Raw genomic sequence first — 47,158 nt, 5'->3', positions numbered from 1 at the left:
CAGACAGGATGTCACGTGTCCCGCCTTACTCGATTTCATCACTGGTTAGTTTTCATGTACGGGGCTATCACCCTGTGCCGCTGTGCTTTCCAACACATTCCACTAACACCCCAATGACTTAAGGGCTAATCCCCGTTCGCTCGCCGCTACTAGGGGAATCTCGGTTGATTTCTTTTCCTCCGGGTACTTAGATGTTTCAGTTCCCCGGGTTTGCCTCCTAACGCTATGTATTCACGTTAGGATAATTGCTTATGCAATTGGGTTTCCCCATTCGGACATCGTTGACTCAAATGCTTGTTACTAGCTCGCCAACGCTTTTCGCAAGTTACTACGTCCTTCATCGCCTCTGACTGCCAAGGCATCCACCGTATACGCTTAGTCACTTAACCATACAACCCAAATGAGTCTTACTAATGTAAGTCATTCAAGCCACATAGGTGACTAGCTGGTTTATTTGATAAATCACACCAATGAGTAAACTCATTCATGTGTATCGCCTTAGTTTTAGAATATTCAAGACACTTAAATAGTGTTTTGAGAACTCAATTATTTCGCATTTTATGTTTTCACATAAAAATACTATCAGCTTTCCAAATTGTTAAAGAACAATGCTAACCGGCTCGCGGCGCATTTGACTCTCACTTCTTATAAAAGAAGCGACAAGTTATCTGTGTGAACACTCAACAAAGTCTAAATTCGTGTCGATAAGGAGGTGATCCAGCCCCAGGTTCCCCTAGGGCTACCTTGTTACGACTTCACCCCAGTCATGAACCACAAAGTGGTGAGCGTTCTCCCGAAGGTTAAACTACCCACTTCTTTTGCAGCCCACTCCCATGGTGTGACGGGCGGTGTGTACAAGGCCCGGGAACGTATTCACCGTAGCATTCTGATCTACGATTACTAGCGATTCCGACTTCATGGAGTCGAGTTGCAGACTCCAATCCGGACTACGACGTACTTTCTGAGATTAGCTCCACCTCGCGGTCTCGCAACCCTCTGTATACGCCATTGTAGCACGTGTGTAGCCCTACTCGTAAGGGCCATGATGACTTGACGTCGTCCCCACCTTCCTCCGGTTTATCACCGGCAGTCTCCCTAAAGTTCCCACCCGAAGTGCTGGCAAATAAGGATAAGGGTTGCGCTCGTTGCGGGACTTAACCCAACATTTCACAACACGAGCTGACGACAGCCATGCAGCACCTGTCTCAGAGTTCCCGAAGGCACCAATCCATCTCTGGAAAGTTCTCTGGATGTCAAGAGTAGGTAAGGTTCTTCGCGTTGCATCGAATTAAACCACATGCTCCACCGCTTGTGCGGGCCCCGTCAATTCATTTGAGTTTTAACCTTGCGGCCGTACTCCCCAGGCGGTCTACTTAATGCGTTAGCTTGAGAGCCCAGTGTTCAAGACACCAAACTCCGAGTAGACATCGTTTACGGCGTGGACTACCGGGGTATCTAATCCCGTTTGCTCCCCACGCTTTCGTACATGAGCGTCAGTCTTTGTCCAGGAGGCCGCCTTCGCCACCGGTATTCCTTCAGATCTCTACGCATTTCACCGCTACACCTGAAATTCTACCTCCCTCTACAAGACTCTAGTTCGCCAGTTCCAAATGCAATTCCCAGGTTGAGCCCGGGGCTTTCACATCTGGCTTAACGAACCGCCTGCGTACGCTTTACGCCCAGTAATTCCGATTAACGCTCGGACCCTCCGTATTACCGCGGCTGCTGGCACGGAGTTAGCCGGTCCTTCTTCTGCGAGTAACGTCACAGCTAGTAGGTATTAACCACTAACCTTTCCTCCTCGCTGAAAGTGCTTTACAACCCTAGGGCCTTCTTCACACACGCGGCATGGCTGCATCAGGGTTTCCCCCATTGTGCAATATTCCCCACTGCTGCCTCCCGTAGGAGTCTGGGCCGTGTCTCAGTCCCAGTGTGGCTGATCATCCTCTCAGAACAGCTAGGGATCGTTGCCTTGGTGAGCCATTACCTCACCAACTAGCTAATCCCACCTAGGTTCATCCAATCGCGAAAGGCCCGAAGGTCCCCTCCTTTCCCCGTAGGGCGTATGCGGTATTAGCAGTCGTTTCCAACTGTTATCCCCCTCGACTGGGCAGATCCCTAGGCATTACTCACCCGTCCGCCGCTCGACGCCGTTATCGTTCCCCGAAGGTTCAGATAACTCGTTTCCGCTCGACTTGCATGTGTTAGGCCTGCCGCCAGCGTTCAATCTGAGCCATGATCAAACTCTTCAATTAAAAGTTTTTACGAACTTTCGTTCGACTCAATGAATTCTACTGTCATGCGTCAATTTAAACTGAATCATCAATTCAAATTAACTTGTGTCGTATGAACATCAATGAGTTTTAAATTTTGTGACTCACTCGAAAGTGAATCTGTCGAATCTAAAGCTCTGTGAATGTCCACACAGATATACTTGTCATATTGTTAAAGAGCATCCCGTTCGCGCTTGGCTCATCGGGTCAGGGCTGCGTATTCTACGCTTTCCCATCTCGGCGTCAAGTGTTTTTTCAAACTTTCTTTTCACCTTGATTTGAGTGGCTTAAATGCCTTCAAATCAAACTGTCGAACTTGCAACCTACACCTCGTGCTGGCCGCTGCGCCGTGTCTACCAAGCTTGTTCCAGACAAGCTTTGGCATTCCCTACGTCCTGTAAGTCAGTGGGAGCGCATTATAGGGAGCAGATTTATTTGCGCAAGCTGTTTTTGTAATTTAAACCATAAAAAAAGACCGCTTGGCGATCATTTCACCAAAAGCGATCTTTTTTAAACATTTAGCGTGTCATTTAAGCTGTAATTATTCTATTCAGCTTGAACCTTTACTGCCTGGCTTTCTGCATCACTAGCTTGATCTTGATTATCTTCGACTTTAGTCTTCGAACTAAACTGGGCTAGAAACTCAATCGCATTTTCGTCATCCCAATCTACATAACTACGTACGAACGCTACCAACTCGCCTTGTTCATTTAAAATAAACGTCGCTGGAATAGTTTCGAGCGGGAACACAGCTCTTAAGTTTTGCATCGGATCAAAATAAGAAACAAAGTCCCCCATTTCGAGAGATTGCAAAAATGGCTGCACGATTTGTTCACCTTCTGCATCAATTGAAATTGGGATTAGTGCATAATCTTCTTTATTTAATGCTATGCCAAGACGCTTAAGTGCCGGCAGCTCACGTACACAAGGCGGACACCATGTGGCCCACATATTAACCACAACCACTTTACCGCGAAATGCCTCAAAGTCGACTTGTTCTCCAGCAAGACTGCTGAAGTCAACCAAGTCAATGGGAAACGGCGTTGGCAACACATTGATTTTATCTAATGTCGATTGTGACTGCTTAGCTTCTTTAGGCTTCATCCCTGGGTAAGCATGGCTGTGCACACTCACCATCAGGGTCAAAGATAAGATAGCGGTAAGAATTAACTTCATTCTTTTAATACGCTTATTATGGTTAAGAGTCTTTATTGCGATTAAGCAATTCGTCGAGTTGTTTTTGGTCTTCTTCAGATAAACCTTGGTCAATCTCAACAGCTTTACGTTGTTTACGCACAAACACTAGAGCAACGAATAAACCAATCGCTAGAAGCACAAATGGACCACCCCATAAAATATAAGTCTTAGAATCAAGCTTAGGCTTATAAAGTACAAAGTCACCGTAACGTGTTGTCATGAAGTTCACGATTTCATCGTCACTCTTACCTTCGTCCACCATTTTGTAAACCTCAAGACGTAAATCTTGGGCTACCGGTGAATTTGAGTCGATTAGGTTCTGGTTCTGACATTGTGGGCAACGTAATGAGTGCGCAAGTGATAGTGCACGCTTTTGGTTGTTGTCAGATTTAAACTCATAAGTGTCTACTGGTGTTGCTGCCACTTGAGTGGCAACAAACAAGGTCAAACATAAACTCACTATTATCGCGAATGCGCGCATTAAGATACTCCTTCTTTCTTGGCTTCAGCTTGTAGCTGCTTCACCATAGGGTAAAGAGTCTCAGACCAAATGTTTTGATCGATTGGGCCTGCGTAACGGAAACGAATGATGCCGTTATGATCAACAATGAAGGTTTCAGGCGCACCATACACCCCAAGATCTAGACCTAAGCGGCCATCTACATCGAAGATGTTTTTCTCGTATGGGTCGCCTTCTCGTCTTAATTCACGAATTGCCGCGCCACGCTCATCACGATAGTTAATACCATAGATAGGCATAATGTTTTGGCGAGCTAGCATCATTAAGAACGGGTGTTCGTATTTACACGCTGGGCACCAAGTTGCCCAGACGTTTAATACTGATACCTGACCTTTAAGATCTTCATTGGTGATAAATTCACTGGCGTTTTCAAGCTTTTCGAGCTTGAACGCCGGAACGGGCTTACCTTCCAAAGCTGATTCTAGTTTCTGTGGGTTAAGGAATAACCCCTGATATAGGAATATCCCCATACCAAGAAACAAGACTAAAGGTATAAACAGCACCAACTTTTTCATACTTTCTCCGTTACAAATTTAGGCTGTGGCTAAATTATCTTTGGCAGCTTTTTCTGTTGCTGCTTTTTTTACACGGTAACGTTTATCAGATGCTGATAGGAAACCACCGACCATCATCAAGATTGAACCGATCCACAACCAACGTACAAATGGCTTGTAGTTAAGGCGAACAGCAAACTGAGTCATGCTTAGAGGATCACCCATTGTGATATATAAATCACGGAAGAAGCCCCAATCAATACCCGCTTCAGTCATGTCCATTGTACGTACATTATACTGACGACGGTCTGGACGCAGCAGCGTCACATACTCATCACCTTTGTACACTTCTACCTGACCTTGTTTAGCAGTGTAGTTAGGACCAACGACATTCTTAGTCTCAATGTACTTAAAGGTATAACCCGCAAGCTCATGACTAATACCTGGGCCCATACGAACACTCTTTTCAACTGAGTAGTTCGACACCATGGTTGCGCCAACTACAGACATCGCGATACCAAGGTGAGCAATAATCATACCTAACTGGCTACGACCCAAGCGGCTTAGCATAAAGTCGCCATCTTTGGTTTTACAGATATTGTAAGCCGCTTTAATTGACGCCAAAGTGATCCACGTCGCGGTACCAATACCGAATACAACCCAAAGGTTAAACTCTCCGCCCATTAGGAATGGGGTAGCTAGACCAACAACAGCTGAAACGATTGCAGGAACAAGTAGCTGACGCTTAATCTCGCCTTGCTTAGACTTCTTCCAGCGGATGATTGGACCAATCCCCATAAAACCAAATAGCACAAGTACGATTGGTACAAATACAGCGTTAAAGTATGGAGGTCCTACAGAAATCTTACCCATGCCCAATGCATCGATAAGTAGCGGATAAAGTGTACCAAGTAATACCGTACCACACGCCACCGTTAGCAACACATTACAAACCAAAAGCATGGTTTCTTTCGACTTAAGTTCAAAACGCGCTGGGCTACTCATTTCACTTGCACGGAAAGCGAACAAGGTTAAAGAGCCACCAATTGCCAAACCAAGCAGTAATAGGATGAACATACCGCGACTTGGGTCTGCAGCGAACGAGTGAACCGATGTTAAAACACCAGAACGAACAATAAAGGTACCCAGCAAGCTTAATGAGAATGCAAAAATAGATAGCAATACTGTCCAGTTACGGAATGCACCGCGTTTTTCAGTCACAATAAGTGAGTGAACTAACGCTGTACCAATCAACCAAGGCATAAATGAAGCGTTTTCGACTGGATCCCAGAACCACCAGCCGCCCCAGCCTAATTCGTAATATGCCCACCAAGAACCTAATGAGATACCGCCGGTTAAGAATACCCAAGCAGCTAGCGTCCAAGGACGAGACCAACGTGCCCAAGCTGAATCTAAACGACCACTCATTAACGCTGCAATAGCAAACGCAAAGCTAACAGCAAAACCTACATAACCTAGGTAAAGCATTGGCGGATGGAAAATCAGACCAACGTCTTGCAGCATAGGGTTAAGGTCACGCCCCTCTGCAGGAATTGGAAATAAACGTTCGAACGGGCTTGAAGTCAGAATCATAAACAAGGTGAAACCGACAATGATCATCGCCAGCACTGACAATACCCTTGCGGTAAAGACTTCTTCTAAGCCTTTACTAAACATGGCTACCGCAGCTGCCCATACCGTTAACGAGAACACCCAGAACAGTAGTGAACCTTCGTGACCACCCCAAACGGCGGCAATCTTAAAGAAGATAGGTAACTGAGAGTTAGAGTGATGCGCTACATAAGCAACAGAGAAATCATCAACCGCAAAACTGTAACCTAGGGTGATGACCGAAATAGTAATAAAGAAGAACATGCCGTATGCAAGCGGCCATGCAAATCTCACTAAATATGGGTCCTTACGGGCCGAACCTATCAATGGCACACTAGCTAGAAGAAAGGCAAACGCCAATCCAATAATCAGTGAAAAGTGTCCAAGTTCTGGAATCATGGGAGATCCTTAATCTACAGAGATCTAAGTTAATTTGAGTTTTTCAACTCACAAAAACGCTATGCGTAACTAAGCAAATATAATCACATTAGCTTAAACGAATTTTAAATTATTTTAGTGTTAACTAAGCCGAATGTCTGCCATTTTGATGCAAAACTGGGTGACTTGTCTCATTATGTTAACTTACTTCAACAAAAACTTATGTTTACATTTGCATCCCATACGACCCACATCACAGTATTAAGTTTCAGACGATTTTTACATTATGTTTCGATCTGTGAACCAACACTCAACTATCAATTTTTGGGTTTAGTTCTGACGTATATTACTGTTCAATGAATAATCTTTCCGTATAATCTACCTCTCAAGCCAAAGCGGAAACTGCTGCTTTTCCTTTAAACTAAAAGTGAATATTGAAACAATGACCACATTTTGGATTTTTATCGCGCTTGCCCTTTTCATTAGCCTGTTAATGATTTGGATCCCGCATTTCCGCCAGCAAAAGTTACTGCAAGCTGAAGAAGCGGGTGTACGTAAACAAACCAACCTAGAACTATTTAACGAACGTCTTGGCGTATTGGAACAAGAGCTAGCAGAAGAGCTATTGGACCAGCGAGAGTTCGATGCCCTTAAGAAAGAGCTAGAGATCAGCCTACTTCAAGATATGAAGCAAGAAGGTGATGACTCGCTTACCGAAGTTGCTAAACCAAAGAGCGTACTTTGGCCTACAATCATGACTGTTGCTGTTGTCGGTGTATGTGGTTACTTCTACCAGGAGCTTGGTGCTTATAAAGAGTTAGCAAACCCACCTCAGGCACAGCGCAGCCCACATGAAGGTATGACTCAAGAACAAGTAATGGCTCAACGTCTGCAAATGATGGAAGCCCAGGTTCAATCTGAGCCTGAAAACAGCCAAGCATGGTTCTCATTGGGTCATGCCTACATTTCAGCAGGTCAGTACAATCAAGCAATTGCCGCATTTGATAAAGTCATGGAGCTAGTGGGTACTCATGCAGAACTACTAGGGCCTAAAGCAACCGCTATGTACTATGCTGCAGGTCAAAAAATTACCCCTAAAATCCAGGGTATTATTGATCAATCATTGTCGATGGACCCGCAAGACCCGTCAACATTACTGCTAATTGGTATGGACTCATTCTTTACTGCTCAATACCAAAAAGCGATTGACGCATGGCAAATGATCTTAGATAGCGATCGTCAAGACGTAGACCGCACCGCATTAATGAACGCAATTCAATCTGCAAAAATGAGTATGCAATCTGACGTGGGTGCAATGCCAAATGACGACGCACACAACCCACTAAAGAACAAACAAGCTCAAGCTAGCGGCAACAAAACCGTCGATGTAAATATTGAAGTTTCTGCAGAGCTTGCTGACAAAGTAGACTCAACTGACATGATCTTTGTATTTGCTCGCGCAACTTCTGGCCCTAAAGTGCCACTGGCAGCAACGAAGATCAGCGCTAATAGCTTACCAGCGACGATTACTTTAGATGACAGTACATCGATGGGTGGTGACGTAAAACTTAGCGGCGCTAGAGAAGTAGAGATTATTGCGGTACTTTCAAAGCATGGTAGTGTTAAGCCACAAGCAGGTGACTTACAAGGTAAAATTGATGCCGTTGCTGTTGGTGGCACTACCACACTGACCCTAGATACCCTAGTGCAGTAGCAAAATAGTGCAATAGTAAAAGTGCAGTAATTAGAGACAGCAACAACAGGTGCTGTTTCATGGCAAACACAAATACTATTACAAATACAATCCACAAAAAAACCGGCTAATTGGCCGGTTTTTTTTAGAGCGTCAAAGTCAAATCTTACTTAGACATGAACTCGATAGCAGCTTTGTAGTCTTCATCACTACAGTCAGTACACATACCACCTGGTGGCATAGCATTCATACCAGACTTAACTGTACCGATTAGTGCGTCCATACCTTTAGCTAAGCGTGGTTCCCAAGCTGCAGCGTCGTGAGCTTTTGGAGCGCCTGCAACACCCATGCTATGGCATACTTGACATGCTTTGGTATAAACAGCCTCACCATCCTGAGCAAAAACATTTGCAGACAAAGTTAGAGCAGCTACTGCAGACATTGCTAACAATTTTTTCATCTTTATGCGTTCCTAAATGTAATAAATACAAGGCTTGTGGCTGCCTTAAATTACGGAGGCAGACTCTTTTTCACAGCAAGAATACTACAAACTGCAAATAAACTCACCTTTTTGTGATAACAATCTCACCTTCCCCTAGCAGAAAAGACAAAATTCTCAAAATCATTAATATATTAGAAAATGTTGAAAAAGTTCCAACTTTGTCAATGTTATTGGAACTAAGTCAAATTGCTGAAAGACAAAAGATAACAAAGGTAAACCCGCAAATCGCTTTATGTTAGTATCTTTTTCGATTCATCCTCACCAGAAAACCGAGGGCTAAGTGACACAAAAACCACAAACAAACGTGCTAGTTCATGCCAACGAATTAACCTGTATTCGTGAAGAGCGCATTCTATTTGATGAGCTCAGTTTTGATATTCATGCGGGCGATATTGTCCAGATTGAAGGTCCAAATGGTGCAGGTAAAACGAGTCTTTTACGTATCATCGCTGGACTGTCTCGCCCATACGCGGGAGAGGTACATTATCAAGGTCAAGACATCACTCGATGCCGCGATGAGTTTAACCACGACCTACTCTACCTGGGGCATCTTGCTGGCGTTAAAAGTGAGCTAACTGCAGAAGAGAACCTTAACTTTAATTTAAGAATCAGCGGCTATGATGGCTTTGATACCTCGGATATTCTTGCGAATGTTAATCTGAGTGGATTTGAAGATGCATTAGCTGGTCACTTGTCTGCAGGGCAGCATAGACGTACCGCCCTAGCAAGATTGTGGCACACCAACTGTCGCGTTTGGATATTAGACGAACCTTTTACGGCCATTGATAAGAAAGGCGTGGAAGAGCTTGAAAGACTATTTATCAAACACGCTGAGTCTGGTGGTTGCGTTATCCTTACCACTCACCAGGATATGAGCGTAGTAAGCGACGAGCAGCTACGAAAAATCCGACTCGATTATCGCTTTGTATAAGGTATCGCAATGAATAGAGGTATTAGTTACACCAGCGCTTTTATTACGCTACTTAAACGCGATATAAAAATTGCTATTCGTCATCGCGGCGATATTTTTAATCCATTATTGTTTTTTATCATGGTTGTTACCCTATTCCCATTAGGTATCGGCCCTGAGCCACAAGTACTAACTCGCGTCGCACCAGGTATTATTTGGGTTGCAGCATTACTCGCATCAATGCTGTCTTTAGAGCGACTTTTTAAAGCTGATTTTGCAGACGGTAGCTTAGAGCAAATGCTACTTAGCCCGCAGCCGTTGTCTTTAATGGTATTAGCTAAAGTACTTGCTCACTGGATTTTAACTGGCGTACCACTCATTTTAGTTGCGCCATTACTTGCAGTGTTATTACACCTTGAAACCAATAGCTATGGTGCGCTAATTGCAACTCTAGCTTTGGGTACACCGGTATTATCTTTGCTGGGTGCCATTGGTGTTGCACTAACTGTAGGCTTAAGAAAAGGCGGCGTATTACTCAGCTTGTTAATTCTACCGCTGTATATTCCGGTGCTAATTTTTGCCACCAGCGCGATTGATGCCGCAGGAATGAATTTACCTTACACTGGTCACCTTGCCATCATAGGCGCAATGTTGGCTGGTTCTTTAATTTTGGCTCCAATTGCTATTGGCGCTTCATTACGAGTGAGTACAAACTAAATGTGGAAATGGCTTAATTCATACGCTGATCCAGAGCGTTCATATAATCTCGCAGGCAAGTTACTACCTTGGTTTGCTTGTTTAGCAATCGCACTTATTGGTGTAGGTACAACTTGGGGCTTATTGTTTGCACCAACTGACTACCAACAAGGCGACAGCTATCGCATTATCTTTATCCACGTGCCTGCTGCATCTATGTCAATGGCGGCCTACATGGGTATGGCAACAGCGTCATTTATTGGTCTGGTTTGGCAAATTAAGGCAGCTGACTGGGCTGCAGCATCTATCGCTCCTATCGGTGCGGTAGTGACGTTTATTGCACTATTTACCGGCGCAACTTGGGGCAAGCCAATGTGGGGAACTTGGTGGGTTTGGGATGCACGCCTAACCTCTGAGTTAGTCCTGCTATTCTTGTACTTAGGTGTTATTGCACTATACGCATCATTTGAAGACAAGGTCCTAGCTGCTCGCGCTGCTGGTATTTTAGCTATCGTTGGTGTGATTAATATTCCAATTATCAAGTACTCAGTGGAATGGTGGAGCAGCTTGCACCAACCAGCAACCATTAAGATCACCGAAGAATCAACAATGCCGATGGAAATGCTAATGCCGCTTCTCATCAACATCTTTGGTTTCGGTATGATGATTGGCGCGGTAACCCTAGTTCGTTTCCGCAGTGAAATCTTAGCCCGCAATGGCATGCGCCCGTGGGTTCGCGCGCTAGCAACACAAGAGGTAGCCAAATGATCCAGTTTGACTCTATCAGCGACTTTTTCAATATGGGCGGCTACGGCTTTTATGTCTGGCTTGCATACGGTGTCACCTTCTCTAGCTTGGCAATTTTGATTGTTGCCAGCGCACGCAGAAAACGTGCTGTGCTTTCAGAAATCGCGACCAAAATCGCTCGTGAAGCCAGACTTAAAGAATCAAGAGGTAACAAACAGTGAACCTAAATCCAAGACGTAAAAAGCGACTCGCACTAGCCTTATCTTTAATTGGTGGTGTTGCCGTTGTCGCATCGTTATTGCTATATGCTCTAAACTCAAATCTAAACCTATTCTTCACACCGTATGAAATTGTTAACGGTAAGCAAGACACGGGTGTTAAACCTGAAATCGGTCAACGTATCCGCGTAGGTGGTATGGTAACAGTAGGTACACTAGTTCGTGATCCTGACAGCCTGCACGTTGAGTTCGAAATTCATGACTCATTTGGCGGCGCTATCATGGTGACTTTCGATGACCTACTACCAGATCTGTTCCGTGAAGGACAAGGTATTGTTGCCCAGGGTATCTTAATCGAGCCAGGTAAAGTAGAAGCAACCGAAGTACTGGCGAAGCATGACGAAAACTATATGCCACCAGAAGTAGCTGAAGCTATGGGTCAAGGCCATAACAAGCTTGACTACAGTGAGCAGCAAGGTGAGAAAAAGTCTTACTAAACTCATATGAGTTTCAATCTACAAAGCCAGTCATCACGACTGGCTTTTTTGTAAGTTGTTACCACTGACTGTGCTTCCTAGCCAAATCCTCTTTAAATCAATGATTACGTGTCAGTTTTGCTACGCACCCTTGCCTATAGCCTCAAATTTGTTTACCGTTGGCTGCAATTTAAACAATTGGAAGGGAGTTCCTGTGACACTTTTTTCAAAAACAGTGATGGCAATCGGTATTGCTAATTGCGCGCTAATCACCTCTGTATCACAAGCTAATGCAGCTGATCTCACTCAAGAAAACCAAGCTCGACTACTTGGCTGGATGCAAGGCCATTTTACCAGTGAACAACAGTCAATTGATGACAAAGACTTCTTTAATATCCATTTGAATATGGTGCAGATTTGGCCATCAGAAAAATCAACCTGGCTGTATGTTGAGCAAGCGGCTGCCACTCACTTAAAAGAGCCGTATCGTCAGCGGGTATATGAGATAAGCGCTATTTCAGAAACAGAATTTGCCAGCAAGGTATACACCTTTGCCAACCCAAAAGACTATGCCGGCGATTACCTAGACACCAATCCACTAGGTAAATTAAGCCCTAAAGATTTGACTGAAAAGCAAGGGTGTACTGTTTACCTAACCTGGTCAGCAGACAGCGCAGCGTACATTGGCTCAACCAAAGCTGACGAATGTAAAAGTAAACTGCGCGGTGCAAGCTATGCCACCTCTGAAGTAACAGTTACCGCAGATAGCATTATGAGCTGGGATCGCGGCTTTGATGCCAGTGGAGAGCAGGTTTGGGGCGCGGTGAAAGCAGGTTACGACTTTATTAAGCAGTAGCTCTAGCCATAACAATCACAAGCAATCATCATAGCTCTTAGCAAGATACAAAAAAGCCATAGCAACGCAGGTTGCTATGGCTTTTGCATTTAATGATGTACAGATGCACCTGAAACAGATGCCCCTATAATAGGGCGTTATCTGCGTTGAGCGCTCTTACTGACCGAGCTTTGTTGCTATCGCGGCTTTGACCTGATTGACAGCTGTGCCGCCTAATACGTCACGCTTAGCTAAACACTCTTCAATTGTCAGGTCTTGATACACATCATCATCAATTAGCTCTGCAAACTGCTTCAACTCAGCAACCGAAAGTTGCTCAATCGCCTTTTGCTGGTTGATAGCAAATACAACAACCTCACCGACAACATGGTGGGCTTCCCTAAATGGCATGCCTTTAGCCACCAAATAATCAGCTAGCTCAGTTGCATTAGCATAACCTTGCTGCGCCGCTTGCAATGCTTGCGGACGGTTAACTGATAAGCCCGACAACACAAGTGCAGTCATATCTAAACAAATAGACCAGGTGTCTACCACATCAAACAAGCCCTCTTTGTCTTCTTGCATATCTTTGTTGTAAGCAAGCGGCAATGCTTTCATGGTAGTTAAAATGCCCACCAGCGCGCCATAAACCCGACCCGTTTTACCACGCACCAACTCTAATGCATCGGGGTTTTTCTTTTGCGGCATTAGTGATGAGCCAGACGTGACATTATCAGCTAGCGAAATAAAGTTAGCTTCACCTGAGTTAAAGAAGATTAAGTCTTCTGCCATACGGCTTAGATGCATCATGCTGATCGATGCGCTGCTGCATAGCTCGACAACATGATCTCTGTCTGACACCGTATCTAGACTATTGAGTGTTGGGCCGCTAAAGTTCAGTGCTGCAGCAATTGCATAACGGTCCATACTGTAAGCCGTGCCAGCAAGTGCGCCACTACCTAGCGGGCAAGTATCCGCACGTTTTAGTGCATCTTGTAAGCGGCTAATATCCCGCTCAAACATCTCGACATAAGCCAAGCACCAATGGCCGAAGGTAACAGGTTGCGCCCGTTGTAAATGGGTATACCCAGGCATTACAGCGTCAACTTCACGCTCGGCAAGTGCCAATAGCTCTGCGTGTAAAGTCCCTAACTTAGCCAGTAGCGATTCACCCTGAGCTTTACACCATAGCTTCAAGTCAGTAGCGACTTGATCGTTACGTGAACGACCTGTGTGCAGTTTTTTGCCTAAATCACCAACCTTGGCAATTAGCTGTTGCTCAACATAGCTATGAATATCCTCTGCACCATGGCTTGCTATTTGCTCTGGTTTATCAGCAAACTCTTGAAGCAGCTCATTTAGTGCTTGTTTTAAATCAGCACATTCTTGCTCGGTAATAATGCCCACGCTGGCAATAGCATCAGCCCAAGCAATCGAACCAACGACATCATGCTCGAACAAGCGGTAATCAATCGGTAATGAGTCGTTGAATTGCTTAAACAAAGCACTGCTTTCACCTTGGAATCTGCCACCCCATAATGCCATTGTGTTGTCCTCTTAAGTAATCTGGTTGCTATACTTCTTGTAGCTAAACTCTGGTAACTAAAAACAAACGGGGCTCATAAGTAGCCCCGTTCTTGCAAATAATGCGTTAAGGGTTATTTGGTGTTTAATGCACGAATTCGGCTGGCCAATGAGTAGAGACGGATAAAGCCTTCTGCATCTTTTTGGTTATAAACCTCATCTTCACCAAAAGTGGCAAACTCTTCTGAATATAAACTGTTTGGCGAGCGCTTCTTCACCGCGCTTGCTTGACCTTTATAAAGCTTTAATACCACTTCACCGTTAATTAAATCTGCTAACGGCTTAGACGCCCCAAGTAATGACTCACACAAAGGTGTAAACCAGCGACCGTCATACACTAGATGCGCCATTTGCGCGCCAACTTGTTCACGCCATTCGCGGCTGGTTTTATCTAGCACCAACTCTTCAATTGCTCTGAGCGCGGCAAACATCACAGTGCCACCCGGCGTTTCGTAGCAACCACGAGACTTCATACCCACTAAACGGTTTTCGGTAATATCAATACGCCCGACGCCATGCCTACCGGCAATCTCGTTAAGTGCCATTAATGCTCCATAAGGCGTTAGGCTCTCACCATTTACCTGGGTCACTTTGCCCTGCTCTAACGTCAGCGATACATATTCAGGCTCATTAGGCGCATCTTCAGGCGCTACCGTCATGGTCCATACTTCTTTCGTTGGCTCATTCCATGGATCTTCTAACTCGCCGCCTTCATGGGAAATATGCCAAGCGTTAGCATCACGGCTATAAATCTTAGTTGCAGAAGCCGTAGTCGCAATGTTGCGCTCAGCTAAGTAATCAAGCAGGTCTTCACGGCTAACCATCGACCATTCGCGCCATGGAGCGATAACTCTTAAATCAGGCGCTAATGCCGCAAAACAGCCTTCAAAACGCACCTGATCGTTGCCCTTACCAGTACAGCCATGACATACGGCATCTGCGCCGACTTTACGCGCAACCTCGACCTGAGCCTTGGCGATAATTGGTCTTGCCATTGAGGTACCCAATAAATAAGTACCCTCGTAAATGGCGCCAGTGGCAATGGTCGGGTAAATATAATCAGCGACTAACTCTTCTTTTAAATCGACGATATAGCATTCAGAAGCACCTGAAGCGATTGCCTTTTCATGCAAACCTTCTAACTCTTCATCACCTTGACCCACATCTGCGCAAAAGGCGACGATCTCACAGTTGTTATAGGTTTCTTTTAACCAGGGAATAATCGCTGAGGTATCAAGGCCACCAGAGTAAGCAAGTACTACCTTTTTCACATCATTATCGTGTTGCTTAATTGCCATGTTGCTGTTCCTAACTTTAATCTTTTTAACGTATGTAATTTGTTTCAATCTAATTTACGGGTTAACTAATTTACGCTGAGTGTTACCCGAGTAAGGTCACCAATACCGCGTTTTGCGCGTGCATGCGGTTTTCCGCTTGACGTAATATCAGTGAACCTTCGCCATCAACCACAGCGGCAGTCGCCTCAACCTCACGGTAGGCCGGTAAGCAATGCATAAAGTAGTTGGCACCTGCACCTTGCATTAACTCTTCAGTCACTTGATATGGCTTAAACTTAGCTTCAATTTCAGCCATTGGGGTACTATCGCCCATCGAAATCCAGGTATCGGTGTAAATCGCATCCTGCTCGCCAAGCTCATTAATATCTGATGTTAGTACTAACTTACCGCCGTGCTCGGCAGCGATTTGCTGCGCTTCACACACAACCTGACCATCAGGGAAATGCCCTTTAGGGCAAACAACTGTCATTTGCACACCGAGTAATGCCGCGCCATACATCAGTGAATGGGTCACATTGTTGCCATCACCTATGTAAGCAAGCTTCACCTTGCTTAAGTCATCAAACATTTCTGACAAACTGAGAAAGTCTGCAAGCCCTTGGCATGGGTGATACATATCTGACAGCGCATTGATCACCGGCACTGTGCCATGCTCAGCCAACTGCTCGATAGTTGAGTGAGCAAAGGTTCGCGCCACAATTGCATCAGCCCAACATGAAATATTGCTAGCAAAGTCTGATACCGGCTCGCGCTTACCTAACGCACCATTTTGTTGATCAAGATAAAGCGCATGACCACCTAGCTTATTAATGCCGATATCAAAACTAACTCGGGTTCGCAGAGACGGCTTTTCAAATAGCATGACAACGCTTTTGCCTGCTAATGCTTGTGCATACCCTTGTGGGTTCGCCTTAATTTGCTTTGCCAGAGCCAACAGTTGTAGCAATTGGCTTTGAGTTAAGTCTTTAATCGAAAGAAGATGATTCATTGTGGTATCTCCTAAGGTTGGATCTGAGTGCCAAGGCTAACGCCGTTAGCAAAACCAATAAGTGCTTGGGTGTCTTTCCATGATGCGATGTTTACGGCAATGCCAGATTGCTGAGCCACGTCTAATGCCGCCTCAACTTTTACCTTCATTCCCTTCTCAATCACGCCATCTGACACAAGCTGGCTAATTTGTTGTTGGTTTAAAAATGGGATTAATGAGCGTGACGCATCGAGCACGCCTGGTACGTCTGACAACAATACCAAGGTAGCATCCAGTAATTGTGCAATAGCGGCTGCAGCTTGGTCGGCATTGACGTTAAGGCGATTACCATGCTCATCAATTGCTATCGAGCTACATATAGGCAACCAGCCCTGTGATAACATAAACTGTAGATAAGCTGGATTACCTGGCACAACTTCGCCCACTAAGCCTAGCTCCTTAGCTTTAATCTTGGCTGAAACGCTTTGACCGTCAGTTAAGCTCATTCCTACTGCAGTCACACCCGCTTTAATAGCTGCACCTTGCAACAACTTATTGCTAGTACCCGCCAGCGCTCCTACAACAATGTCGATTTGATCTTCAGGGGTAACCCGTAAACCATTTAACTTTACTGTTTGCTTACCATTAGCCAGTAACTGCTCATCAACTAGACAACCGCCACCGTGCACTAACACCACATGTTGCCCCGCGGCAATCATCGACTTCAAAGCAGCCATCAAATTTGCCATGGCTTGCGGTTGCTGCAGCAAAGCACCACCGACTTTAATCACTAATGTATTTGTTTTATTCATGTGATTACCTTAAAGCCCAAAGTGAATTTTAATGCACTGCAGTCCTTGGCTCGCAGCACCTTTCATGAGGTTGTCAATCGCGCTAGCAATCACAATATGATGGTTGTTGGCATCATATTTCCAACCGATGTGACACTGAGTGGTATGCACCACATCATCAACTTTCGGGAATAGGTTTTGCTTTACATGAACTAACGGCTCATCGTCATAAACACTAAAAGCTTTAGCAATTTGCTCAGCTGTGGTGTCCGCTTTTAGCTGCACCGTAATAGTGGCTAAAATACCACGTTTGAAGTTGCCAAGATGCGGGGTGAAAATCACCTCATGACCCAGTTGGGTGGCGATTTCAGGTTGATGCCTGTGCCCAAGTACGCCGTAAGGTGTCAGGCTAACTTCACAAAAACTCGTATGTAGCTGCGCCTTACGCCCAGCTCCTGTTACTCCACTAACGGCATTGATAACCGGTAAACTGCCGGCAAATAAATCGGTTAACGGTTTTAGTGCCAGCAGCGATGCGGTTGGGTAGCAGCCAGGCACTGCAACCATAGACGATTGGGTAATTTGCTCTTTATTCCATTCGGCAAGTCCATATACCGCCTGAGCAAGCAGTTGCGGCTGCGTATGTTCAAAGCCATACCACTTAGGGTATTGCGCCGCATCTTCAAAACGATATGCGCCGCTTAAGTCGAACACGGCGAGCTTTTGCGCATGAAACTCGGCAGCCAAAGCGAGACTCACCGCATGATCTGTCGCGAGTACCACGGCATCGGCCGTTGCAATAATATGCTGTTTTGCCTGCTGGGTAAGTGGCTGCAGTTTTAGACTAATATCTTGATAAGAAGGATAAAGCTCGCTAAGCGGCTTGTATTTATCAAGGCTTGCTTCTGAGACGTAGATACCCTGAATATCAAGGTTAGCATCAGCGTTGATCAACTGAGTAATTTGGGCACCGGTATAACCGCTAGCACCAATAATTGCGATATTTTTCATAGATCTTTTCTTATAAGTGTCATGTTAAAAGTGAACAATGGAGCAATAGGCTTTCGCCCAAGGTGACTACTTATCGTCGACGGAAAGGCGAAATCAGATAAAAACGCAAATTGTTGTAGCTAACTGTACTGGTGTTTGTTTTCATTTTTACTATCGGGGTTATGGTAGTGCTATTAAGTGTTTGCTAGACTATCATAACTTTATACTTATGCAATATTTTTGAATAAATATTTTACGGAGATTTCATGAGTAAGCTGCCAGATCTTAAAACAAGCTTTAGTGAATTGATCGCTACCCCATCAATCAGCTCATTAGAATCGGCTGAAGATATCAGCAATAAACCAGTGATAGATTTGCTACAAAGCTGGTTTAATGACTTAGGGTTTGAGTGTACTAGCCCCGAGGTGGCAAATACCCGCGAGAAGCACAATTTGATTGCCCGCTTAGGTCAAGGTGATGGAGGTTTATTACTCGCGGGGCATACTGATACAGTTCCGTTTGATGAAGGGCGTTGGAGCCATGACCCATTCACGCTTACCGAGCGAGATAATCGTTGGTATGGCTTAGGTACTTGCGATATGAAAGGCTTTTTCGCATTAGTGCTTGAAGCCTTGAAAGACCTACCTATTAATGAGTTCAAAAGACCACTGACTATTTTTGCCAGCGCAGATGAAGAAACCACCATGAATGGCGCCAAGGCATTTGCTAACTCCACCGAAATCAAACCTGATTACGCCATCATCGGCGAGCCAACCAGTTTGAAACCTGTATATATGCACAAAGGCCATTTGGCGCAGGGAATTAAGATCATCGGTCGCAGCGGTCATTCATCCGATCCGGCTAAAGGGCTCAATTCCATTGAAATTATGCACTTGGTGATTGGGCAATTGCTCAAACTCAAACAACATTTGGCAGAGAACTATCGCGAAGATGCCTTTAGCGTGCCCTACCCAACCATGAACTTTGGCAGTATTCATGGCGGTGATGCGGCAAATAGAATCTGTGGCTGTTGTGACTTACACATTGATTTAAGGCCCTTACCCGGTATGCCTTTAATTGAACTAGAGCAAATGGTGATCAACTATCTTGAAGACATCTCTAAACAATATCCTGGCAGTGTCAGCATCAGCACACTTTATCCTGGCTCTGAGCCTTTTGCCGGTAGTGCAAATGATGAATGGACCAAAATTGTTGAACAAGTGGCAGGTAAGCAAGCAGAAGTGGTCAACTATGCCACCGAAGCGCCCTATATTAAGCAACTTGGTTGCCAGACTTTGGTACTTGGTCCGGGTAGTATTGAGCAGGCTCACCAACCTGATGAGTTCATTGGACTGGAATATATGAAGCCTACAGTTGAGCTACTTAAAAAACTCATCTATCAAGCCTGTATTCAATAACCCAGCTTATTGAATTCAGTTGTTGAGCAATTGCTAAAACTGTAACAATCTAACGAAATTTTATTTCAAGATAGATTGATTAGTTATTGACCCAATTCGCTGCGATGGTTATTGTTCAGGGAAGGTTTATTTTTTGGGGAAGTCTTTATGACAACTGAAACAGCGGATATGTACGCCTCGCTGAGATCAAATGTAGGTAACTTAGGTCAAATTCTTGGTGAAACCATGCAAAGTCACCTCGGGCCTGCATTTTTAGAAAAAGTAGAACAGATCCGTATTTTAGCCAAACAGTCACGCCAGGGTGATGAAGCCGCTAGAGAACAAATGCTGGCACTGTTAACCTCGCTTCCCGACGAAGAGTTAGTCCCATTTGCTAAAGCATTCAATCAGTTCCTCAACTTAGCAAACCTAGCCGAGCAGTTCCATACTATTAGCCGAAACTGTGACGAGCTTGTCTGTGTGCCCGATCCTGTGGAGCAGTTACTTGGACGCGTACTTAACACCAACTTTGACAAAGACGACGTACTGCACTGCTTAAGCGAGCTTAATATTGACTTAGTACTGACAGCTCACCCAACTGAAATTTCACGTCGCACCTTAATTCAAAAATACTCATCTGTAGTCGACTGCTTGACCGAACAAGAAAACCCACAACTGACAGACCGTGAACGCAAGCAATCTAATTTGCGATTGCGTCAGCTCATCGCTCAGATCTGGCACACCAATGAAATCCGCCACGAGCGACCAACACCAGTTGATGAGGCTCGTTGGGGTTTAAGCACGATTGAGTCGTCTTTATGGCACGCAATACCTGATTTTCTGCGCCAACTCAGCGATCAGCTTGAGCAGCGCATTGGCGAACAGTTGCCAATCGATATCTGCCCAGTCAAATTCTCAAGCTGGATGGGTGGCGACCGCGATGGCAACCCGTTTGTCACCGCTAAAGTCACTGAAGAAGTGTTACTGCGTAATCGTCACGCAGCTGCAAGACTCTATCTAAAAGATGTCGTCACTTTAATCAGCGATCTGTCGATGGAGCAAGCGAATGACGAGTTACTCGCTGCCACGAATAACAGCATGGAGCCATACCGTGACGTGCTGCGCGAGCTACGCTGCAAACTAAGAGCGACCATCGACTACTTAAATGAGCGTATTGACGGTCATCACCCAGATGCTGATACCAGTGAACTCATTTGGCAATTTGATGACTTACACAAGCCGCTATTGATGCTGTACACCAGCCTGTGCGACTGTGGAATGCGTTTAATTGCCAATGGCTTACTACTTGATATGCTGCGCCGCCTAAGTTGTTTTGGCATCCATATGCTGCGCCTAGATATCAGGCAGGATGCTGAGCGTCACAGCGACGTTGTCGCAGAGCTTACGCGCTACCTGGGTATGGGTGACTATAACCATTGGGATGAGTCAGAAAAGCAGGCATTTTTGCTGCGCGAGCTAACGGGTAAACGCCCGCTTATTCCTGCAACCTGGCAACCAAGTGAAGAAGTAGCCGAAGTACTGGCCACTTGCAAACTCGTGGCTAAGCAGCCTGCCAACGCGCTTGGTTCATATGTAATTTCAATGGCAAGTAATCCGTCTGATGTTCTTGCAGTGCTGCTACTTCTAAAAGAAAGTGGTTGCCAACACCCTATGCGCGTGGTGCCGCTATTTGAAACCTTAGATGACCTAACTGGCGCAGCTGATTGTATTACCGCACTGTTAGACATTGACTGGTATCGCGGCTATACCAAAGGCATGCAAGAAGTCATGATTGGTTATTCTGACTCTGCTAAAGATGCCGGTGTGATGGCTGCGGCCTGGGCACAATATCGTGCTCAAGAGCAGCTTGTAGAAGTGTGTAAAAAAGCAGATGTAAAACTAATGCTATTCCACGGTCGTGGTGGCTCAATTGGTCGCGGCGGTGGACCGGCACACAAAGCGATTCTATCTCAGCCACCTGGCTCAGTAGATGGTCGCATTCGCGTAACTGAACAAGGTGAGATGATCCGATTTAAGTTTGGTCTACCAAAACTTGCAGTGCAGTCACTCGCGCTTTATACCTCAGCCGTGATGGAAGCGACTTTGCTACCACCTCCAGAGCCTAAAGCTCACTGGCGTGAATGTATCGAGCGCATTGCCGCTGAATCTGTTGATGCTTATCGCGGCATTGTACGCGGCGAAAAAGACTTCGTACCTTATTTCCGCAGCGCAACCCCTGAAGTTGAACTCGGCAAACTGCCGTTAGGTAGTCGCCCAGCTAAACGCAGAATTGATGGCGGTATTGAAAGCCTACGTGCAATCCCTTGGATTTTTGCCTGGTCACAGAACCGTTTGATGCTGCCAGCCTGGTTAGGCGCAGGAGAAGCACTACAAGCGGCAATGGGGCGTGGTGAGAAGCAATTACTACAAGAAATGCAATCACAATGGCCATTCTTCGAAACACGCTTGTCTATGCTAGAGATGGTGTACATGAAAGCGGAGCCCAATCTTGCCAAGTACTATGAGCGCAGTCTAGTAGAGGAATCGTTACGACCATTAGGTAAGAAGCTACGAGACCGTTTACGTCAAGGCATTGAAACTGTGTTGTCACTCACTGAGTCTGACGAGTTAATGTCGCACACGCCATGGAACCAGGAATCGGTGAAATTGCGTAATCCTTACATTGATCCGCTAAACTTCTTACAGACCGAGCTGTTAGCTCGTACTCGTAAAGAAGAGTCACCTTCTGACAATGTACAATTAGCGCTGATGCTCACCATCGCGGGTGTAGCGGCAGGTATGCGTAACACTGGCTAGCTTTTAAAGATAAAGCGCTAAGGAGTAAGGGCTAATCTATGGGTTTACCGCTACAGCACCTCGCTAAATGGTTAACTATCGCAAGCTTATCTGTATTGGCTGGCTGTGCTAGCCAATACAGTATTAGCGAGCGTGAGATAGAGAAGCACTTAAACAAAGAAATGCACTTTGAGGTCAATCAGGGCAACCGTTTAATTGGTATGTCGATTAACCTCAATGACATGGAAGTAAGCTTAGGTGATAAGCCTGACATTATGGCGTTAACCGCCAATGCCAAGGTGTCGGTCAATAATCCGCTGATGCCTTTGTCTGCAAGGTTAACGTTAACTTTTGAGGCAACGCCTTGGTACGAAAAATCCTCAAAGAGTATTTACTTGCGAGGGCTAAACATGACCGAGGTGAGCGCTGAGCCAAAAGAAGTCGAAAACGCACTTAAACAGATCTCACCTCAGTTAATCAATTTCGTCAGCAGTTTTTTACAAACGCAGCCTGTCTACACCCTAGACGAACGCGATAGCAATCAAGCATTAATGGCAAAATTCGCGGAAGAGATTAAAGTCGAGAAAGGTAAAATTGTCATTAAATTTTAGCTAAGCTGTGACTAAACACTGCACTGCCTAGCTATGTTACTTACATCGCTATCTATATTGCTTAGGACACCATCTATACCGCTTTAGCCTAGATATTGGCTACTTTGGATAGCGATAATACGATGGGTAATCGACAATAACCGCTTCACCTAACAAGGCTCTACGCAGCATATCGTAGGCTACCGCAGCGCTCACACCGCGAATAATATCTCGTTTCTTAATTGGGAACTTAAGCATTTGGCTGTGAACGCCGCCACCCTTAACAGCTAATGCGATTGCTACTGTGCCAACTGGCTTTTCATCGGTCCCACCATCAGGGCCTGCGATACCGCTAGTAGCTAACGCGTAATCACTATCAAGTAGACCTCGAACGCCTTCGGCCATTTCCTCAACCGTTTTTATCGACACTGCACCATGATCATCCAAGGTTTGTGGCTTCACCCCAAGTAACTGCACTTTAGACTCATTACTATAGGTAACTAGCCCATGATGCAAATAGGAAGAGCTACCAGGAAAATCGACTAGCTGGCTGGCGAGCAAGCCTCCGGTACAAGACTCAGCTAACGCCAAGCTTATGCCTGATTGGAACAAACGGTGATGGATCTCCTCAGCAAGGGTTGCGCGCTCGGTAGCCACCACGACATCTCCTAGATTTGCTTTAATAACTTTTGTCACCTTAGCGAGCTTGTTGATTGCTTGGTCACCACGGGCGAAAATCTTAACGTCAATATGAGGCATTGAGGAGCGGTAGCCTAACTCAATTCCGTCGGGCAACGACAGCGTTGATAATTGGTCTTGCAGTGCGGATTCTCCCTGACCTATGGTTAACAGCTTAGTGATCTTGGTGTTGGTTTTGGCTCCGAGCTCGTTCTGAATAAACGGAATAAACTGCTCATTTATCATCTGCTTAAGCTCGAATGGTACACCAGGGGTGAAGAATAACCAGGCATTATTCAGTTTAACTCGAAAGCCGCAGGCGGTACCTACAGGGTTATCTACCATAACAGCAGACTGGGGAAGCAAGGCTTGTTTACGATTACTTTCAGGCATCTGCCTGCCACTTCGCTGATACCAGGCCTCAAGACGGGATATCCACTCTTTATTCTCGACTAATTGTTCACCCTTAGCGGTTGCCATAGCGGCAGCTGACATGTCATCCGTTGTTGGACCTAATCCGCCATTAACAATGATGACATCAGCATGCTGACTACGCTCACGAAAAGCATCAACTAGGTCTTGCATGCGGTCGCCAACGGTAACCCTATGTTGCATTTCAATGCCAATATCCATCAGCGCATTGGCAACCCACGCTGCGTTAGTATCGACAATTTGGCCCAACAGCACCTCTTCACCAGTGCAGATCATTTCAACTTTCATTACGGCTCCCTATAAAGCAAGTGCTAGTAACTTAGGCAAGGCACTCGGTAAAAGCAAGGACAATAAGATGACAAGCGGGTTAATTCGGGTTTAATAACCAAAAGAACAGCAACTGGGGTTGAGCTAGCTGGGACTAATCCAGAGGCAAAAGCTGATAGCGCGCAACAAATTTTGGGCATAAAAAAACCGAGCCTAAGCTCGGTTTTTTCAATGTAATACTAAGTATTACTCAGCTGCTTCTACTTCTTCAGTTTCAGCAACTTCTGGACGACCTACTAACTCGATGTAAGCCATTGGGGCTTTATCACCGGTACGAAGACCGCATTTAAGAATACGAGTGTAACCACCAGGACGTTCCTGGAAGCGTGGACCCAATTCTGTGAATAACTTACCTACAACTTCAGCGTCGCGGGTACGAGCGAAAGCTAAACGGCGGTTTGCAACGCTGTCTACTTTAGCTAGTGTTATTAGAGGCTCAACTACGCTACGCAGTTCTTTCGCTTTAGCTACAGTTGTCTTGATGATCTCATGACGAACTAGTGAGCCAGCCATGTTACGGAACATAGCTTGACGATGACTGCTGTTGCGGTTCAGTTGACGACCACTCTTACGATGGCGCATGACCTAATCCTTATACCTAAATCTGTACTAACCTGAGAACTTATAGGTCGTCTGCTAAACTAGCCGGTGGCCAGTTTTCTAGACGCATACCTAACGACAGTCCGCGAGACGCTAACACATCCTTAATTTCAGTAAGAGACTTCTTACCTAAGTTAGGAGTCTTAAGCAGCTCAACTTCAGTGCGCTGTACTAGATCTCCGATGTAATGAATCGCTTCGGCTTTCAAACAGTTAGCCGAACGTACGGTTAGCTCTAAATCGTCGACAGGACGCAACAGAATTGGGTCAAACTCCGGTTTAACTTCTTCTGGCGGCTGCTCAGTCACATCACGTAGTTCAACAAACGCATCTAGCTGTTCAGCTAGGATAGTTGCTGAGCGACGGATAGCTTCCTCAGGATCGATAGTACCATTGGTTGTCATATCGATAACGAGTTTATCTAAGTCAGTGCGCTGTTCAACACGAGCAGCTTCTACATTGTAAGCAATGCGAGCTACTGGTGAGAAAGAAGCGTCTACTAGCAAGCGACCGATTGGGCGATCATCGTCTTCAGTTTGTGCACGAGCCGAAGCTGGAACATAACCGCGACCACGCTCAACGCGAATACGCATGCTAATGTCATGATTACCAGTCAAATGACAGATAACATGATCCGGATTCATAACAGCTACATCGCCGTCATGAGTAATATCTGCTGCTGTAACAGGGCCTGCGCCTGACTTACTTAGGGTAAGTAAAGCTTCATCTTTACCCTCAATTGTTACTGCTAAACCTTTAAGGTTTAGTAGTATTTCAAGGATATCTTCTTGCACGCCTTCCTTGCTGCTGTATTCGTGCAGCACACCATCAATTTCCACCTCTGTGACAGCACAGCCTGGCATTGATGATAATAGGATGCGACGCAACGCGTTACCTAAGGTATGGCCAAAACCACGTTCTAATGGCTCTAGTGTAACTTTAGCGCGTGTTGAATTAACCTGCTCAATATCAACGAGACGCGGTTTAAGAAATTCTGTAACAGAACCCTGCATTGTGTCCTCTCTTGTTTGTTAGCTTTACTTAGAGTAAAGCTCGACGATCAGCTGTTCGTTAATATCCGCAGACAAATCGCTACGTTCTGGTAGACGCTTGAAAGCACCTTCCATTTTCGCATTGTCGACTTCTACCCAAGTAGGCTTTTCGCGTTGACCAGCAACTTCTAAAGCCGCTTTGATACGAGCTTGGTTGCGTGATTTTTCACGGATGCTTACAACATCATTCGCAGACACTTTGAATGACGGAATGTTAACAACACGACCGTTAACCATAACTGCTTTATGGCTTACTAGCTGACGTGATTCTGCACGAGTAGCACCAAAACCCATACGATAAACAACGTTATCTAGGCGTACTTCTAAAAGTTGTAATAGGTTTTCACCAGTATTACCTTTTAGACGTGCAGCTTCTTTATAGTAGTTACGGAATTGCTTTTCTAGCACACCGTAAATACGACGAACTTTTTGTTTCTCGCGTAATTGTAAACCGTACTCAGACAAACGAGGCTTACGAGCGCCGTGTTGTCCTGGTGCAGCTTCAAGCTTACACTTCGAATCGATTGCTCTCACACCGCTTTTTAAGAAAAGGTCAGTACCTTCTCGGCGGCTGAGCTTGAGCTTAGGACCCAAGTATCTTGCCATGATCTTTCTCCAACTATCCTATAACGCTGTTATACACGACGTTTTTTAGGTGGACGACAACCATTGTGAGGGATAGGTGTCACATCAGTAATGTTGGTAATTTTATAACCAACTGCGTTCAGTGCGCGAATCGCTGATTCACGTCCTGGACCTGGACCCTTCACAAAAACTTCAAGGTTTTTAACACCATAATCTTGTGCGGCAACACCTGCACGCTCTGCTGCAACCTGTGCAGCAAATGGGGTTGATTTACGTGAACCACGGAAACCAGAACCACCTGAGGTAGCCCAAGATAAAGCATTACCTTGACGATCGGTAATGGTTACGATTGTGTTGTTGAAAGACGCATGGATATGAGCCATGCCATCTGCAACCTGTTTACGTACGCGCTTACGCGGAGAACGTGACGGAACTTTAGCCATTTTGGTTTACCTTCCCGTTACTTTCTAATTGGTTTACGTGGACCTTTACGCGTACGCGCATTGGTCTTAGTACGTTGCCCACGAAGAGGCAGGCTACGACGATGGCGGAGACCACGGTAACAACCAAGGTCCATAAGACGCTTGATGTTCATAGAAATCTCACGACGTAAGTCACCTTCTACTTCGTATTTGGCAACTTCTTCGCGTAGGGTGTCGATTTGAGCTTCGCTCAATTCCTTGATCTTAGCGTCTTCAGCGATTGAAGTAGCAGCACAAATTGCTTTTGCGCGCGTACGTCCAATACCGAAGATAGCAGTCAATGCAATGACTGTATGCTTTTGATCAGGAATGTTAATGCCAGCGATACGGGCCACTATGCACTCCTTAAATGTTAAAGGTCATCTGCGAAAAGCCCGAAAGGATACTCGACAGACGACAAATTTGCAAACAATATTTTGGTCAGCCCGGACAGGGCTGACCAACTTTTTTCTAGCCTTGACGCTGTTTGTGTTTAGGTTCAACACAAATCACGCGAACAACGCCGCTACGTTTGACGATCTTGCAGTTACGGCAGATCTTCTTCACGGAAGCTCGAACTTTCATTTCATCACTCCGTTAAGCAATCTTATTTACCAAAGCGATCTAAATTCGCTTTGTTCACAAGATTAGCTTTCTTCATAACAGACTCATACTGATGAGACATCATATGGGTCTGAACCTGAGCCATGAAGTCCATGATTACAACTACGATAATTAGTAGTGAAGTACCGCCAAAATAGAACTGTACTTGCCATGCAATTAACATGAACTCCGGAATTAAACAGATAAAGGTAATGTAAATAGCGCCAGCCAAAGTTAGGCGGGTCATTACTTTATCAATGTAACGCGAGGTCTGTTCACCCGGACGGATACCTGGAATGAATGCACCACTTTTCTTCAAGTTGTCTGCTGTCTCACGTGGGTTAAATACCAACGCAGTATAGAAGAAACAGAAGAAGATAATCGCAACCGCGTAAAGCAGTGAGTACAGTGGCTGGCCTGGTGACACCGCTAATGCGAAATCACTTAACCAAGACATCGACTCATTTTGACCAAACCACTGAGCCAGTGTGCCTGGGAACAAAATAATGCTTGACGCGAAAATAGGCGGGATTACACCAGCCATGTTCACTTTTAATGGTAAGTGCGTGCTTTGAGCAGCAAACACCTTACGGCCCTGCTGACGCTTTGCATAGTTAACGACAATACGACGTTGACCACGCTCAACAAACACTACCAAATAAGTTACAGCAAATACGATTACCGCTAGTAGCAATAGTAGCAAAACATTCAAGTCACCTTGACGCGCTTGCTCAGCCGTTTGGCCGATAGCCGATGGTAAACCAGCAACAATACCTGCGAAAATAAGAATCGAGATACCATTACCAATACCACGCTCGGTAATTTGCTCACCTAGCCACATCAGGAACATGGTTCCTGTTACTAAGCTCACAATCGCAACGAAGTAGAACGCTGGGCCTGGATTAGCAACTAAGCCAGGCATCAGGTTCGGTAGACCTGTTGCAATACCAACTGATTGGAGCGTACCTAGTACTAATGTACCGTATCTTGTGTACTGACTAATTTTCTTACGTCCAGACTCGCCTTCCTTTTTCAGTTCGGCAAGGGCTGGATGCACAACAGTCAATAACTGCATGATAATCGATGCCGAAATATACGGCATGATACCTAATGCAAAGATAGAAGCACGCTCTAAAGCACCACCTGAGAACATGTTAAACATGCCCAAGATGGTGTCTTTTTGCTGTGCAAACAATTCGGCTAATACAGCTGCGTCAATACCAGGAATTGGTACAAACGAACCGGCTCTAAAGACGATAATTGCACCAATCACGAACAGAAGACGGGCTTTCAATTCAGATAAGCCGCCTTTCGCGCTTTTTAAATCAAGTCCTGGTTTTGCCATCGACGTATTATTCCTCGATCTTACCGCCGGCAGCTTCTACAGCTGCACGTGCACCTTTGGTTACCTTAAGACCTTTTACGGTCACTGGGCGCTCAATGGTACCTGAAAGAACGATTTTAGCAAACTGGATGTTGCGAGTAATTACATTCGCATCTTTCAGAGCGTTTAAGTCGATCACATCACCGTTAACTTTTGCTAGTTCGCTCAAGCGAACTTCAGCCGTTACCAAAGCTTTACGTGAGGTAAAACCGAATTTAGGTAGACGGATTTTAAGTGGCATTTGACCACCTTCAAAACCTACGCGTACGCCACCGCCACTACGAGACTTTTGTCCCTTGTGACCACGACCAGCAGTCTTACCTAGACCAGAACCGATACCACGACCTACACGCTTAGGTGCAGATTTTGAACCTGCAGCTGGAGAAAGAGTATTTAAACGCATTTATTAACCCTCCACCTTAACCATGTAGTAAACCTTGTTAATCATACCGCGAACAGAAGGAGTATCTTCTACTTCAACAGTGTGATTAATACGACGTAGACCTAAGCCTAGCAAGCAAGCGCGGTGCTTTGGTAAGCGACCGATGCTGCTTTTAGTCTGTGTTACTTTAATTGTGTTAGCCATCGTGCATTACCCCCGAATTTCATCAACATTCAGGCCACGCTTAGCTGCGATTTGAGCTGGTGACTTCATGTGCACCAACGCATCTACAGTTGCGCGAACGATGTTGATCGGGTTAGTAGAACCGTATGCTTTAGACAGAACGTTATGAACGCCTGCTACTTCAAGTACGGCACGCATTGCGCCACCGGCAATAATACCAGTACCTTCCGATGCTGGCTGCATGTATACACGCGAACCAGTATGACGACCTTTAACTGGGTGATGTAAAGTACCACCGTTCAGTTCAACAGTAACCATGTTGCGACGTGCTTTTTCCATTGCTTTTTGAATAGCAGCTGGAACTTCACGTGCTTTACCGTAGCCATAGCCAACCTTACCGTTACCATCACCCACTACAGTTAGTGCTGTGAAGCTAAAGATACGACCGCCCTTAACTACTTTAGAAACACGATTTACTGCAATCAGTTTTTCTTGCAGATCGTCTTTTTGCTGAGCTTCTAATTTAGCCATTTTTATAACCCCTTAGAACTTCAGGCCAGCTTCACGAGCAGCGTCTGCTAATGCAGCCACACGACCGTGATACTTGAAACCAGAACGGTCAAACGCAACAGTTGCTACGCCTTTTTCGATCGCACGCTCAGCAACTAATTTACCAATTGCTTTTGCCGCGTCTACGTTACCGGTACTCTTAAGTTGCTCTGCAACCGCTTTTTCAACAGTTGAAGCAGCTACAACCACCTGAGCTTCAGGATTGATCACCTGAGCATAAATGTGACGTGGTGTACGATGTACAACCAGACGGTTCACGCCTAGCTCTTGGATCTTCTTACGTGCACGAGTAGCGCGACGTAAGCGAGATGTTTTCTTATCCATATCGCGTTACCTACTTCTTCTTAGCCTCTTTACGGCGTACTTGTTCGTCTGCATAGCGAACACCTTTACCTTTGTAAGGCTCTGGTGGACGGTAGCCGCGAATTTCAGCAGCAACTTGGCCGATTAACTGCTTATCAACACCTGAAAGGGTGATATCAGTTTGGCTAGGACATTCTGCTTTTACGCCTTCCGGTAGTTCGTGCACTAGTGGGTGCGAGAAACCTAAAGTAAGGTCGATACCGTTACCTTGTACTTTCGCACGGTAACCAACACCAACTAGCTTTAGCTTCTTCTCGAAACCTTGAGATACACCAACAACCATGTTGTTTACTAATGCACGTGCAGTACCTGCTTGAGCCCAAGCGTTAACTGCGCCTTCAACTGGACCGAAGGTGATTTGTGCATCTTCAACTTTAACAATGACTGCATCATTGATTACTCGAGTCAGACTACCTTTGCTGCCTTTAACAGTAAGAGTCTGTTCGTTTAAAGTCACCTCTACGCCTGCAGGGATAGTGACTGGTGCTTTTGCAACACGAGACATTACTAACTCCTTACGCTACGTAGCAGATAACCTCACCACCCGTGCCTTGTTGGCGGGCGGCACGATCAGTCATCAAGCCTTTAGAAGTGGAAACAATTGCGATACCCAGACCGCCCATCACCTTAGGAAGTTCGTCTTTACCTTTGTAAATACGAAGACCTGGGCGACTTACGCGCTGGATAGTCTCAACGACTGGTTTGCCTTGGAAATACTTTAAAGTGATTTCTAATTCAGGCTTAGCCTCATCTGCTACGGCGTAGTCAGTAATGAAACCTTCGTCTTTAAGTAATTTCGCGATTGCTACTTTTAACTTAGCTGAAGGCATCTTTACAGATACGTGGTTAGCAGCTTGGCCGTTACGAATACGGGTTAACATATCCGCAATAGGATCTTGCATGCTCATATTAGCTTACTCCGTGACAAGTGCTTACCAGCTGGCCTTACGCAGACCAGGAACTTCACCGCGCATGGTAGCTTCACGTAATTTGATACGGCTTAGGCCGAACTTACGTAGGTAACCATGTGGGCGACCAGTTTGATTACAGCGGTTGCGTTGACGCGACGCGCTAGAATCACGAGGTAGTGCTTGCAACTTAAGCACTGCATCCCAACGATCTTCTTCAGAAGTGTCTGGGTGTGCAATTAGTGCTTTAAGAGCTAAACGCTTTTCAGCATATTGAGCTACTAGCTTCGCACGCTTTGCTTCACGTGCTTTCATAGATGATTTTGCCATTATGCTACCCTTATTTCTTAAATGGGAAGTTAAAAGCGTCTAACAAAGCACGACCTTCTTCGTCATTCTTCGCAGTAGTAGTGATAACAATATCCATACCACGAATCTTATCGATTTTATCGTAATCGATTTCTGGGAAGATGATCTGCTCACGCACGCCCATTGCGTAGTTACCACGACCGTCAAACGCTTTTGCGCTTAGGCCACGGAAGTCACGAATACGTGGGATTGCAATGTCAACTAAACGCTCTAAGAATTCCCACATACGCTCACCGCGTAGGGTAACTTTACAGCCAATCGGGTAGCCTTCACGGATTTTAAAACCAGCAACTGATTTACGAGCTACAGTTACAACTGGTTTTTGGCCAGCGATTGCAGTCATGTCACGAAGCGCGTGCTCCATAACTTTTTTGTCTGCTACAGCTTCACCAACACCCATGTTAAGGGTGATTTTTTCAATCCGAGGGACTTGCATGACACTGGTATATTCGAACTTCTTAGAAAGTTCTGCAATAACAGTCTCTTTGTATTTATCATGCAGTTTCGCCATCGTTTACTCCAAATTACTTAACGAGTTCACTGTTCGACTTAAAGAAACGAACTTTTTTGCCGTCTTCAAATCGGAAACCAACACGATCTGCCTTGCCTGTGGCTTGGTTAAAGATCGCTACGTTTGATGCTTGAATAGGCGCTTCTTTCTCGATAACACCACCAGTCTCACCCAGTTGTGGGTTTGGCTTTTGGTGCTTCTTAACAAGATTGATGCCTTCAACAATCAATTTACCAGTAGGTAGGACTTGAGAAACTTTACCGCGTTTACCCTTGTCTTTACCTGCTAATACAATTACTTCGTCTTCACGACGGATTTTTGCTGCCATTTTGAAGCTCCTTACAGTACTTCAGGTGCCAGCGAGACAATTTTCATGAACTGCTCAGTACGCAATTCACGTGTCACTGGTCCAAAGATACGAGTACCAATCGGTGCAAGGTTAGCATTAAGCAATACCGCTGCATTCCGATCGAAGCGAATGACAGAACCGTCTGGACGACGTACGCCTTTCTTAGTACGGACTACCACCGCGTTATATACATCACCTTTCTTCGCTTTAGCGCGAGGAATTGCTTCTTTAACAGAAACTTTGATGATGTCGCCGATACCGGCATAACGACGATGAGAGCCACCCAAGACCTTAATACACTGAACTCTGCGTGCGCCACTGTTACATGCGACGTCAAGAGTCGATTGCATTTGGATCATTTCAAGTGCTCCGCTATCGTTACTACACAAATTCCCACTATTGGGACATTAACTTGACCATTTTGAGTACAATTACTCGAAAATGGCGCGCAAGTATAACACCACATAATGAGGTTGCATAGGGAAAAAAAACAAACGGCCCCAAGTTTTTGGAGCCGTTTCGGTTAACCTAATGAAATATTAGGCTTTTGATACTACTTCAACCAGGGTCCAAGACTTAGTCTTAGAAAGAGGACGACACTGGCTAATTGCCACTACGTCACCTTCATTACACTGATTTGTTTCGTCATGTGCATGGATCTTAGTAGTGCGCTTGATGTATTTCCCATAGATTGGGTGTTTCACTTGGCGCTCAATAGCAACAGTAATAGACTTGTCCATTTTGTTGCTAATTACTTTACCTTGCAAAGTACGGATTTTATCAGACATTACGCACCTGCCTTAGAAGTAATAATGGTCTTAACACGTGCAATGTTACGACGCACTTGTTTCAATTGATGAGTTTGACTCAATTGACCAGTAGCGTGTTGCATACGCAGGTTAAACTGCTCACGCAGCAGACCAAGTAATTCAGCGTTAAGTTCTTCAACGCTCTTTTCTCTTAGTTCGCTCGCTTTCATTACATCACCGTCTTAGTTACGAAGGTAGTCTTAATAGGAAGTTTAGCAGCTGCTAAAGTGAAAGCTTCACGAGCTAACTCTTCAGAAACGCCATTCATCTCATAAAGAACCTTACCAGGTTGAATCTGACATACCCAGTATTCAACGTTACCTTTACCTTTACCCATACGCACTTCAAGAGGCTTAGAGGTAATAGGCTTGTCAGGGAAAACTCGGATCCAAATTTGCCCTTGACGTTTAATGTGACGTGTCATTGCACGACGCGCAGATTCGATCTGACGAGCAGTTAAACGGCCGCGGCCAACTGCTTTAAGACCGAACTCACCGAAGCTAACTTCAGTGCCGTTCGCTAGACCGCGGTTGCGGCCTTTGAACATCTTGCGAAACTTCATACGTTTAGGTTGCAGCATTACCGGCTCTCCTATTTACCACGAGGCTTACGCTTAGGTTGCTGCTTCGGCTCTTCTAGTGCTGGAATAGTACCGTCTAGAACTTCACCTTTGAAGATCCAAACTTTAATACCAATCACACCGTATTGAGTGTGAGATTCAGCAGTTGAATAGTCGATATCAGCACGTAGAGTATGTAGAGGTACACGACCTTCACGATACCACTCAGAACGTGCGATTTCAGCGCCACCTAGACGGCCACTCACTTCAACTTTGATACCTTGGGCACCGATGCGCATTGCGTTTTGTACCGCACGCTTCATAGCGCGACGGAACATTACACGGCGTTCTAATTGCTGAGCGATAGAGTCAGCAACTAACTTAGCGTCTAATTCAGGCTTACGGATTTCAGCGATGTTGATTTGAGCAGTAGTGCCAGTGATTTTAGACACGTGTGCACGTAATACTTCAACGTCTTCACCTTTCTTACCAATCACAACACCTGGACGGGCAGTGTGAATAGTAACGCGGATGCTTTTCGCTGGGCGTTCGATAACGATCTTAGATACTGATGCAGCCTTTAACTTTTCAGTTAAGTATTGGCGCACTTCCCAGTCGCTGTTCAGATTATCTGCATAATCTGACTTATCTGCGTACCAGGTAGAGATCCAAGGCTTGGTGATACCCAGACGGATACCATTAGGATGTACTTTCTGTCCCATTGCTCTCTTCTCCTAGCGATCTGATACAACCACAGTGATGTGGCTGGTACGCTTCATGATACGATCAGCGCGGCCTTTAGCACGAGGCATGATACGCTTCATAGTTGGGCCTTCGTCAACGAAAACTTTACCAACTTTAAGCTCATCGATATCTGCACCTTCGTTGTGCTCGGCGTTTGCGATAGCTGAGTCAAGTACTTTTTTAACTAGTACGGCGGCTTTCTTAGGGCTGAAAGTCAAAATCTCTAGCGCCTTAGATACAGGCAGACCACGGATTTGATCAGCAACCAGACGGGCCTTCTGCGCTGACGTACGAGCAAAACGATGTTTAGCTAAAACTTCCATCTTATTTCTCCCGTATTAACGCTTCTTCGCTTTCTTATCAGCAGCATGGCCGCGATAAGTGCGAGTTGGTGAAAATTCACCAAGTTTGTGGCCGATCATTTCGTCAGTTACGAACACAGGTACGTGCTGACGACCATTATGGACAGCGATGGTCAAACCAATCATGTTTGGAATGATCATTGAGCGGCGAGACCAAGTTTTAATTGGCTTTTTGTCACCAGACTCCATCGCTTTCTCTACCTTCTTCAGCAAGTGTAGGTCAATGAATGGACCTTTCTTGAGAGAACGTGGCATGGGCGAATCCTCTTACTATTTATTACGACGACGTACGATGTACTTGTCAGTGCGTTTGTTGCTACGAGTTTTGTAACCCTTAGTTGGAACACCCCATGGTGATACAGGGTGACGGCCACCAGAAGTACGGCCTTCACCACCACCGTGTGGATGGTCTACCGGGTTCATTGCAACACCACGAACTGTAGGGCGTACGCCTCTCCAGCGCTTAGCACCAGCTTTACCTAACTGGCGTAGCATGTGCTCGGCATTACCAACTTCACCGAATGTCGCGCGGCAATCAACTGGAACTTTACGCATTTCGCCAGAGCGAAGACGTAGAGTTGCATAAGCACCGTCACGCGCTACAACTTGTACATAAGCACCAGCTGAACGAGCGATCTGAGCACCTTTACCAGGCTTCATTTCTACCGCGTGAACAACACTACCTACTGGAATGTTGCGTAACGGCATAGCGTTACCAGTCTTGATTTCTGCATCGATACCAGATTGGATTGCGTCACCAGCTTGCATGCCTTTAGCAGCAAGGATGTAACGACGCTCACCGTCTGCGTACAATACTAGCGCGATGTGCGCTGTACGGTTTGGATCGTACTCAAGACGTTCGATTTTTGCAGGGATACCATCTTTATCGCGCTTAAAGTCGATTAGACGGTAGTGCTGCTTGTGTCCACCACCAACGTGACGAACAGTGATACGGCCAGTATTGTTACGGCCACCACTTTTAGACTTTTTCGCCAGCAGGCCAGCAAAAGGCTTACCTTTATGCAGGTCAGTGTTTACCACTTTAACAACGTGGCGACGACCAGCAGAGGTTGGCTTACACTTAATAACTGCCATGATAATTCTCCTTTGCTTACTCAGCGCCGACGAAATCGATGTCAGCACCAGCAGCTAGAGTTACATAAGCTTTTTTCCAATCGCTACGACGACCTGCACGGCCACCAGTGCGCTTAGTTTTGCCTTTGTTAACTAGAGTGCGAACTGAATCAACTTCAACTTCAAATAGCTTCGCTACTGCAGCTTTAATCTCTGCTTTAGTTGCATCGATTGCTACGCGGAAAACTACAGTGTTGTTTTTCTCAGCTTCGATAGTGCTCTTTTCAGAGATATGCGGAGCAAGAATAACTTTTAGCAAACGTTCTTCGGTGATCATGCTAGCATCTCCTCGATTTGCTTCACTGCGTCAGCAGTAACTAAAACAGTGTTGAACGCGATTAGACTAACTGGGTCTAGACCCGCTACGTCACGTACGTCAACTTTGTATAAGTTGCGAGCCGCTAAGAATAGGTTCTCATCAACTTCTGCAGTAACAATTAGAACGTCGTCTAATTGAAGATCTTTAAGCTTAGCTTTTAGCTCTTTAGTTTTAGGAGCTTCAACGCCGAAAGATTCAACAACAACTAAACGCTCTTGACGTACCAATTCAGAAAGAATGCTCTTAAGAGCACCACGGTACATCTTCTTGTTAACTTTTTGGCCATGCTCTTGTGGCTTAGCAGCGAAAGATACGCCACCACCACGCCAGATTGGGCCTTTTACGCTACCGGCACGTGCACGGCCAGTACCTTTTTGACGCCAAGGCTTTTTACCAGAGCCTTTTACTTCTGCACGAGTCTTTTGAGCACGAGTGCCCTGACGTGCGTTAGCAGCGTACGCTACAACTACCTGATGAACCAGAGCCTCGTTAAAGTCCTGGCCGAAGGTAGTTTCGGAAACTTCAAGAGCGCTTTGAGCGTCTTTCAATACCAATTCCATTACTATCTCCTCAGACCTTAAGCTTTAACAGCAGGCTTGATGATCAGGTCGCCATTAGTAGCGCCTGGTACAGCACCACGTACTAGAAGTAAGTTACGCTCTGCATCAACACGTACAACGTGTAGATTTTGAGTCGTTACTTGCTCAGCACCCATGTGGCCTGACATCTTTTTGCCTTTGAATACGCGACCTGGCGTTTGGTTCTGACCGATAGAACCATTCGCGCGGTGCGCCAATGAGTTACCGTGAGTCGCGTCTTGAGTACGGAAATTCCAACGCTTAATACCGCCTTGGAAACCTTTACCCTTAGACTGACCAGTAACGTCTACTTTCGCTACGTCTGCGAAAATATCAACATTTAGCTCAGCACCAACTTCAATGCCTTCGCCTTCACCGTCTGCTAGACGCATTTCCCATAAACCACGACCGGCTTCTACACCGCCCTTGGCAAAGTGACCTGCTTCTGCTTTAGTGATGCGATTGGCTTTTTTGGTACCTGTAGTTAACTGAAGTGCACGGTAGCCGTCGTTCTCTAAAGTTTTCACTTGAGCAACGCGGTTGCCAGCAACCTCAATTACAGTTACAGGGATAGACGCACCATCTTCAGTGAAGATGCGGGTCATACCCACTTTACGACCAATAAGACCGATAGCCATCTCTCAAACCTCTTCTAAGGATCTCAATTAACCTAAGCTAATCTGAACGTCGACACCAGCCGCAAGATCTAAACGCATTAACGCGTCTACTGTCTTCTCTGTTGGCTCTACGATGTCAACTAAACGCTTGTGGGTACGGATTTCGTACTGATCACGTGCATCTTTGTTAACGTGCGGAGAGATCAAAACGGTATAACGCTCTTTGCGTGTTGGTAGTGGGATTGGACCACGTACCTGCGCGCCTGTACGCTTAGCAGTTTCAACGATTTCCGCTGTAGACTGATCAATCAGACGATGATCAAAGCCTTTTAAGCGGATACGGATTCTTTGGTTCTGCATTGACCAGAGCTCCTAAATTGGACACATAAAAAATCACCCTCTAGCAGTTTCCTCATGGGAAAGCAGAGCGAGATGATTTAACCGTTAGACTCCCTATCGGAGTCCCTATGAATATGTAGAAACCAATGTTTCTACACTTAATTTATCTCTGAACATGTTCAGAGGAGGGCAATTATACAGACTTAAAGTCAGAGATCAAGCCCACTGCACAAATTATCTGCAAACTAATTCAGCTAAGTTTTACTGACTTTGGTTTAGTAACTTTGGGTCAGAGTAAACTTGCACGTCGTAACTTTACGGCGCTTGTAAATTAGCGTTACAGCATCTGTAAAAATGTGGAGCGCATTCTACACGGATAGTTGGATTTAGCAAACACAAATTTCAGGCAACAAAAAAGGAAGCCGAAGCTTCCTTTTCTCAGTAACTTAATTGTCGAAATTAGTCGACGATTTTAGCTACAACACCAGCACCTACTGTGCGGCCACCTTCACGGATTGCGAAACGTAGACCTTCGTCCATCGCGATTGGGTAAATTAGGGTAACATTCATCTTGATGTTGTCACCTGGCATTACCATTTCTACGCCTTCTGGTAGCTCGATAGTACCTGTTACGTCAGTTGTACGGAAGTAGAACTGTGGACGGTAACCTTTGAAGAATGGAGTGTGACGACCACCTTCATCTTTAGATAGTACGTATACTTCTGATTCGAAAGAAGTGTGAGGAGTGATTGTACCTGGCTTAGCTAGTACTTGACCACGCTCAACTTCGTCACGCTTAGTACCACGTAGTAGTACACCACAGTTCTCACCTGCACGACCTTCGTCAAGCAGCTTACGGAACATTTCTACACCTGTACAAGTTGTAGTTGTAGTGTCTTTGATACCAACGATTTCTACGTCGTCACCTACTGTGATGATACCACGCTCAACACGACCTGTTACTACAGTACCACGACCTTGGATTGAGAATACGTCTTCAATCGGTAGTAGGAATGGCTTGTCGATGTCACGCTCTGGCTCTGGGATGTAAGTATCTAAAGCTTCTGCAAGCTCGATTACTTTCTCTTCCCACTGAGCTTCACCGTTTAGTGCGCCTAGTGCAGAACCTTGGATAACTGGTAGGTCATCACCTGGGAAGTCGTACTCAGATAGAAGTTCACGAACTTCCATTTCTACTAGTTCTAGTAGTTCTTCATCGTCAACCATGTCACATTTGTTCATGAATACGATGATGAAAGGTACACCAACCTGACGTGAAAGCAGGATGTGCTCACGAGTCTGTGGCATTGGGCCATCAGTCGCTGCTACTACTAAGATTGCGCCGTCCATCTGTGCAGCACCAGTAATCATGTTTTTAACATAATCCGCGTGACCTGGGCAGTCTACGTGTGCGTAGTGACGAGTTGGAGTATCATATTCGATGTGAGAAGTATTAATTGTAATACCACGCTCACGCTCTTCTGGAGCGTTATCGATTTGTGCGAAATCTTTAGTCTCACCGCCGTATGCTTTAGTTAATACTGCAGAGATAGCCGCTGTTAGAGTAGTTTTACCATGGTCAACGTGACCAATTGTGCCCACGTTTACGTGCGGCTTACTACGTTCAAATTTTTCTTTTGCCACGATATATATCCTTTCTTTTCAGAAGTGCCCGTTATGCGGGCCATATAACAATTAAATGTGTACTTAATTCCTAAGTACGTGATTCGATAATCGCTTTTGCAACGTTACTTGGTGCTTCATCGTACTTCAAAAACTCCATAGAGTATGAAGCGCGACCTTGTGTAGCACTTCGTAGGTCGGTTGCATAACCAAACATTTCAGCTAAAGGTACTACTGAGCGGACTATTTTAACACCACCGATGCCATCGTCCATACCTTCAATGATACCACGACGTCTGTTGAGGTCGCCCACAACGTCACCCATGTAATCTTCAGGTGTAGTTACTTCAACTTTCATGCATGGTTCGAGCAATACAGGGTTAGCTTCTAGTGCGCCCTTCTTAAAGCCCATTGAACCAGCAATCTTGAAAGCCATCTCATTAGAGTCTACATCATGGTATGAACCATCATATAGGGTGACCTTCACATCAAGAACAGGATAACTAGCTAATACGCCGTTCTTCATTTGCTCTTGAATACCTTTGTCAACTGCCGGAATGTACTCACGTGGAACTACACCACCAACAATTTCGTTAACAAATTCGTAGCCAGCGCCCTCTTCTAGAGGCTCTAGTTTTAGCCATACATGACCAAATTGGCCACGACCACCAGATTGGCGTACGAATTTACCTTCCACTTCGACGCTGTCACGGATAGTTTCGCGGTAAGCCACTTGTGGTTTACCAACATTACACTCAACACTGAATTCGCGACGCATACGGTCAACGATGATGTCCAAGTGTAATTCACCCATACCAGAGATCAGTGTTTGAGCGGTCTCTTCATCTGTCTCAACACGGAATGACGGATCTTCTGCAGCAAGTTTCTGCAGTGCAATCGCCATTTTGTCTTGGTCAGCTTTTGAGCGCGGCTCAACGGCAATGGTAATAACTGGCTCTGGAAACTCCATTCGCTCAAGTATTACTTTTTGATCGTTGTCGCATAAAGTATCACCCGTGGTGACTTCCTTTAGACCAATCGCAGCAGCAATATCGCCAGCTCGAACTTCTTTCAGCTCAGTACGGTCATTAGCATGCATTTGCACGATACGACCGATACGCTCACGTTTTTGCTTCACTGAGTTGTATACCGATGCACCAGTTTCTAGTACACCCGAATATACGCGGATAAAGGTAAGTGTGCCCACGAACGGGTCAGTTGCAATCTTAAATGCCAGCGATGAGAAAGGTGCGTTGTCGTCAGATGGACGTTCAACTTCGTTCTCATCCATATCAACACCTTTAATAGCAGGTACGTCAATGGGAGCAGGCAAGAAGTCAACAACAGCATCAAGTACCGCTTGTACACCTTTGTTCTTAAATGCAGAACCACAGGTAGCTAGTACGATTTCGTTGTTGATGACACGTTGACGTAGTGCTTGCTTGATTTCTTGCTCTGATAGCTCACCTTCTTCAAGGTATTTGTCCATCAGTTCATCAGAAGCTTCAGCGGCACTTTCGACAAGGTACTCATGCATCTCTTGAGCTTTGTCCAAGAGATCTGCGGGAATTTCTTCATAAGAGAAAGATACACCCTGATCTTCTTCAGACCAGTTAATCGCTTTCATCTTAATCAAATCAATAACGCCTTTGAAATGCTCTTCGGCACCAATATTCAATTGAATTGGTACACAGTTAGCACCTAAGCGGTTACGGATTTGGTCGATCACGCTGTCAAAGTCAGCACCTGCTCGGTCCATTTTGTTAACGAACACAATGCGTGGTACTTCATACTTGTTGGCTTGACGCCAAACAGTCTCTGACTGAGGTTCTACACCTGATGAGCCGCAGAATACAACTACAGCGCCATCAAGCACACGTAATGAACGCTCCACCTCAATGGTGAAGTCAACGTGACCTGGGGTATCGATGATATTAATACGATGTTCAGTGAACTGAGCATCCATACCACGCCAGAATGCTGTTACAGCAGCAGATGTGATAGTAATACCACGCTCTTGCTCTTGTACCATCCAGTCTGTAGTAGCGGCGCCGTCGTGCACTTCACCGATTTTATGAGACAAACCGGTATAGAACAGAACACGTTCTGTTGTGGTAGTTTTACCTGCATCCACATGAGCAACAATACCGATATTACGATAACGCTCAATTGGGGTTGTACGAGCCACTTTTTATACCCTCTCAACTAAAGCATGCTGCTTTAGTAAATATCAACAATATGAGGCGGGCAAATGCCCGCCTCATCATATTACCAACGGTAATGAGCAAAGGCTTTGTTAGCTTCAGCCATGCGATGCACGTCTTCACGCTTCTTAACAGCAGTACCTTTGTTTTCAGATGCGTCTAGCATTTCACCTGCTAGACGTAGAGCCATAGATTTTTCACCACGCTTGCGAGCAGCTTCAACTAACCAGCGCATCGCTAGTGCGTTACGACGCACTGGACGAACTTCACATGGTACTTGATATGTTGAACCACCAACACGACGAGATTTAACCTCGACTGATGGGCGAACATTCTCAAGTGCTGCTTCAAGGATTACTAGGTGCTCTTCGCCTTTTTTGTCAGCAACAACATCTAGTGCCTTGTAGATAATTTTTTCAGCAGTCGACTTTTTGCCGTCCTGCATAATGACGTTGATGAACTTAGCCAGCAACTCACTTTGGAACTTTGGATCTGGTAGGATTTTACGTTGTCCTACAACGCGACGTCTTGGCATATCAATTCTCCGTATGCTTCAGGTATTTCCAAAACTGGAATGTCAATTAAATTAGCTTGGCCTTACTTTAACGGGATACGTTAAGACTTAGGACGCTTAGCACCGTACTTAGAGCGGCCTTGGCGACGAGTAGTCACGCCAGCACAGTCTAATGCGCCACGAACAGTGTGGTAACGCACACCAGGTAAGTCTTTAACACGACCACCACGGATTAGGATTACACTGTGTTCTTGCAAGTTATGGCCTTCACCACCGATGTACGAAGTTACTTCGAAACCGTTAGTTAGACGCACACGAGCTACTTTACGTAGTGCAGAGTTAGGTTTTTTAGGTGTTGTAGTGTACACACGAGTACAAACACCACGTTTTTGTGGGCACGCGTTCAACGCTGGCACGTTAGTCTTTTTGACTTGCGGCGAGCGTGGCTTACGTACCAACTGGTTTACAGTTGACATGTATAGCTCCGACAGTTGAATACTCAACAATTAGGTGTGAAAAATCTATATCCCACTATGGTGGGACGCGGAATTTTAGAAAGGTAATCGCAGCCTGTCAAGAAATAGACAACTTTTGATCGAAATAACATAAAAAAAGGCGCCTAAGGCGCCTTTTTTTCACATTTTGATCACTTAATCCTGGCTTCCGGCCAAGTTAAGTAGATCTGCTAGGTTCTGCTCAGCTTCGCTAGCGGTTACTGCAGGAGCCTCAACTTGGTCAGCACCTGTAGTGCGTTCTTCGTTGCGGTTCTTATGATAAGAGTAACCAGTACCCGCTGGGATCAGACGACCTACAATCACGTTCTCTTTCAGACCGCGTAATTGATCGCTCTTACCACCAACGGCAGCTTCAGTCAGTACGCGAGTCGTTTCTTGGAACGATGCTGCTGAGATGAATGACTCAGTTGCCAAAGAAGCTTTGGTAATACCAAGTAGTTCACGCTCAAACTTAGCAGGTTGCTTGCCTTGAGCTTCAAGCTCACGGTTAGCAATCTTCACGCGAGATACTTCAGCTTGTTCGCCTTCTAGGAACTCACTGTCGCCAGCGTCTGTAATTAGACACTTGCGTAGCATCTGACGGATGATAACCTCAATGTGCTTGTCGTTGATCTTTACACCCTGTAGACGGTATACATCTTGAACTTCGTTCACAATGTAGTTGGCTACATGGTGGATGCCGCGCAGACGTAAAATGTCATGTGCTGCTTCTGGACCATCTGCAATCACCTCACCGCGTTCAACTTTTTCACCTTCGAACACGTTTAGGTTACGCCATTTAGGGATCATCTCTTCGTACTGATCACCGCCATCTGCTGGAGTGATTACCAGACGACGCTTACCTTTAGTCTCTTTACCGAACGAGATAGTACCTGAGATTTCTGCAAGAATTGCAGGCTCTTTTGGCTTACGCGCTTCGAACAAGTCTGCAACGCGCGGTAGACCACCGGTAATATCGCGAGTCTTAGAAGACTCTTGTGGCATACGCGCTAACGTATCACCAATGTTGATTTGCGCGTTATCGTCTTTCGAAACAATCGCGTTACCTGGTAAGAAGTATTGAGCTGGAATTTCAGTTCCAGGGATCATTAAGTCATTACCGTCAGCATCAACAAGGCGGATAGCTGGGCGCATCTCTTTACCTGCTGAAGTACGAGCACCTACGTCTAGTACTACAACAGAAGAAAGACCGGTTAGTTCGTCTGTTTGACGTGTCATCGTGACACCTTCAATCATGTCTACGAACTTAACGCTACCTGCAACTTCAGAGATAATTGGGTGAGTATGTGGATCCCAGTTAGCGATGATTTCGCCAGCTGCTAGTTCACTACCCTCTTGCTTCTCAAGCACGGTACCGTAAGGAACCTTGTAACGCTCTTTCTCACGGCCCAGCTCATCAATAACAGCCAGCTCGCTTGAACGAGAAACAATAACCAATTTGCCGTCAACATTGCTAACGTATTTAGCATTATGCAGCTTAAGTGTACCTGCGTTCTTAACTTGAACATTGTTCTCAGCAGAAGCACGCGATGCCGCACCACCAATGTGGAAGGTACGCATGGTAAGCTGTGTACCTGGCTCACCAATCGACTGAGCAGCCACAACACCAATTGCTTCACCGTGGTTAATAATATGACCACGAGCCAAGTCACGGCCGTAACACTTAGCACACACACCGAAGTCTGTTTCACAAGTAATTACGCTACGTACAACAACTTCATCGACGCTGTTTTCTTCAAGCTTGTCACACCACTTCTCGTCAAGCAGAGTATTACGTGGTGCAAGTACTTCATCAGTACCAGGCTTAAGTACGTCTTGAGCAACAACACGACCAAGTACACGCTCACGTAGTGGCTCAACAACGTCACCACCTTCAATTAGCGGCTTCATTGTTAGACCGTGTTCTACGCCACAGTCTTCTTCAATAACCACTAAGTCTTGTGCAACGTCTACTAGACGACGAGTTAGGTAACCCGAGTTCGCTGTCTTCAATGCAGTATCGGCAAGACCTTTACGCGCACCGTGAGTAGAAATAAAGTACTGAAGTACGTTTAGACCTTCACGGAAGTTCGCCACAATCGGCGTTTCAATGATAGAACCATCTGGCTTCGCCATCAGACCACGCATACCAGCTAGCTGACGGATCTGAGCAGCACTACCACGTGCGCCTGAGTCAGCCATCATGTAGATGCTGTTGAATGAAGCTTGAGTTTCTTCTTCGCCATCACGGTTAATCACTGTCTCGGTAGACAGGTTGTCCATCATCGCTTTAGAAACTTTCTCATTCGCGCTTGCCCAGATATCGATCACTTTGTTGTAACGCTCACCCGCGGTTACAAGACCAGATTGGAACTGCTCTTGAATTTCACGTACTTCAGCTTCTGCGTCAGCAACAAGGGTGTACTTCTCAGCTGGGATTTCCATGTCGTTAATACCAACAGAAGCACCCGAGATAGTCGCGAAACGGAAACCTGTGTACATCAATTGGTCAGCAAAGATAACAGTATCTTTAAGACCTAGTTGACGGTAACAAGTGTTCAGTAGTTTCGAGATCTGCTTCTTACCCATGTTTTGGTTAACAAGGTCGAAAGATAGACCTTCAGGTAAGATAAGCGATAGCAATGCACGACCTACAGTAGTATCAACGATACGAGTAGAAGTTGTCTTCTCACCGTTATCATCAATGCTTACTTCGTTTAGACGTACTTTAATGCGAGCGTGAAGCCCAGCTGCACCTGTTGCATAAGCTTTTTCAACTTCTGCTACAGAAGCGAATGCCATGCCTTCACCTTTACCGTTAATGCATTCACGGCTGGTGTAGTACAGACCTAATACAACGTCTTGAGACGGAGTGATTACCGGCTCACCGTTTGCTGGTGACAGAATGTTGTTGGTAGACATCATCAACGCACGCGCTTCTAATTGCGCTTCTAACGTTAATGGTACGTGTACCGCCATTTGGTCACCGTCGAAGTCAGCGTTATACGCCGCACATACAAGCGGGTGAAGTTGGATTGCTTTACCTTCAATCAGTACTGGCTCAAATGCTTGAATACCAAGTCTGTGAAGTGTTGGTGCACGGTTAAGCATCACTGGGTGTTCACGAATTACTTCGTCTAAAACATCCCAAACTTCTGCTTGCTCACGCTCAACCATTTTCTTAGCGGCTTTGATCGTAGTCGCTAGACCACGGCCTTCTAACTTGCCATAGATGAATGGTTTGAATAGCTCAAGTGCCATCTTCTTAGGAAGACCACACTGGTGTAAACGTAGAGTAGGACCTACGGTAATTACCGAACGGCCTGAGTAGTCAACACGCTTACCAAGTAGGTTTTGACGGAAACGACCTTGCTTACCCTTGATCATATCAGCAAGAGATTTCAGAGGACGCTTGTTTGAACCTGTAATTGCACGACCACGACGACCATTATCTAATAGCGCATCAACAGACTCTTGCAGCATACGTTTTTCGTTACGTACGATGATGTCTGGAGCAGCTAGGTCTAATAGGCGTTTTAGACGGTTGTTACGGTTAATCACACGACGGTATAGGTCATTAAGATCAGACGTCGCAAAACGTCCACCATCTAGTGGAACTAGCGGACGTAGATCAGGTGGTAGAACCGGTAGTACTTTCAGGATCATCCACTCTGGCTTGTTGCCAGATTGGTAGAATGCTTCCATCAGTTTCAGGCGCTTAGTCACTTTCTTGCGACGAGTTTCTGAATTGATTGAAGGTAGCTCTTCGCGCATTTGCTCGATTTGCTCTTCTAAATCAATACCACGTAGTAAGTCTAAAACGGCTTCAGCACCCATTTTAGCTTCAAACTCATCACCATACTCTTCTAGTGCGTCTAAGTACGTCTCTTCCGTTAGCATTTGGCCGCGCTCAAGCGAGGTCATGCCTGGCTCGATAACAACAAATGATTCAAAGTACAGTACGCGCTCAATGTCACGTAAAGTCATATCTAGCATTAAGCCAATACGAGACGGAAGTGACTTTAAGAACCAGATGTGTGCAACTGGGCTAGCCAGTTCAATGTGACCCATACGCTCACGACGTACTTTAGTCTGGGTAACTTCTACACCACACTTCTCACAAATTACACCACGGTGCTTAAG

54 protein-coding genes and 2 rRNA genes (2 of these 56 cut by a window edge) are annotated in these 47,158 nt (G+C 45.5%); 10 read left to right on the top strand and 46 right to left on the bottom strand.

Going from position 1 to position 47,158, the window contains the following annotated elements; translation table 11 throughout:
* From EXU30_RS11400 to EXU30_RS11375, 6 genes are all read right to left on the bottom strand, one after another.
* Positions 1 to 389: ribosomal RNA gene (locus tag EXU30_RS11400) — 23S ribosomal RNA — on the bottom strand; it reaches 2,500 nt to the left of the window's first position.
* A 316-nt stretch (positions 390 to 705) separates the two neighbouring features.
* Positions 706 to 2,255: ribosomal RNA gene (locus EXU30_RS11395) — 16S ribosomal RNA — on the bottom strand.
* The 16S and 23S rRNA genes sit together here, the layout of an rRNA operon.
* Before the next feature lie 564 nt (positions 2,256 to 2,819).
* On the bottom strand, positions 2,820 to 3,449 hold the full coding sequence (locus EXU30_RS11390; protein WP_130600144.1) for a TlpA family protein disulfide reductase: 630 nt from the start codon (positions 3,447 to 3,449) through the stop codon (positions 2,820 to 2,822).
* Positions 3,450 to 3,471: 22 nt separating this feature from the next.
* Positions 3,472 to 3,951: a heme lyase NrfEFG subunit NrfF gene (gene nrfF / locus EXU30_RS11385; protein ID WP_130600142.1), complete on the bottom strand. Its 480-nt coding sequence runs from the start codon at positions 3,949 to 3,951 to the stop codon at positions 3,472 to 3,474.
* Positions 3,951 to 4,505, bottom strand: a complete 555-nt coding sequence (locus EXU30_RS11380) for a DsbE family thiol:disulfide interchange protein (RefSeq protein WP_130600140.1) — start codon at positions 4,503 to 4,505, stop codon at positions 3,951 to 3,953. Before EXU30_RS11380 ends, nrfF begins: the two co-directional genes overlap by 1 nt.
* A gap of 18 nt (positions 4,506 to 4,523) precedes the next feature.
* The gene (locus EXU30_RS11375; protein WP_130600138.1) at positions 4,524 to 6,494 is read right to left on the bottom strand and encodes a heme lyase CcmF/NrfE family subunit; all 1,971 of its coding nucleotides are present in this window, start codon (positions 6,492 to 6,494) and stop codon (positions 4,524 to 4,526) included.
* A gap of 421 nt (positions 6,495 to 6,915) precedes the next feature.
* On the opposite strand from EXU30_RS11375, the gene ccmI reads away from it, so the two are divergent.
* On the top strand, positions 6,916 to 8,187 hold the full coding sequence (gene ccmI, locus EXU30_RS11370; RefSeq protein ID WP_130600136.1) for a c-type cytochrome biogenesis protein CcmI: 1,272 nt from the start codon (positions 6,916 to 6,918) through the stop codon (positions 8,185 to 8,187).
* A gap of 145 nt (positions 8,188 to 8,332) precedes the next feature.
* Here ccmI and EXU30_RS11365 read toward each other — a convergent pair whose 3' ends face one another.
* Positions 8,333 to 8,626 carry a c-type cytochrome gene (locus EXU30_RS11365; RefSeq protein WP_130600134.1) on the bottom strand — a complete coding sequence of 98 codons (294 nt, stop codon included), beginning with the start codon at positions 8,624 to 8,626 and terminating at the stop codon, positions 8,333 to 8,335.
* A 322-nt stretch (positions 8,627 to 8,948) separates the two neighbouring features.
* Here EXU30_RS11365 and ccmA point away from each other — a divergent pair, with 322 nt between their 5' ends.
* From ccmA to EXU30_RS11335, 6 genes are all read left to right on the top strand, one after another.
* Positions 8,949 to 9,599 carry a cytochrome c biogenesis heme-transporting ATPase CcmA gene (ccmA, locus tag EXU30_RS11360; protein ID WP_130600132.1) on the top strand — a complete coding sequence of 217 codons (651 nt, stop codon included), beginning with the start codon at positions 8,949 to 8,951 and terminating at the stop codon, positions 9,597 to 9,599.
* A 9-nt stretch (positions 9,600 to 9,608) separates the two neighbouring features.
* The gene (gene ccmB / locus EXU30_RS11355) at positions 9,609 to 10,295 is read left to right on the top strand and encodes a heme exporter protein CcmB (RefSeq protein WP_130600130.1); all 687 of its coding nucleotides are present in this window, start codon (positions 9,609 to 9,611) and stop codon (positions 10,293 to 10,295) included.
* On the top strand, positions 10,296 to 11,042 hold the full coding sequence (locus tag EXU30_RS11350; RefSeq protein ID WP_130600128.1) for a heme ABC transporter permease: 747 nt from the start codon (positions 10,296 to 10,298) through the stop codon (positions 11,040 to 11,042).
* Positions 11,042 to 11,242: a heme exporter protein CcmD gene (gene ccmD / locus EXU30_RS11345; protein WP_130603435.1), complete on the top strand. Its 201-nt coding sequence runs from the start codon at positions 11,042 to 11,044 to the stop codon at positions 11,240 to 11,242. The genes EXU30_RS11350 and ccmD overlap by 1 nt, the downstream gene beginning before the upstream one ends.
* Positions 11,239 to 11,736, top strand: a complete 498-nt coding sequence (gene ccmE / locus EXU30_RS11340) for a cytochrome c maturation protein CcmE (RefSeq protein ID WP_130600126.1) — start codon at positions 11,239 to 11,241, stop codon at positions 11,734 to 11,736. Before ccmD ends, ccmE begins: the two co-directional genes overlap by 4 nt.
* Before the next feature lie 193 nt (positions 11,737 to 11,929).
* Entirely contained in the window at positions 11,930 to 12,571 is a 642-nt protein-coding gene (locus tag EXU30_RS11335; RefSeq protein WP_165399008.1) for a chromophore lyase CpcT/CpeT, read from the top strand.
* Between the two features lie 156 nt (positions 12,572 to 12,727).
* Here the strand turns inward: EXU30_RS11335 and argH are convergent, their stop codons facing one another.
* The 5 genes from argH to argC all read right to left on the bottom strand — a co-directional run bounded on the left by argH (position 12,728) and on the right by argC (position 18,201).
* On the bottom strand, positions 12,728 to 14,095 hold the full coding sequence (gene argH / locus EXU30_RS11330) for an argininosuccinate lyase (RefSeq protein ID WP_130600122.1): 1,368 nt from the start codon (positions 14,093 to 14,095) through the stop codon (positions 12,728 to 12,730).
* 113 nt (positions 14,096 to 14,208) lie between these two features.
* Positions 14,209 to 15,432 carry an argininosuccinate synthase gene (locus EXU30_RS11325; protein ID WP_130600120.1) on the bottom strand — a complete coding sequence of 408 codons (1,224 nt, stop codon included), beginning with the start codon at positions 15,430 to 15,432 and terminating at the stop codon, positions 14,209 to 14,211.
* Between the two features lie 82 nt (positions 15,433 to 15,514).
* Entirely contained in the window at positions 15,515 to 16,420 is a 906-nt protein-coding gene (locus tag EXU30_RS11320) for an ornithine carbamoyltransferase (RefSeq protein ID WP_130600118.1), read from the bottom strand.
* Between the two features lie 11 nt (positions 16,421 to 16,431).
* Positions 16,432 to 17,211: an acetylglutamate kinase gene (gene argB, locus EXU30_RS11315; protein WP_130600116.1), complete on the bottom strand. Its 780-nt coding sequence runs from the start codon at positions 17,209 to 17,211 to the stop codon at positions 16,432 to 16,434.
* A 9-nt stretch (positions 17,212 to 17,220) separates the two neighbouring features.
* Positions 17,221 to 18,201, bottom strand: coding sequence for an N-acetyl-gamma-glutamyl-phosphate reductase (gene argC / locus EXU30_RS11310; RefSeq protein ID WP_130600114.1), 981 nt, complete (start codon positions 18,199 to 18,201; stop codon positions 17,221 to 17,223).
* A gap of 245 nt (positions 18,202 to 18,446) precedes the next feature.
* Between argC and argE the strand changes: the two genes are divergently transcribed.
* From argE to EXU30_RS11295, 3 genes are all read left to right on the top strand, one after another.
* Positions 18,447 to 19,598 carry an acetylornithine deacetylase gene (gene argE, locus EXU30_RS11305; protein WP_130600112.1) on the top strand — a complete coding sequence of 384 codons (1,152 nt, stop codon included), beginning with the start codon at positions 18,447 to 18,449 and terminating at the stop codon, positions 19,596 to 19,598.
* A 147-nt stretch (positions 19,599 to 19,745) separates the two neighbouring features.
* Complete coding sequence (gene ppc / locus EXU30_RS11300) at positions 19,746 to 22,394, top strand: phosphoenolpyruvate carboxylase (protein ID WP_130600110.1); 2,649 nt, start codon at positions 19,746 to 19,748, stop codon at positions 22,392 to 22,394.
* Between the two features lie 38 nt (positions 22,395 to 22,432).
* Entirely contained in the window at positions 22,433 to 22,984 is a 552-nt protein-coding gene (locus EXU30_RS11295) for a YceB family lipoprotein (RefSeq protein WP_130600108.1), read from the top strand.
* 99 nt (positions 22,985 to 23,083) lie between these two features.
* Here the strand turns inward: EXU30_RS11295 and EXU30_RS11290 are convergent, their stop codons facing one another.
* The 34 genes from EXU30_RS11290 to rpoC form a co-directional block, all read right to left on the bottom strand.
* Entirely contained in the window at positions 23,084 to 24,361 is a 1,278-nt protein-coding gene (locus EXU30_RS11290; protein WP_130600106.1) for a competence/damage-inducible protein A, read from the bottom strand.
* Positions 24,362 to 24,586: 225 nt separating this feature from the next.
* Positions 24,587 to 24,982: a 50S ribosomal protein L17 gene (gene rplQ / locus EXU30_RS11285; RefSeq protein ID WP_130600104.1), complete on the bottom strand. Its 396-nt coding sequence runs from the start codon at positions 24,980 to 24,982 to the stop codon at positions 24,587 to 24,589.
* Between the two features lie 40 nt (positions 24,983 to 25,022).
* A complete protein-coding gene (locus EXU30_RS11280) occupies positions 25,023 to 26,012 on the bottom strand; it encodes a DNA-directed RNA polymerase subunit alpha (protein WP_130600102.1) in 990 nt (329 codons plus the stop codon).
* Between the two features lie 24 nt (positions 26,013 to 26,036).
* Positions 26,037 to 26,657, bottom strand: coding sequence for a 30S ribosomal protein S4 (gene rpsD / locus EXU30_RS11275; RefSeq protein WP_130600100.1), 621 nt, complete (start codon positions 26,655 to 26,657; stop codon positions 26,037 to 26,039).
* Between the two features lie 29 nt (positions 26,658 to 26,686).
* The gene (gene rpsK, locus EXU30_RS11270; RefSeq protein ID WP_130600098.1) at positions 26,687 to 27,079 is read right to left on the bottom strand and encodes a 30S ribosomal protein S11; all 393 of its coding nucleotides are present in this window, start codon (positions 27,077 to 27,079) and stop codon (positions 26,687 to 26,689) included.
* Between the two features lie 17 nt (positions 27,080 to 27,096).
* Positions 27,097 to 27,453, bottom strand: coding sequence for a 30S ribosomal protein S13 (gene rpsM, locus EXU30_RS11265; RefSeq protein ID WP_130600096.1), 357 nt, complete (start codon positions 27,451 to 27,453; stop codon positions 27,097 to 27,099).
* Between the two features lie 115 nt (positions 27,454 to 27,568).
* Positions 27,569 to 27,682 (bottom strand): 50S ribosomal protein L36, encoded by a 114-nt coding sequence (gene rpmJ / locus EXU30_RS11260; protein ID WP_006083579.1) that lies wholly within the window; start codon positions 27,680 to 27,682, stop codon positions 27,569 to 27,571.
* Positions 27,683 to 27,704: 22 nt separating this feature from the next.
* Positions 27,705 to 29,045, bottom strand: coding sequence for a preprotein translocase subunit SecY (gene secY, locus EXU30_RS11255; protein ID WP_130600094.1), 1,341 nt, complete (start codon positions 29,043 to 29,045; stop codon positions 27,705 to 27,707).
* 7 nt (positions 29,046 to 29,052) lie between these two features.
* A complete protein-coding gene (rplO, locus tag EXU30_RS11250) occupies positions 29,053 to 29,487 on the bottom strand; it encodes a 50S ribosomal protein L15 (RefSeq protein ID WP_130600092.1) in 435 nt (144 codons plus the stop codon).
* A gap of 3 nt (positions 29,488 to 29,490) precedes the next feature.
* On the bottom strand, positions 29,491 to 29,670 hold the full coding sequence (gene rpmD / locus EXU30_RS11245) for a 50S ribosomal protein L30 (protein ID WP_130600090.1): 180 nt from the start codon (positions 29,668 to 29,670) through the stop codon (positions 29,491 to 29,493).
* Positions 29,671 to 29,676: 6 nt separating this feature from the next.
* A complete protein-coding gene (rpsE, locus tag EXU30_RS11240) occupies positions 29,677 to 30,180 on the bottom strand; it encodes a 30S ribosomal protein S5 (protein ID WP_130600088.1) in 504 nt (167 codons plus the stop codon).
* A gap of 12 nt (positions 30,181 to 30,192) precedes the next feature.
* A complete protein-coding gene (gene rplR / locus EXU30_RS11235; RefSeq protein ID WP_130600086.1) occupies positions 30,193 to 30,543 on the bottom strand; it encodes a 50S ribosomal protein L18 in 351 nt (116 codons plus the stop codon).
* 10 nt (positions 30,544 to 30,553) lie between these two features.
* Positions 30,554 to 31,087, bottom strand: a complete 534-nt coding sequence (rplF, locus tag EXU30_RS11230) for a 50S ribosomal protein L6 (protein WP_130600084.1) — start codon at positions 31,085 to 31,087, stop codon at positions 30,554 to 30,556.
* Between the two features lie 10 nt (positions 31,088 to 31,097).
* On the bottom strand, positions 31,098 to 31,490 hold the full coding sequence (gene rpsH, locus EXU30_RS11225; RefSeq protein ID WP_130600082.1) for a 30S ribosomal protein S8: 393 nt from the start codon (positions 31,488 to 31,490) through the stop codon (positions 31,098 to 31,100).
* Between the two features lie 24 nt (positions 31,491 to 31,514).
* A complete protein-coding gene (rpsN, locus tag EXU30_RS11220; protein ID WP_130600080.1) occupies positions 31,515 to 31,820 on the bottom strand; it encodes a 30S ribosomal protein S14 in 306 nt (101 codons plus the stop codon).
* Between the two features lie 10 nt (positions 31,821 to 31,830).
* Positions 31,831 to 32,370, bottom strand: a complete 540-nt coding sequence (gene rplE / locus EXU30_RS11215; RefSeq protein WP_130600078.1) for a 50S ribosomal protein L5 — start codon at positions 32,368 to 32,370, stop codon at positions 31,831 to 31,833.
* A 13-nt stretch (positions 32,371 to 32,383) separates the two neighbouring features.
* Positions 32,384 to 32,698, bottom strand: coding sequence for a 50S ribosomal protein L24 (gene rplX, locus EXU30_RS11210; RefSeq protein WP_130600076.1), 315 nt, complete (start codon positions 32,696 to 32,698; stop codon positions 32,384 to 32,386).
* Positions 32,699 to 32,709: 11 nt separating this feature from the next.
* Complete coding sequence (gene rplN, locus EXU30_RS11205; protein WP_011494644.1) at positions 32,710 to 33,078, bottom strand: 50S ribosomal protein L14; 369 nt, start codon at positions 33,076 to 33,078, stop codon at positions 32,710 to 32,712.
* Positions 33,079 to 33,258: 180 nt separating this feature from the next.
* Positions 33,259 to 33,507, bottom strand: coding sequence for a 30S ribosomal protein S17 (gene rpsQ, locus EXU30_RS11200; protein WP_130600074.1), 249 nt, complete (start codon positions 33,505 to 33,507; stop codon positions 33,259 to 33,261).
* A complete protein-coding gene (gene rpmC / locus EXU30_RS11195) occupies positions 33,507 to 33,698 on the bottom strand; it encodes a 50S ribosomal protein L29 (protein WP_130600072.1) in 192 nt (63 codons plus the stop codon). The genes rpsQ and rpmC overlap by 1 nt, the downstream gene beginning before the upstream one ends.
* Positions 33,698 to 34,108: a 50S ribosomal protein L16 gene (gene rplP, locus EXU30_RS11190; protein ID WP_011863973.1), complete on the bottom strand. Its 411-nt coding sequence runs from the start codon at positions 34,106 to 34,108 to the stop codon at positions 33,698 to 33,700. The genes rpmC and rplP overlap by 1 nt, the downstream gene beginning before the upstream one ends.
* An 11-nt stretch (positions 34,109 to 34,119) precedes the next feature.
* Entirely contained in the window at positions 34,120 to 34,809 is a 690-nt protein-coding gene (gene rpsC, locus EXU30_RS11185) for a 30S ribosomal protein S3 (RefSeq protein ID WP_130600070.1), read from the bottom strand.
* A 12-nt stretch (positions 34,810 to 34,821) separates the two neighbouring features.
* Positions 34,822 to 35,154, bottom strand: coding sequence for a 50S ribosomal protein L22 (rplV, locus tag EXU30_RS11180; RefSeq protein WP_130600068.1), 333 nt, complete (start codon positions 35,152 to 35,154; stop codon positions 34,822 to 34,824).
* A 15-nt stretch (positions 35,155 to 35,169) separates the two neighbouring features.
* Entirely contained in the window at positions 35,170 to 35,448 is a 279-nt protein-coding gene (rpsS, locus tag EXU30_RS11175) for a 30S ribosomal protein S19 (RefSeq protein ID WP_130600066.1), read from the bottom strand.
* 15 nt (positions 35,449 to 35,463) lie between these two features.
* A complete protein-coding gene (rplB, locus tag EXU30_RS11170) occupies positions 35,464 to 36,288 on the bottom strand; it encodes a 50S ribosomal protein L2 (RefSeq protein WP_130600064.1) in 825 nt (274 codons plus the stop codon).
* Positions 36,289 to 36,304: 16 nt separating this feature from the next.
* Positions 36,305 to 36,604, bottom strand: a complete 300-nt coding sequence (gene rplW / locus EXU30_RS11165) for a 50S ribosomal protein L23 (RefSeq protein WP_130600062.1) — start codon at positions 36,602 to 36,604, stop codon at positions 36,305 to 36,307.
* On the bottom strand, positions 36,601 to 37,206 hold the full coding sequence (gene rplD / locus EXU30_RS11160; RefSeq protein ID WP_130600060.1) for a 50S ribosomal protein L4: 606 nt from the start codon (positions 37,204 to 37,206) through the stop codon (positions 36,601 to 36,603). The genes rplW and rplD overlap by 4 nt, the downstream gene beginning before the upstream one ends.
* Before the next feature lie 17 nt (positions 37,207 to 37,223).
* Complete coding sequence (gene rplC / locus EXU30_RS11155; protein WP_130600058.1) at positions 37,224 to 37,862, bottom strand: 50S ribosomal protein L3; 639 nt, start codon at positions 37,860 to 37,862, stop codon at positions 37,224 to 37,226.
* A gap of 27 nt (positions 37,863 to 37,889) precedes the next feature.
* A complete protein-coding gene (gene rpsJ / locus EXU30_RS11150; RefSeq protein ID WP_011635639.1) occupies positions 37,890 to 38,201 on the bottom strand; it encodes a 30S ribosomal protein S10 in 312 nt (103 codons plus the stop codon).
* Between the two features lie 438 nt (positions 38,202 to 38,639).
* Positions 38,640 to 39,824, bottom strand: a complete 1,185-nt coding sequence (gene tuf / locus EXU30_RS11145; protein ID WP_130600035.1) for an elongation factor Tu — start codon at positions 39,822 to 39,824, stop codon at positions 38,640 to 38,642.
* A gap of 70 nt (positions 39,825 to 39,894) precedes the next feature.
* Entirely contained in the window at positions 39,895 to 41,991 is a 2,097-nt protein-coding gene (fusA, locus tag EXU30_RS11140; protein ID WP_130600056.1) for an elongation factor G, read from the bottom strand.
* Between the two features lie 80 nt (positions 41,992 to 42,071).
* Positions 42,072 to 42,542 (bottom strand): 30S ribosomal protein S7, encoded by a 471-nt coding sequence (rpsG, locus tag EXU30_RS11135; protein ID WP_130600054.1) that lies wholly within the window; start codon positions 42,540 to 42,542, stop codon positions 42,072 to 42,074.
* 80 nt (positions 42,543 to 42,622) lie between these two features.
* On the bottom strand, positions 42,623 to 42,997 hold the full coding sequence (gene rpsL, locus EXU30_RS11130; protein ID WP_130600052.1) for a 30S ribosomal protein S12: 375 nt from the start codon (positions 42,995 to 42,997) through the stop codon (positions 42,623 to 42,625).
* A gap of 174 nt (positions 42,998 to 43,171) precedes the next feature.
* Positions 43,172 to 47,158, bottom strand: the 3' portion of a protein-coding gene (rpoC, locus tag EXU30_RS11125) for a DNA-directed RNA polymerase subunit beta' (protein WP_130600050.1). The gene runs 231 nt beyond the window's last position; 3,987 of the gene's 4,218 nt are visible here — the last part of the coding sequence; its start codon lies off the right edge, out of view; it ends in the stop codon at positions 43,172 to 43,174.

The organism is Shewanella maritima (assembly GCF_004295345.1).
GTDB lineage: Bacteria > Pseudomonadota > Gammaproteobacteria > Enterobacterales > Shewanellaceae > Shewanella > Shewanella maritima.
Note: the sequence above shows the minus strand (reverse complement) of the source record. Positions and strands in the feature narration are given on the sequence as shown.

Bases quoted from the DNA above. Each gene is read 5' to 3' on its own strand.
- EXU30_RS11390 (WP_130600144.1), bottom strand. From the start codon at position 3,449: ATGAAGTTAATTCTTACCGCTATCTTATCTTTGACCCTGATGGTGAGT.
- nrfF (WP_130600142.1), bottom strand. From the start codon at position 3,951: ATGCGCGCATTCGCGATAATAGTGAGTTTATGTTTGACCTTGTTTGTT.
- EXU30_RS11380 (WP_130600140.1), bottom strand. From the start codon at position 4,505: ATGAAAAAGTTGGTGCTGTTTATACCTTTAGTCTTGTTTCTTGGTATG.
- EXU30_RS11375 (WP_130600138.1), bottom strand. From the start codon at position 6,494: ATGATTCCAGAACTTGGACACTTTTCACTGATTATTGGATTGGCGTTT.
- ccmI (WP_130600136.1), top strand. From the start codon at position 6,916: ATGACCACATTTTGGATTTTTATCGCGCTTGCCCTTTTCATTAGCCTG.
- EXU30_RS11365 (WP_130600134.1), bottom strand. From the start codon at position 8,626: ATGAAAAAATTGTTAGCAATGTCTGCAGTAGCTGCTCTAACTTTGTCT.
- ccmB (WP_130600130.1), top strand. From the start codon at position 9,609: ATGAATAGAGGTATTAGTTACACCAGCGCTTTTATTACGCTACTTAAA.
- EXU30_RS11350 (WP_130600128.1), top strand. From the start codon at position 10,296: ATGTGGAAATGGCTTAATTCATACGCTGATCCAGAGCGTTCATATAAT.
- argH (WP_130600122.1), bottom strand. From the start codon at position 14,095: ATGGCATTATGGGGTGGCAGATTCCAAGGTGAAAGCAGTGCTTTGTTT.
- EXU30_RS11325 (WP_130600120.1), bottom strand. From the start codon at position 15,432: ATGGCAATTAAGCAACACGATAATGATGTGAAAAAGGTAGTACTTGCT.
- EXU30_RS11320 (WP_130600118.1), bottom strand. From the start codon at position 16,420: ATGAATCATCTTCTTTCGATTAAAGACTTAACTCAAAGCCAATTGCTA.
- argB (WP_130600116.1), bottom strand. From the start codon at position 17,211: ATGAATAAAACAAATACATTAGTGATTAAAGTCGGTGGTGCTTTGCTG.
- argC (WP_130600114.1), bottom strand. From the start codon at position 18,201: ATGAAAAATATCGCAATTATTGGTGCTAGCGGTTATACCGGTGCCCAA.
- argE (WP_130600112.1), top strand. From the start codon at position 18,447: ATGAGTAAGCTGCCAGATCTTAAAACAAGCTTTAGTGAATTGATCGCT.
- ppc (WP_130600110.1), top strand. From the start codon at position 19,746: ATGACAACTGAAACAGCGGATATGTACGCCTCGCTGAGATCAAATGTA.
- EXU30_RS11295 (WP_130600108.1), top strand. From the start codon at position 22,433: ATGGGTTTACCGCTACAGCACCTCGCTAAATGGTTAACTATCGCAAGC.
- EXU30_RS11290 (WP_130600106.1), bottom strand. From the start codon at position 24,361: ATGAAAGTTGAAATGATCTGCACTGGTGAAGAGGTGCTGTTGGGCCAA.
- rplQ (WP_130600104.1), bottom strand. From the start codon at position 24,982: ATGCGCCATCGTAAGAGTGGTCGTCAACTGAACCGCAACAGCAGTCAT.
- EXU30_RS11280 (WP_130600102.1), bottom strand. From the start codon at position 26,012: ATGCAGGGTTCTGTTACAGAATTTCTTAAACCGCGTCTCGTTGATATT.
- rpsD (WP_130600100.1), bottom strand. From the start codon at position 26,657: ATGGCAAGATACTTGGGTCCTAAGCTCAAGCTCAGCCGCCGAGAAGGT.
- rpsK (WP_130600098.1), bottom strand. From the start codon at position 27,079: ATGGCTAAAGTTCCGTCACGTTCTCCGCGTAAGCGCGTACGTAAACAG.
- rpmJ (WP_006083579.1), bottom strand. From the start codon at position 27,682: ATGAAAGTTCGAGCTTCCGTGAAGAAGATCTGCCGTAACTGCAAGATC.
- secY (WP_130600094.1), bottom strand. From the start codon at position 29,045: ATGGCAAAACCAGGACTTGATTTAAAAAGCGCGAAAGGCGGCTTATCT.
- rplO (WP_130600092.1), bottom strand. From the start codon at position 29,487: ATGCGTTTAAATACTCTTTCTCCAGCTGCAGGTTCAAAATCTGCACCT.
- rpmD (WP_130600090.1), bottom strand. From the start codon at position 29,670: ATGGCTAACACAATTAAAGTAACACAGACTAAAAGCAGCATCGGTCGC.
- rpsE (WP_130600088.1), bottom strand. From the start codon at position 30,180: ATGGCTAAATTAGAAGCTCAGCAAAAAGACGATCTGCAAGAAAAACTG.
- rplR (WP_130600086.1), bottom strand. From the start codon at position 30,543: ATGGATAAGAAAACATCTCGCTTACGTCGCGCTACTCGTGCACGTAAG.
- rplF (WP_130600084.1), bottom strand. From the start codon at position 31,087: ATGTCTCGTGTTGCAAAAGCACCAGTCACTATCCCTGCAGGCGTAGAG.
- rpsH (WP_130600082.1), bottom strand. From the start codon at position 31,490: ATGAGCATGCAAGATCCTATTGCGGATATGTTAACCCGTATTCGTAAC.
- rpsN (WP_130600080.1), bottom strand. From the start codon at position 31,820: ATGGCAAAATCATCTATGAAAGCACGTGAAGCAAAGCGTGCGAAGCTA.
- rplE (WP_130600078.1), bottom strand. From the start codon at position 32,370: ATGGCGAAACTGCATGATAAATACAAAGAGACTGTTATTGCAGAACTT.
- rplX (WP_130600076.1), bottom strand. From the start codon at position 32,698: ATGGCAGCAAAAATCCGTCGTGAAGACGAAGTAATTGTATTAGCAGGT.
- rplN (WP_011494644.1), bottom strand. From the start codon at position 33,078: ATGATCCAAATGCAATCGACTCTTGACGTCGCATGTAACAGTGGCGCA.
- rpsQ (WP_130600074.1), bottom strand. From the start codon at position 33,507: ATGTCTGATAAAATCCGTACTTTGCAAGGTAAAGTAATTAGCAACAAA.
- rpmC (WP_130600072.1), bottom strand. From the start codon at position 33,698: ATGAAAGCGAGCGAACTAAGAGAAAAGAGCGTTGAAGAACTTAACGCT.
- rplP (WP_011863973.1), bottom strand. From the start codon at position 34,108: ATGCTGCAACCTAAACGTATGAAGTTTCGCAAGATGTTCAAAGGCCGC.
- rpsC (WP_130600070.1), bottom strand. From the start codon at position 34,809: ATGGGACAGAAAGTACATCCTAATGGTATCCGTCTGGGTATCACCAAG.
- rplV (WP_130600068.1), bottom strand. From the start codon at position 35,154: ATGGAAGTTTTAGCTAAACATCGTTTTGCTCGTACGTCAGCGCAGAAG.
- rpsS (WP_130600066.1), bottom strand. From the start codon at position 35,448: ATGCCACGTTCTCTCAAGAAAGGTCCATTCATTGACCTACACTTGCTG.
- rplB (WP_130600064.1), bottom strand. From the start codon at position 36,288: ATGGCAGTTATTAAGTGTAAGCCAACCTCTGCTGGTCGTCGCCACGTT.
- rplW (WP_130600062.1), bottom strand. From the start codon at position 36,604: ATGATCACCGAAGAACGTTTGCTAAAAGTTATTCTTGCTCCGCATATC.
- rplD (WP_130600060.1), bottom strand. From the start codon at position 37,206: ATGGAATTGGTATTGAAAGACGCTCAAAGCGCTCTTGAAGTTTCCGAA.
- rplC (WP_130600058.1), bottom strand. From the start codon at position 37,862: ATGGCTATCGGTCTTATTGGTCGTAAAGTGGGTATGACCCGCATCTTC.
- rpsJ (WP_011635639.1), bottom strand. From the start codon at position 38,201: ATGCAGAACCAAAGAATCCGTATCCGCTTAAAAGGCTTTGATCATCGT.
- rpsG (WP_130600054.1), bottom strand. From the start codon at position 42,542: ATGCCAAGACGTCGCGTTGTAGGACAACGTAAAATCCTACCAGATCCA.
- rpsL (WP_130600052.1), bottom strand. From the start codon at position 42,997: ATGTCAACTGTAAACCAGTTGGTACGTAAGCCACGCTCGCCGCAAGTC.